52 protein-coding genes and 3 pseudogenes (2 of these 55 running past the window's edge) are annotated in these 55998 nt (G+C 59.4%); 27 read left to right on the forward strand and 28 right to left on the reverse strand.

What is annotated here, in order from left to right; translation table 11 throughout:
- Positions 1-812 (reverse strand): annotated as a pseudogene (locus BJQ17_RS04145) (MerR family transcriptional regulator) (it extends 105 nt beyond the left edge of the window).
- A gap of 220 nt (positions 813-1032) precedes the next feature.
- Here BJQ17_RS04145 and BJQ17_RS04150 point away from each other — a divergent pair.
- Genes BJQ17_RS04150 through BJQ17_RS04165 form a run of 4 tightly spaced genes read left to right on the forward strand, consistent with a single transcriptional unit; the run spans position 1033 to position 3005 of the window.
- Positions 1033-1593: a hypothetical protein gene (locus BJQ17_RS04150; protein ID WP_003251651.1), complete on the forward strand. Its 561-nt coding sequence runs from the start codon at positions 1033-1035 to the stop codon at positions 1591-1593.
- A gap of 33 nt (positions 1594-1626) precedes the next feature.
- Positions 1627-2364 carry a dihydromonapterin reductase gene (gene folM / locus BJQ17_RS04155; RefSeq protein WP_070095558.1) on the forward strand — a complete coding sequence of 246 codons (738 nt, stop codon included), beginning with the start codon at positions 1627-1629 and terminating at the stop codon, positions 2362-2364.
- A gap of 9 nt (positions 2365-2373) precedes the next feature.
- Positions 2374-2667: a DUF1244 domain-containing protein gene (locus BJQ17_RS04160; protein ID WP_070095559.1), complete on the forward strand. Its 294-nt coding sequence runs from the start codon at positions 2374-2376 to the stop codon at positions 2665-2667.
- Positions 2664-3005: a HopJ type III effector protein gene (locus tag BJQ17_RS04165; protein WP_003251646.1), complete on the forward strand. Its 342-nt coding sequence runs from the start codon at positions 2664-2666 to the stop codon at positions 3003-3005. The genes BJQ17_RS04160 and BJQ17_RS04165 overlap by 4 nt, the downstream gene beginning before the upstream one ends.
- A gap of 44 nt (positions 3006-3049) precedes the next feature.
- On the opposite strand, the gene BJQ17_RS04170 is transcribed toward BJQ17_RS04165, so the two are convergent.
- Both BJQ17_RS04170 and fabV read right to left on the reverse strand, forming a co-directional pair.
- Positions 3050-3958, reverse strand: coding sequence for an alpha/beta fold hydrolase (locus tag BJQ17_RS04170; protein ID WP_004577693.1), 909 nt, complete (start codon positions 3956-3958; stop codon positions 3050-3052).
- Positions 3959-4101: 143 nt separating this feature from the next.
- The gene (fabV, locus tag BJQ17_RS04175) at positions 4102-5313 is read right to left on the reverse strand and encodes an enoyl-ACP reductase FabV (RefSeq protein WP_003251642.1); all 1212 of its coding nucleotides are present in this window, start codon (positions 5311-5313) and stop codon (positions 4102-4104) included.
- A gap of 301 nt (positions 5314-5614) precedes the next feature.
- Here fabV and BJQ17_RS04180 point away from each other — a divergent pair, with 301 nt between their 5' ends.
- Positions 5615-6793 carry an acetyl-CoA C-acetyltransferase gene (locus BJQ17_RS04180; RefSeq protein WP_070095560.1) on the forward strand — a complete coding sequence of 393 codons (1179 nt, stop codon included), beginning with the start codon at positions 5615-5617 and terminating at the stop codon, positions 6791-6793.
- 436 nt (positions 6794-7229) lie between these two features.
- Here BJQ17_RS04180 and BJQ17_RS04185 read toward each other — a convergent pair whose 3' ends face one another.
- Complete coding sequence (locus BJQ17_RS04185) at positions 7230-8054, reverse strand: 5-methyltetrahydropteroyltriglutamate--homocysteine S-methyltransferase (RefSeq protein ID WP_004577214.1); 825 nt, start codon at positions 8052-8054, stop codon at positions 7230-7232.
- A gap of 229 nt (positions 8055-8283) precedes the next feature.
- On the opposite strand from BJQ17_RS04185, the gene BJQ17_RS04190 reads away from it, so the two are divergent.
- Positions 8284-9771 carry a methylenetetrahydrofolate reductase C-terminal domain-containing protein gene (locus BJQ17_RS04190; protein ID WP_070095561.1) on the forward strand — a complete coding sequence of 496 codons (1488 nt, stop codon included), beginning with the start codon at positions 8284-8286 and terminating at the stop codon, positions 9769-9771.
- Here BJQ17_RS04190 and yjiA read toward each other — a convergent pair.
- The 3 genes from yjiA to BJQ17_RS04205 form a co-directional block, all read right to left on the reverse strand.
- A complete protein-coding gene (gene yjiA, locus BJQ17_RS04195; protein ID WP_070095562.1) occupies positions 9731-10708 on the reverse strand; it encodes a GTPase in 978 nt (325 codons plus the stop codon). The genes BJQ17_RS04190 and yjiA overlap by 41 nt on opposite strands.
- A gap of 77 nt (positions 10709-10785) precedes the next feature.
- A complete protein-coding gene (locus BJQ17_RS04200; RefSeq protein ID WP_003251633.1) occupies positions 10786-10983 on the reverse strand; it encodes a YbdD/YjiX family protein in 198 nt (65 codons plus the stop codon).
- 17 nt (positions 10984-11000) lie between these two features.
- A complete protein-coding gene (locus tag BJQ17_RS04205) occupies positions 11001-13067 on the reverse strand; it encodes a carbon starvation CstA family protein (protein WP_004577217.1) in 2067 nt (688 codons plus the stop codon).
- Positions 13068-13244: 177 nt separating this feature from the next.
- Between BJQ17_RS04205 and BJQ17_RS04210 the strand changes: the two genes are divergently transcribed.
- Together BJQ17_RS04210 and BJQ17_RS04215 are read left to right on the forward strand one after the other, a co-directional pair.
- On the forward strand, positions 13245-13607 hold the full coding sequence (locus BJQ17_RS04210) for a PilZ domain-containing protein (RefSeq protein WP_070095568.1): 363 nt from the start codon (positions 13245-13247) through the stop codon (positions 13605-13607).
- A gap of 263 nt (positions 13608-13870) precedes the next feature.
- Positions 13871-15388, forward strand: a complete 1518-nt coding sequence (locus tag BJQ17_RS04215) for a nucleobase:cation symporter-2 family protein (protein ID WP_012053706.1) — start codon at positions 13871-13873, stop codon at positions 15386-15388.
- Between the two features lie 35 nt (positions 15389-15423).
- Here BJQ17_RS04215 and radA read toward each other — a convergent pair whose 3' ends face one another.
- A complete protein-coding gene (radA, locus tag BJQ17_RS04220; protein WP_003251626.1) occupies positions 15424-16794 on the reverse strand; it encodes a DNA repair protein RadA in 1371 nt (456 codons plus the stop codon).
- A gap of 176 nt (positions 16795-16970) precedes the next feature.
- Here radA and mscL point away from each other — a divergent pair, with 176 nt between their 5' ends.
- Positions 16971-17390 (forward strand): large-conductance mechanosensitive channel protein MscL, encoded by a 420-nt coding sequence (gene mscL / locus BJQ17_RS04225; protein WP_003251622.1) that lies wholly within the window; start codon positions 16971-16973, stop codon positions 17388-17390.
- A gap of 426 nt (positions 17391-17816) precedes the next feature.
- On the opposite strand, the gene BJQ17_RS04230 is transcribed toward mscL, so the two are convergent.
- A complete protein-coding gene (locus tag BJQ17_RS04230; RefSeq protein ID WP_003251619.1) occupies positions 17817-18593 on the reverse strand; it encodes a ferredoxin--NADP reductase in 777 nt (258 codons plus the stop codon).
- 215 nt (positions 18594-18808) lie between these two features.
- On the opposite strand from BJQ17_RS04230, the gene BJQ17_RS04235 reads away from it, so the two are divergent.
- Together BJQ17_RS04235 and BJQ17_RS04240 are read left to right on the forward strand one after the other, a co-directional pair.
- Positions 18809-19516: an autoinducer binding domain-containing protein gene (locus BJQ17_RS04235; RefSeq protein WP_003251617.1), complete on the forward strand. Its 708-nt coding sequence runs from the start codon at positions 18809-18811 to the stop codon at positions 19514-19516.
- A 96-nt stretch (positions 19517-19612) separates the two neighbouring features.
- Positions 19613-20737, forward strand: a complete 1125-nt coding sequence (locus tag BJQ17_RS04240; protein ID WP_054889685.1) for a methyltransferase — start codon at positions 19613-19615, stop codon at positions 20735-20737.
- Between the two features lie 105 nt (positions 20738-20842).
- On the opposite strand, the gene BJQ17_RS04245 is transcribed toward BJQ17_RS04240, so the two are convergent.
- From BJQ17_RS04245 to BJQ17_RS04255, 3 genes are read right to left on the reverse strand one after another with little or no spacing between them, the layout of a single operon-like run.
- Positions 20843-20998: a DUF2474 domain-containing protein gene (locus BJQ17_RS04245; RefSeq protein ID WP_003251614.1), complete on the reverse strand. Its 156-nt coding sequence runs from the start codon at positions 20996-20998 to the stop codon at positions 20843-20845.
- A gap of 9 nt (positions 20999-21007) precedes the next feature.
- Positions 21008-22015: a cytochrome d ubiquinol oxidase subunit II gene (gene cydB, locus BJQ17_RS04250; protein WP_003251612.1), complete on the reverse strand. Its 1008-nt coding sequence runs from the start codon at positions 22013-22015 to the stop codon at positions 21008-21010.
- 3 nt (positions 22016-22018) lie between these two features.
- On the reverse strand, positions 22019-23455 hold the full coding sequence (locus BJQ17_RS04255; RefSeq protein WP_003251610.1) for a cytochrome ubiquinol oxidase subunit I: 1437 nt from the start codon (positions 23453-23455) through the stop codon (positions 22019-22021).
- Between the two features lie 343 nt (positions 23456-23798).
- On the opposite strand from BJQ17_RS04255, the gene BJQ17_RS04260 reads away from it, so the two are divergent.
- The 3 genes from BJQ17_RS04260 (at position 23799) to trmA (ending at position 27626) form a co-directional block, all read left to right on the forward strand.
- The gene (locus BJQ17_RS04260) at positions 23799-25019 is read left to right on the forward strand and encodes an MFS transporter (protein ID WP_003251608.1); all 1221 of its coding nucleotides are present in this window, start codon (positions 23799-23801) and stop codon (positions 25017-25019) included.
- Between the two features lie 229 nt (positions 25020-25248).
- Positions 25249-26544, forward strand: coding sequence for an NCS2 family permease (locus BJQ17_RS04265; RefSeq protein WP_003251606.1), 1296 nt, complete (start codon positions 25249-25251; stop codon positions 26542-26544).
- Positions 26541-27626 (forward strand): tRNA (uridine(54)-C5)-methyltransferase TrmA, encoded by a 1086-nt coding sequence (gene trmA, locus BJQ17_RS04270; RefSeq protein ID WP_070095563.1) that lies wholly within the window; start codon positions 26541-26543, stop codon positions 27624-27626. The genes BJQ17_RS04265 and trmA overlap by 4 nt, the downstream gene beginning before the upstream one ends.
- Before the next feature lie 187 nt (positions 27627-27813).
- Here the strand turns inward: trmA and pcaG are convergent, their stop codons facing one another.
- Both pcaG and pcaH read right to left on the reverse strand, forming a co-directional pair.
- Positions 27814-28419 carry a protocatechuate 3,4-dioxygenase subunit alpha gene (gene pcaG, locus BJQ17_RS04275; RefSeq protein WP_003251601.1) on the reverse strand — a complete coding sequence of 202 codons (606 nt, stop codon included), beginning with the start codon at positions 28417-28419 and terminating at the stop codon, positions 27814-27816.
- A gap of 10 nt (positions 28420-28429) precedes the next feature.
- Positions 28430-29149, reverse strand: coding sequence for a protocatechuate 3,4-dioxygenase subunit beta (pcaH, locus tag BJQ17_RS04280; protein ID WP_003251597.1), 720 nt, complete (start codon positions 29147-29149; stop codon positions 28430-28432).
- Between the two features lie 199 nt (positions 29150-29348).
- Between pcaH and BJQ17_RS04285 the strand changes: the two genes are divergently transcribed.
- Complete coding sequence (locus BJQ17_RS04285) at positions 29349-30239, forward strand: neutral zinc metallopeptidase (RefSeq protein ID WP_003251596.1); 891 nt, start codon at positions 29349-29351, stop codon at positions 30237-30239.
- A gap of 123 nt (positions 30240-30362) precedes the next feature.
- Positions 30363-32330 carry a methyl-accepting chemotaxis protein gene (locus tag BJQ17_RS04290; RefSeq protein WP_371914703.1) on the forward strand — a complete coding sequence of 656 codons (1968 nt, stop codon included), beginning with the start codon at positions 30363-30365 and terminating at the stop codon, positions 32328-32330.
- Positions 32331-32451: 121 nt separating this feature from the next.
- Here the strand turns inward: BJQ17_RS04290 and ggt are convergent, their stop codons facing one another.
- The 3 genes from ggt to BJQ17_RS04305 form a co-directional block, all read right to left on the reverse strand.
- Positions 32452-34119, reverse strand: coding sequence for a gamma-glutamyltransferase (gene ggt / locus BJQ17_RS04295; RefSeq protein ID WP_019752545.1), 1668 nt, complete (start codon positions 34117-34119; stop codon positions 32452-32454).
- 117 nt (positions 34120-34236) lie between these two features.
- A complete protein-coding gene (locus BJQ17_RS04300) occupies positions 34237-35133 on the reverse strand; it encodes a LysR family transcriptional regulator (protein ID WP_003251593.1) in 897 nt (298 codons plus the stop codon).
- A 30-nt stretch (positions 35134-35163) separates the two neighbouring features.
- Positions 35164-35754 carry an NAD(P)H-dependent oxidoreductase gene (locus BJQ17_RS04305; RefSeq protein ID WP_003251592.1) on the reverse strand — a complete coding sequence of 197 codons (591 nt, stop codon included), beginning with the start codon at positions 35752-35754 and terminating at the stop codon, positions 35164-35166.
- Positions 35755-35917: 163 nt separating this feature from the next.
- Here BJQ17_RS04305 and BJQ17_RS04310 point away from each other — a divergent pair, with 163 nt between their 5' ends.
- On the forward strand, positions 35918-36232 hold the full coding sequence (locus BJQ17_RS04310; RefSeq protein WP_003251589.1) for a putative quinol monooxygenase: 315 nt from the start codon (positions 35918-35920) through the stop codon (positions 36230-36232).
- Here BJQ17_RS04310 and BJQ17_RS04315 read toward each other — a convergent pair.
- Positions 36222-36986 (reverse strand): sulfite exporter TauE/SafE family protein, encoded by a 765-nt coding sequence (locus BJQ17_RS04315; RefSeq protein ID WP_003251587.1) that lies wholly within the window; start codon positions 36984-36986, stop codon positions 36222-36224. The two genes, BJQ17_RS04310 and BJQ17_RS04315, sit on opposite strands and share 11 nt — an antisense overlap.
- Positions 36987-37063: 77 nt before the next feature.
- Here BJQ17_RS04315 and BJQ17_RS04320 point away from each other — a divergent pair, with 77 nt between their 5' ends.
- The gene (locus BJQ17_RS04320) at positions 37064-37945 is read left to right on the forward strand and encodes a LysR substrate-binding domain-containing protein (protein ID WP_070095564.1); all 882 of its coding nucleotides are present in this window, start codon (positions 37064-37066) and stop codon (positions 37943-37945) included.
- Positions 37946-38051: 106 nt separating this feature from the next.
- Here BJQ17_RS04320 and BJQ17_RS04325 read toward each other — a convergent pair whose 3' ends face one another.
- Positions 38052-38327 (reverse strand): metal/formaldehyde-sensitive transcriptional repressor, encoded by a 276-nt coding sequence (locus BJQ17_RS04325; protein WP_003251584.1) that lies wholly within the window; start codon positions 38325-38327, stop codon positions 38052-38054.
- A 70-nt stretch (positions 38328-38397) separates the two neighbouring features.
- Here BJQ17_RS04325 and dmeF point away from each other — a divergent pair, with 70 nt between their 5' ends.
- Together dmeF and BJQ17_RS04335 are read left to right on the forward strand one after the other, a co-directional pair.
- A complete protein-coding gene (dmeF, locus tag BJQ17_RS04330) occupies positions 38398-39333 on the forward strand; it encodes a CDF family Co(II)/Ni(II) efflux transporter DmeF (RefSeq protein ID WP_019752547.1) in 936 nt (311 codons plus the stop codon).
- Positions 39334-39429: 96 nt separating this feature from the next.
- Positions 39430-39636: pseudogene (locus BJQ17_RS04335) on the forward strand (cupin domain-containing protein); the annotation flags it as partial.
- Between the two features lie 136 nt (positions 39637-39772).
- On the opposite strand, the gene gmtX reads toward BJQ17_RS04335, so the two are convergent.
- Positions 39773-40405: a gamma-mobile-trio protein GmtX gene (gmtX, locus tag BJQ17_RS04340; protein ID WP_059183340.1), complete on the reverse strand. Its 633-nt coding sequence runs from the start codon at positions 40403-40405 to the stop codon at positions 39773-39775.
- Positions 40395-44039 (reverse strand): VPA1269 family protein, encoded by a 3645-nt coding sequence (locus tag BJQ17_RS29630; protein WP_158508110.1) that lies wholly within the window; start codon positions 44037-44039, stop codon positions 40395-40397. The genes gmtX and BJQ17_RS29630 overlap by 11 nt, the downstream gene beginning before the upstream one ends.
- A gap of 282 nt (positions 44040-44321) precedes the next feature.
- On the opposite strand from BJQ17_RS29630, the gene BJQ17_RS29635 reads away from it, so the two are divergent.
- Positions 44322-44666, forward strand: coding sequence for a cupin domain-containing protein (locus tag BJQ17_RS29635; protein WP_004577665.1), 345 nt, complete (start codon positions 44322-44324; stop codon positions 44664-44666).
- Between the two features lie 272 nt (positions 44667-44938).
- Here BJQ17_RS29635 and BJQ17_RS31980 read toward each other — a convergent pair.
- The 3 genes and pseudogenes from BJQ17_RS31980 to BJQ17_RS04350 form a co-directional block, all read right to left on the reverse strand.
- A pseudogene (locus BJQ17_RS31980) lies at positions 44939-45202 on the reverse strand (hypothetical protein).
- 225 nt (positions 45203-45427) lie between these two features.
- Positions 45428-45556: a hypothetical protein gene (locus BJQ17_RS31985; RefSeq protein WP_003253468.1), complete on the reverse strand. Its 129-nt coding sequence runs from the start codon at positions 45554-45556 to the stop codon at positions 45428-45430.
- A gap of 122 nt (positions 45557-45678) precedes the next feature.
- Positions 45679-47376, reverse strand: a complete 1698-nt coding sequence (locus BJQ17_RS04350; RefSeq protein ID WP_059183342.1) for a phosphoethanolamine transferase — start codon at positions 47374-47376, stop codon at positions 45679-45681.
- A gap of 490 nt (positions 47377-47866) precedes the next feature.
- Between BJQ17_RS04350 and BJQ17_RS29645 the strand changes: the two genes are divergently transcribed.
- The 3 genes from BJQ17_RS29645 to BJQ17_RS04365 all read left to right on the forward strand — a co-directional run bounded on the left by BJQ17_RS29645 (position 47867) and on the right by BJQ17_RS04365 (position 49674).
- Positions 47867-48205: a zinc ribbon domain-containing protein gene (locus tag BJQ17_RS29645; protein WP_080635014.1), complete on the forward strand. Its 339-nt coding sequence runs from the start codon at positions 47867-47869 to the stop codon at positions 48203-48205.
- 54 nt (positions 48206-48259) lie between these two features.
- On the forward strand, positions 48260-49165 hold the full coding sequence (locus tag BJQ17_RS04360) for a cation diffusion facilitator family transporter (RefSeq protein ID WP_004577663.1): 906 nt from the start codon (positions 48260-48262) through the stop codon (positions 49163-49165).
- A gap of 158 nt (positions 49166-49323) precedes the next feature.
- The gene (locus tag BJQ17_RS04365) at positions 49324-49674 is read left to right on the forward strand and encodes a DUF3147 family protein (protein WP_004577662.1); all 351 of its coding nucleotides are present in this window, start codon (positions 49324-49326) and stop codon (positions 49672-49674) included.
- A 32-nt stretch (positions 49675-49706) separates the two neighbouring features.
- Here BJQ17_RS04365 and BJQ17_RS04370 read toward each other — a convergent pair whose 3' ends face one another.
- Positions 49707-50033: a DUF2790 domain-containing protein gene (locus BJQ17_RS04370; RefSeq protein ID WP_004577661.1), complete on the reverse strand. Its 327-nt coding sequence runs from the start codon at positions 50031-50033 to the stop codon at positions 49707-49709.
- A gap of 680 nt (positions 50034-50713) precedes the next feature.
- On the opposite strand from BJQ17_RS04370, the gene BJQ17_RS04375 reads away from it, so the two are divergent.
- Both BJQ17_RS04375 and BJQ17_RS04380 read left to right on the forward strand, forming a co-directional pair.
- Entirely contained in the window at positions 50714-51388 is a 675-nt protein-coding gene (locus tag BJQ17_RS04375) for a heavy metal response regulator transcription factor (protein ID WP_059183343.1), read from the forward strand.
- Positions 51385-52803 carry a heavy metal sensor histidine kinase gene (locus tag BJQ17_RS04380; RefSeq protein ID WP_059183344.1) on the forward strand — a complete coding sequence of 473 codons (1419 nt, stop codon included), beginning with the start codon at positions 51385-51387 and terminating at the stop codon, positions 52801-52803. Before BJQ17_RS04375 ends, BJQ17_RS04380 begins: the two co-directional genes overlap by 4 nt.
- A gap of 58 nt (positions 52804-52861) precedes the next feature.
- Here BJQ17_RS04380 and BJQ17_RS04385 read toward each other — a convergent pair whose 3' ends face one another.
- On the reverse strand, positions 52862-53449 hold the full coding sequence (locus tag BJQ17_RS04385; protein WP_004576065.1) for a hypothetical protein: 588 nt from the start codon (positions 53447-53449) through the stop codon (positions 52862-52864).
- A 266-nt stretch (positions 53450-53715) separates the two neighbouring features.
- On the opposite strand from BJQ17_RS04385, the gene BJQ17_RS04390 reads away from it, so the two are divergent.
- Positions 53716-53937, forward strand: a complete 222-nt coding sequence (locus tag BJQ17_RS04390; RefSeq protein WP_003253450.1) for a hypothetical protein — start codon at positions 53716-53718, stop codon at positions 53935-53937.
- A gap of 82 nt (positions 53938-54019) precedes the next feature.
- On the opposite strand, the gene BJQ17_RS04395 is transcribed toward BJQ17_RS04390, so the two are convergent.
- Positions 54020-55474 carry a glycosyltransferase family 39 protein gene (locus tag BJQ17_RS04395; protein WP_004576064.1) on the reverse strand — a complete coding sequence of 485 codons (1455 nt, stop codon included), beginning with the start codon at positions 55472-55474 and terminating at the stop codon, positions 54020-54022.
- Positions 55468-55998, reverse strand: the 3' portion of a protein-coding gene (locus BJQ17_RS04400; RefSeq protein WP_033726583.1) for a glycosyltransferase family 2 protein. It continues 453 nt past the right edge of the window; 531 of the gene's 984 nt are visible here — the last part of the coding sequence; its start codon lies off the right edge, out of view; it ends in the stop codon at positions 55468-55470. The genes BJQ17_RS04395 and BJQ17_RS04400 overlap by 7 nt, the downstream gene beginning before the upstream one ends.

Below are 55998 nucleotides of genomic sequence, written 5' to 3' on the forward strand. Positions count from 1 at the left end.
CGCTTCCGCCGCCTCACCGGCCAGTAACAACGGGCATTCCAGCATCGACGCCAGGCGCTTGAGGTGCCGGGTGAGTTCTACTGTGGGCGACGGATGGGAAAACAGCACCAAGGCGTCCGGCTTCAGCCGTTCGCAGACCAGCGCAAGCTCTTGCAGCGGCTGCCCGTTCGCCAGCGGGATCACGCGTATTTCATCGCTACCCAGGATCAGACTGGTTAGCACTGCCCCGGCAATGGCGCCACCAGCACGGTGCGGCTACTCGGCACACGGGCCAGCTGCAAGCGGGCGAAAACCCGACCGCGCAGGAACTGATCATAGAACAGCCATTCGCTGGCCTGCCCATAACCGCCTTGCCGGACTACCATGTCATGCCACACCGGCATGAACACATTGGCGAAAACCTGGTCCAGGGTGCTGGCCGCGAACACCTCGTCATAAAGGCGATCCAGGCCCGCCACGTCGAAGTGCTGTACCGCCAGGCGAATCTGGTTTTGCCAGCGCAAGCAGGGGTCCACCGCGCCGCCGGCCTGCCCGGAGAGAGCATGGCCGCGAGCAAGAATGCTGCCCACCTTGCTGACCGCCACGCCACGCTCCAGCCAGCCGAGGATACGGCGGATTTCATCGATATCAGCCTGGGAATACAGGCGGTGACCACTGTCGGTACGGATGGGCTGGATCAGCCCATAACGGCGTTCCCAGGCACGAAGGGTCACGGCGTTGACACCGGTCAAGCGTGACACTTCACGAATCGGAAACAGCTCCTGCTGCTCGAAACTCGCATCGATCACCGGTTTACGTCCCTGTTCGTTCATGTGCACGAAGTACCCTGAGTGCGAAGAAACTGAGCACATAGCTTACTACGACTGTGTCGGTCTGTTGGTGCCACCGTTTGCCAGCTGAGCGTTGCCGAAGATCGCAACTGCGCGATAATGCGTGCCCGATTCTTGCATGCACGACTGCGTCGCCCACCACCCCGGGCCACACAGCCAAAGGGGCCAGCTACCCGCCAGCCCCGTTGCCAGGAGATACACAATGTCTACCCCACCCGTCACCCTCATGGTGTCTCGCCGCGCCGCCCATGGCCGCTACCAGGACCTGCTGGCCTGGCTGCACGAAGGCGAACAACTGGCCACCGACTTCCCTGGCTACCTCGGCTCGGGCATCCTCGCCCCGCCCCGGGATGGCGACGAATTTCAGATCATCTTCCGCTTCAGCGACGAGCCGACCCTGCATGCCTGGGAGCACTCCGCCTCGCGTCGCGCATGGTTACAACGCGGCAACGGTCTGTTCGAGCGCCCCAAAGAGGCGCGCGTTAGCGGTATCGACGACTGGTTCGGCACCAACAGGGTGCAAAAACCGCCACGCTGGAAGCAGGCCGTGGCCATCTGGCTGGCGTTTTTCCCAGTCTCGCTGGCCTTCAACCTGGTGTTCGGCCACTGGTTGACGGCACTCGACCTTGTGCCCCGGGTACTGCTCAGCACCCTGGCCCTGACGCCGGTGATGGTGTACCTGTTCATCCCGCTGTCCACCCGCCTGCTGGCCAGTTGGCTACAGGCCTCCCCGCCCGCTGCTGGCGCCTTGCGCAGCCGCTGAGGCCAGGCCATACAACAGGTAAACAGTTCGGGTATGCTGGGTGGCAATCAAAGGACAGACAAGTTGACCACCCCGAACATGAACAGCCCCATTCTCGTTACCGGAGCCAGCCAGCGTGTCGGGCTGGCCCTGGCCCTCGAACTGGCACAGGCCGGCCATACGGTGGTCAGTGCCAGCCGCAGCATCCAGCCGCCGGCAGCCCACCCCAACATCGTGCAGTTTCAGGCCGACCTGTGCCAGGCGGGCGACCGCCAGGCGCTGATCGATCACCTGCACGATCGTTACGACGGACTGCGCGCCATCATCCACAATGCTTCGCTATGGCTCGACGACGGCCTCGACAACCTCGAGACCATGTTCCGCCTGCACGTCGAAGCGCCCTACCACCTCAACCTGGCCCTGGGCGACCTGCTGGCCAAGGTGGAAAAGGCCGACATCATTCACATCTGCGACGAAACCTCCTCGCGCGGCAGTAAAAGCCACATCGGCTACGCCGCCACCAAGGCCGCACTGCAGAACATGGTGCTGTCATTCGCCGAAAAATATGCGCCCAAGGTGCGTGTGAACGGTATCCTGCCCGGGCTGCTGATCCTCAAGGAAGGGGGTGACGAAGCCTACCGCCAGCAAACCCTGAAAAAGGCCCTGCTGGAATTCGAACCCGGCGCCGGCCCGCTGATCGAGACCGTCAAGTACCTGCTCGCCAGCCAGTACAGCACCGGCAGCCAGGTGGTCATCAACGGTGGCCGCCACCTGAAGAACCGCATGACTTGAGAGAAGACCATGACCCCACAACAACAGCTCGAGCTCGAGGCCGCCGCGTTCCGGCGCCTGGTCGAACACCTGCAAAAGCGCACCGATGTACAGAACATCGACCTGATGAACCTGTCCGGTTTCTGCCGCAACTGCCTGTCCAAGTGGTACAAGGCCGCCGCTGAGGAGCGTCAGCTGGACCTGAGCCTGGATGATGCCCGCGAAGCGGTGTACGGCATGCCCTACGCCGAGTGGAAAGCCCAATACCAGAAAGAAGCCAGCGCCGAACAACAAGCGGCGTTCGAAAAAGGAAAAACCTCGTGACTGACCTGAATACCCTGCGCGCAAGCCTGGCCAGCGGCCAACATGTATTTGCCGATACCTTGGCGTTCATTGCCGACAACTACAGCTACCAGCCGCAGGCCTTCAACAACGGCGGCGTGGAGAATGCGGCAGGGCAGAACGAAGGTTCGTGCAAAACCCTGGGCCTGGCCTTGCTTGAAGGGCTGAGCGACCAGGAAGCGCTGCTGGCCTTCGGCGAGCACTACCGTGATGTGGTGGCCACGCCTGAGGGTAGCGACCATGGCAACATCCGTGCGCTGATCAAACACGGTCTGGCGGGTGTGAAGTTTGCTGCGCAGCCGCTTGCGCGCAAGGCTTGATATTGCCGGGGCCGCTTTGCGGCCCCACGATCCAGCGCCCACCATCAATCGATAATGGTGCCAGGCCCCCCACCTTCAAGCCTCCCCTGCCGCAACCACTGCAAGGCCACCGGCCACAGGTTTTCGCGAAACCGGTCATGGAAGAACGCGAAATGGCCAATTTCCTCGACCGAGATATCCACAGGCGCAATGCGCAGGTGCTGGCGCTCGGCACTTTGCAGATAACCCAACAAACGCTCGGTTGCCGCTACGGTCCCGAAGGGGTCGTCCGTCAGACTGATGGCCAGCGTCTTCGCACGCACCTGGGCGAACGGTAGCGCCGCCAACGCCCGCCCGCTGGGGCGGTGCTCATAACGTGGGGTACGCGTGGTCCAGTCGTGCACCACGCCGGATGGCGTGTCTTCCAGCCAACCCAGGCGCTTGCCGGGAAAGTAGCCGAATACCCGGGTCAACAGCGGCATGACCACATGCCACTTGCCGAACAGCTGCCAGCGCTGGTTGGCCGCGTAGTCGCGCCAGTAGGCGAACTGCGCGCCAACCATCACGACCCGACGGATCTGGCCAGCCGACGGTGCCAGGCCTACTGCACAACCGCCGAAACTGTGCCCCACCACGTCCACCGGCTGACCTGGGAAATGCGCTGCCGCATGCGCCAGCATGGCTTCAAAATCCAGCCGGCCCCAGTCGCTCCAGGAGGCCTGGAAACCACGCAGCGACGCCGGCCGGGATTCGCCGATGCCACGGTAGTCGTAGGTCAGCACATCGCAGCCGTGGGCGAACAGGTAGTCGGCAAAGCGGGCGTAATAGCGGCAGCGTACCGACGTGGCAGCGTTGATGATCACCAGCGGGCGCTGGGGGTCAGGTTGGGCGTGGCGCCAGCAGAAGCCGCCGAGGCTGTATCCGTCGGCCGCGGGGTGGCGAAATGGGGTAGCGGGTTGGATGAGGCTACTCATGGCGCATTTCCTGTTGTTGTGCGCCAAAACTAGCAAAGATTTTGTAGCTTGTACTGGCCTCTTCGCGGGTGAACCCGCTCCTACAGGGGGAGAACCTGTGGGAGCGGGCTTGCCCGCGAAGAGGCCGGTACAGGCTTACCCGATTACAGCTCGACGCAGTCGAACTTCACATCGGTGGCCACGTCTTCGTCGTAGTTGACGTCAGCGCGCTCGAAGCCGAACAGGTTGAGGAACTGCTTCTTGTAACCGGCGTAGTCAGTCAGCTCGAACAGGTTCTCGGTGGTCACCTGTGGCCACAGGGCCTTGCAGGCGTTTTGCACGTCGTCACGCAGTTCCCAGTCGTCCAGGCGCAGGCGCCCCTTCTCGTCGACCTCTGCCGGCGCACCGTCGGTACGGTACATACGGTCGCGGTACATGCGGTCGAGCTGGTCCTGGGTGCCTTCGTGTACACCTTTCTCCTGCATGATCTTGAAGACCATCGACAGGTACAGTGGCATCACCGGGATGGCCGAGCTGGCCTGGGTAACCACCGACTTGAGCACCGCCACATTGGCGCCGCCTTTCACTTCACCGGCCAGCTTCTGGTTCAGACGCAGGGCAGTTTCGTCCAGGTCCTGCTTGGCCTGGCCCAGTGCACCGTGCCAGTAGATCGGCCAGGTGATATCGCTGCCGATATAGCTGAAGGCCACGGTGCGAGCGCCTTCGGCAAGTACATTGGCGCCAGCCAGCGCATCGATCCACAGCTGCCAGTCCTGGCCACCCATGACGGTGACGGTATCGGCAATTTCCTGCTCGGTGGCCGGCTCGATGCTGGCCTCGATGATGGTGTCCTTGTTGGTGTCGATGGCGGTCGACTTGTATGGCTGGCCGATCGGCTTGAGTGCCGAGCGAATGACTTCACCGGTCTGCGGCAGCTTGCGCACGGGCGAAGCCAGCGAGTAGATGACCAGGTCGACCTTGCCACCCATTTCGTTCTTGATCAGCTCGATGACCTTGGCGCGGGCTTCGTCAGAGAAGGCGTCACCGTTGATCGACTTGCTGTACAGGCCCTCGGCCTTGGCGAACTTGTCGAAGGCGGCAGCGTTGTACCAGCCAGCAGTGCCGGCCTTGGTCTCGGTGCCTGGTTTTTCGAAGAACACGCCCAGGGTGTCGGCCTTGAAGCCGAAGGCCGCCGTGATGCGGGCAGCCAGGCCGTAGCCGCTGGAAGCACCGATGACCAGGACCTTCTTCGGGCCATCCTCGCGTACGCCCAGCTTGCGGGTGGCTTCGATCTGGTCACGGACGTTGAGCTCGCAGCCCTTCGGATGAGTCGTGGTGCAGATGAAACCGCGAACCTTAGGATGAATGATGGCCAATGTCTGTACCTCGTCAGGTTTATGCCAGGAAAGCGCCGCTTGGGGCGATTCCGATTGATCAGAGGGTGAGACTACCCCCGCAGGTTATCCGACACATATTACGGGGTGATCAGAGGGATGCAAAACCAGAGTTCTTCTGTGCAGGAAGGACATGGCTGCTTGAAATCCAGATTGGCGGGTTAGAACGCCTGGCACCCATTGATTTGCTTTTCACATCAATCCGAAAGAAAAACAAACTTAACAAATAAGCCAAACCCGCCGATGCTGGCGGCACTACGCCCATTGCACGGAGAACAACAACATGAACGACGTGGTGATCGTCGCCGCAACCCGCACCGCCATCGGCAGCTTCCAGGGCGCCTTGGCCACTGTGCCTGCGGTCGACCTCGGCGCCGCCGTGATCAAGCAACTGCTGAAACAAACCGAGCTGGACCCGGCGCAGGTCGACGAAGTCATCCTCGGCCAAGTGCTCACTGCCGGTGCCGGTCAGAACCCGGCACGCCAGGCAGCGATCAAGGCTGGCCTGCCCTTCAGCGTACCGGCCCTGACCCTGAACAAGGTCTGCGGCTCGGGCCTCAAGGCCCTGCACCTGGCCGCCCAGGCGATCCGCTGTGGCGATGCCGAGGTGGTGATTGCCGGTGGCCAGGAGAACATGAGCCTTGCCCCCTACGTGATGCCCTCGGCCCGCACCGGCCAACGCATGGGCCATGGCCAACTGATCGACAGCATGATCACGGACGGCCTGTGGGATGCCTTCAATGACTACCACATGGGCATCACTGCCGAAAACCTGGTGGACAAGTATGGCCTCAGCCGTGAGCAGCAGGATGCCTTCGCTGCCGAATCGCAGCGCAAGGCAGTGGCAGCGATCGAGGCCGGCCGTTTCGACGCTGAAATCACCCCCATCGTGCTGCCGCAGAAAAAGGGCGAGCCCAAGGTTTTTGCCCGTGACGAGCAACCACGCCCGGACACCACCGCCGAGCCCCTGGCCAAACTGCGCCCGGCCTTCAAGAAGGACGGCAGCGTCACCGCAGGCAATGCCTCCAGCCTGAACGACGGCGCCGCCGCCGTGCTTTTGATGAGCGCAGCGAAGGCCAAGGCGTTGGGCCTGCCGGTGCTGGCGAAGATCGCCGCCTACGCCAGTGCCGGGGTAGACCCCGCGATCATGGGTATTGGTCCGGTTTCGGCGACCCAGCGTTGCCTGGACAAGGCCGGTTGGCAACTGGCCGAACTGGACCTGATCGAAGCCAACGAGGCCTTTGCCGCCCAGGCGCTGGCCGTGGGCAATGCGCTGGCATGGGATGCCGCGCGGGTTAACGTCAATGGAGGGGCGATTGCCCTGGGCCACCCGATTGGTGCTTCCGGGTGCAGGGTGCTGGTGACCCTGCTGCACGAGATGATCAAACGGGATGCCAAAAAAGGCCTGGCGACCTTGTGCATTGGTGGTGGGCAAGGGGTGGCGCTGGCCATCGAACGCTGATTGATTCAAGCAGGCCCGGCCTCTTCGCGGGTAAACCCGCGCCTACACTGATCGGTGACGGACACACATCGGTGATCGGGCGCAGGCCGTTGTAGGAGCGGGTTTACCCGCGAAAGGGCCGGACCTGCTGGCCAATTTCCACCCGCTGTTCAATGTCGCAGCCGCGATCGTATTCGCGGGAAAACCCGCGCCTACACTGATCGGTGGCGGACACACATCGGTGATCGGGCGCAGGCCATCGTAGGAGCGGGTTTACCCGCGAAAGGGCCGGGCCTGCTGGCCAGTTTCCACCAGCCGTTCACCGTTGCAGCCGCCATCGTATTCGCGGGTAAACCCGCTCCTACACTGATCGATGATGGACACACATCGGTGATCGGGCGCAGGCCGTCGTAGGAGCGGGTTTACCCGCGAAGAGGCCGGCACAGGCAGCAACTGTTCAAGCCGCGACTCGGTCCTGCTCCAGCGAAGCGGCCAGCACCGCCACTTCCTGGCACTTCTGCACGGCCAGGTCCACTGGACTCTCCAGCAACGAACAGGCCGGCGCCAACCACAGCCGCTCACCCAGGCGTTCATGGGCTTCGTGCAGCAGCCCCAGGGTCTTGCCCAGATCGCAAGGCGAGGCGTTGCGACCGTCGACCAGGCCCAGCGACAGTACCTTGTAGGCCGGCAGGCGGTCGAGAATGCTCTGGTACTGCTCGGGGGCCTGAACCAGATCGACGTGAAGGCCATCAACCGGCAGGTTGGCGGCCAGGCCGAGGTTGCCTTCCAGGCCGCCGAAGTACGTGGCGATCAGCTTCTTCAACGGTGCGCGTTGAAGGATGTTGTAGACACGTTCATAGGCATTTTTCCAATCCTGGGGCAGGTCCTGGGCGAGGATGGGTTCATCGATCTGCACCCATTCAACGCCATGGTCGGCCAGGCGGTTGAGAAGCTGGTCATACACGGGCAGCAGGCGGTCAAGCAGCTCCAGCTTGTCGAAGTCACCGCCCAGGGTCTGGCCCTGCCACAGGTAGGTCAAGGGGCCGATCACCACCGGCTTGACTGCAAGGCCCAGGGCCTTGGCGTGCTCCACTTCTTCGAACAGTGGTTCCCAGTTCAGAACCAACGGCTGATCGCCTGCGCTAAGCACGTGGCTGTCCCAGGCGAAGTCGCCGACCGGCACCAGCTCGATGCCGGCGTCTTTCTGCACCTGCCAGTGGCGGGCACGCAGCTCGCGGTCACGGCCGATGTGTGGAAAGCCCAGGTTATGTGCCAGTGCCATGTCTTGTCCCTTCAGCATGCTTGAATGAATAAGGGGGATTCTCCGGCTGACGGGGTATTGAGACAAACTCATTAAATTTGAGATGAACCCAAGAAATCTTCATGATCATGCTGTCATGATCTTCGCGCCCCCATGTCTCATTCAGATCACCATCCTGCGCATCCGGACATGACCCGGCTCGCCTTCTGCCGCACAATGCCACCCTGACCACACCAGGTGCCCGGCCAACATGAGCCTGCTGAAAACCGCCCTGCGCGAACAGAACTTCGTCTGTGTCATGGAGTTCGTCCCCAAGCCTTCCGCAGAACGCTTTGCCGCCATGGAAGCGATCATGGCCCGTGCGCACCTGTGCGGCTGGCCGATGACCGTGGCCATCGGTGATCGTGTCGGCAGCCCGCTGGACATGTCACCGCTGGACGCCCTCGCCTCGTTCAGCAACCCGGTGCCTGCCCTGCCGCATTTTTCAGGCAAGGATCGCGAACGCCACCACCTGCTCGCCCAACTGCAGCGCATGGACGCCGCCGGCCTCGACCAGCTGTTACTGCTGACTGGCGACCGCCTGCCCGGCCATGAACCTGGCCAGCGCCCGGTGCGTTATCTGGAATCGGTCGCCGCCCTGCAGGTTGCTCGCCAGGCCTGCCCGCACTGGCTGCTGGGCGCGGCGCTGAACCCGTTCAAGTACCACGAGGAAGAAGGCGGCGCCCAGTATTTCAAGGCCGAGAAAAAGCTGGCAGCGGGGGCTGACTTTCTCACCTTGCAACTGGGCTTCGATGCCGCCAAGCATCAGGAAGCCATACACTGGATGCGCCGCCAGGCCTCACCCAAGCCCATGCTGGCCTGCCTCATGAGCCTCACCCACGGGCGCGCGGCGATGCTCGACCACGTGGCCGGCGTGACTGTCACGCCCTCCATGCGCGACATGCTCGAAGCGGAAACGGCGCAGTCCAAGGCCTTTGCCCAGGCGCGCAGTGTTGACCGCCTGGCCTTGCAGATCATCGGTACAAAGCTGATGGGGTACGCCGGTGTGCACCTGTCAGGGGTTCACACACTCGAACAGTTGCTGGCCCTTGAGACCCGTATCGAGCACTGGCAATCCCAGGTTCAGTCCCTGGAGCAATGGGCACCGGCCTGGCACGCCAGCTGGCAGATGCCTGGCCTGCCGGCGGTGACCTTCCATCCGCCACAGGCTGGCTGGCGCCTGGACGAGTCACGGGTCAATGCCTCATTCAAGGAAAAAGCCCGCTATCACCTGATGCATGGCATGCACGCACTGCTGTTCAGCCGGCGCAACAGCCTGAGCAAGGCCTTCGGCTGGGCGGTGCGCCAGCCTCTGTGGGGTACACGCGTCGGCGCACACATGCTGCACACGCTGGAGCGCAGTGTGAAGCGCCCGCTGGTGGGTTGCGACACCTGCGGCCGTTGCCGCCTGGAAGACACCTTGTATATCTGCCCGGAAACCTGCCCTAAAGGCCTGGCCAATGGCCCTTGCGGCGGAACCGCCCTGAACCGCTGCGAGTTCGGCGACCGCGAGTGCATCCACAGCGTCAAGTACCGCACCGCCAAAGCTGTGCGGCAAACTGCTGTGCTGACCGAACGCCTGATCCCGTGCATCGAGGTCGAAACCCGCCACCGCAGCTCATGGCCGCAGTGGTTCGCAGGGCAGGCGCCGCAGCGGCTCAGCCCGCAGCCATTGCCTCGAAGCCAGCCCGAATCGTAGCCTCGGGCAGTTCATCGGCAATGAACACCATCACGCTCTCGCGTGCTTCGCCTGCAGCCCACTCGGCGTCCCAGTCGAAGCCATAAAGCTTGAGCACGCCCTGAAACACCAGCTTGCGTTCCTCGCCGGCAATGTTCAGCACGCCCTTGTAGCGCAGCAGCTGTTTGCCGTGGGTTTCCAGCAGCTCGTTCATGAAGCTGCTGAGGCGGTCGATATCCAGCGGGGTTTCGGTACGCAGCACCATCGTGGAGATACGGTCCGGGGTGGCAGGCTTGAGCACGGGTCGCAACATCGGTTTCAGGTTCACCCCAAGGTCGGGGTTGAGGTTGAAACCGCGCACATCCAGTAATTCAGCCAGGTCGATGCAGCCGTGTTCGACTACACGGATCGCAGCCCTGCTATTGATGCGGGCCAGGCGTTCGCGCAGGGCTTCAACCGCAGTTGGCTCGACCAGGTCGGTCTTGCTCAGCAGCAGACGATCGGCAAAGCCGACCTGGGCCTGAGCGATGGTCTGGGTCAGGTGCAGTTCGGCATGCGCGGCATCGACAAGGGTGATGATGCCGTCGAGGATATAGCGCTCACGCAGCTCCTCGTCGATGAAGAACGTTTGCGCTACCGGCGCCGGGTCGGCCAGGCCGGTGCATTCGATCACCAGGCGATCGAAGGCGATTTCCCCTGCATCCAGGCGTTCAAGCAGCAGGTAAAGCGCGCGAGTCAGGTCGCCATGGATGCTGCAGCATACACAACCGTTGGCCAAGGTCATGACCTGCACCGGCTGGTCACCCAGCAGTTGGCTGTCGATGCCGGCCTCGCTGAATTCGTTTTCGATCACGGCGAGCTTCAGGCCATGCTCGGCCTTGAGCATGTGCCTGAGCAAGGTGGTCTTGCCGGCACCGAGGAAGCCCGTGAGGACGGTTACGGGAATGGGCGTCTGCACGCAAAATACTCCTGAATCTGAAAATGACTGTGGGAGCCGGTTACCCAGGCTCCCACAGGTTTACACGTACCGCAGGCTCAACAGCACTTGGGCCCGGACTTGCCACCGTAGCGTGCTTCCTGGCGTTCGCGGAAGAACGCCTCGTAGCTCATCACCGGCTTGTCCGGATGCGTTTTCTGCATGTGTTCGACATAGTTGTCGTAGTCGGGCATGCCGACCATCAGGCGGGCTGCCTGCCCCAGGTATTTGCCCAGTCGACCCAAGTCGTTGAACATGATTGCAGTCCTCTCGATTACGCGTCAGGCAACGCCTGGAACGGGGTTTCCTTGTCGCTGCGTTCTTTGCGGCCCAAGGCGGCGTAGCCGACCTTGATGGCGAAGAACAGAATGCTGAAGACCACCAGCAGGAACAAGATCGTCAGGCCCGCGTTGGTGTAGGCGTTGAAGATCACGTGCTGCATCTGCCCAATGTCCTTGGCCGGGGCCAGTACCTGGCCGGCGTCCAGCGCAGTGCTGTACTTCTTGGCCAGGGCCAGGAAGCCGACAGCCGGGTTGGGGTCGAACAGCTTGATCAGGCCTGCAGCCGTGGTGCAGATCAGCAGCCATACGGCCGGCAGCAGGGTGACCCAGATGTAGCGCTGACGCTTCATCTTGATCAGCACCACAGTACCGAGCATCAAGGCGATACCGGCCAGCATCTGGTTGGAGATACCAAACAGCGGCCACAGGGTGTTGATGCCACCCAGCGGGTCGATGACGCCCTGGTACAGCAGATAGCCCCAGAGTGCCACGCAGCCAGCAGTGGCAAGCAGGTTGGCCCCCCACGATTCAGTGCGTTTGAGTGCAGGCACGAAGCTGCCCAGCAGGTCCTGCAACATGAAGCGCCCGGCACGGGTACCAGCGTCTACCGCAGTGAGGATGAACAGCGCCTCGAACAAGATTGCGAAGTGGTACCAGAAGGCCATGGTGTTCTCACCTGGCAACACCTGGTGCAGGATCTGCGCGATACCGACCGCCAGGGTTGGCGCACCGCCGGCACGGGCCAGAATGGTGTGCTCGCCGATGTCACGGGCAACGGCTTCGAGCTGCTCGGGTGTAATCAGGAAGCCCCAACTGCTGACGGTCTGCGCCACCGACGCGACATCGGTACCGACCACTGCAGCCGGGCTGTTCATGGCGAAGTACACGCCCGGTTCGATCACCGAGGCCGCAACCATGGCCATGATGGCGACGAACGATTCCATCAGCATGCCGCCGTAGCCGATATAGCGGGCGTTGGTTTCGTTATCCAGCAGCTTGGGGGTGGTCCCCGAGGAAATCAGCGCGTGGAAGCCGGACACCGCACCACAGGCAATGGTGATGAACAGGAACGGGAACAGGGTACCCTTCCACACCGGGCCCGTACCGTCGGTGAACTGGGTCAGCGCCGGCATTTTCAGCTCGGGAGCGATGATCAGGATACCGATGGCCAGGCCAAGGATCGTGCCGATCTTGAGGAAGGTCGACAGGTAGTCACGTGGCGCCAGCACCAGCCACACTGGCAGCACGGCGGCGACAAAACCGTAGCCCACCAGCATCCAGGTGATCTGCACGCCGGTGAACGTGAACGCCGGGCCCCACACCGGGTCCGCAGCGATCACGCCCCCCAGCCAGATCGAGGCCAGCAGCAGCACCACGCCAACGACCGAGATTTCGCCAATACGGCCCGGACGGATGTAGCGCATGTAGATGCCCATGAACATCGCGATCGGGATGGTCGCCATCACCGTGAACATGCCCCATGGGCTTTCGGCCAGGGCCTTGACCACGATCAGTGCCAGCACCGCGAGGATGATGATCATGATCAGGAAGCAGCCAAACAGGGCGATGGTGCCCGGGATTCTGCCCATTTCCTCGCGCACCATGTCGCCCAGCGAGCGCCCATTGCGGCGGGTAGACAGGAACAGGACCATGAAGTCCTGCACCGCACCGGCCAGCACCACGCCGGCAATCAGCCACAGCGTGCCGGGCAGGTAACCCATTTGCGCGGCGAGCACCGGACCCACCAGTGGGCCAGCGCCGGCGATGGCGGCGAAGTGGTGACCGAAAAGAATGTGTTTGTTGGTCGGGACGTAGTCCAGGCCATCATTGTTGAGCACCGCCGGGGTGGCACGGCGCGGGTCGAGTTGCATCACCTTGGTGGCGATGAACAGGCTGTAGTAACGATAGGCGACCAGGTAGATGGCCACTGCCGCGACCACGATCCACAAGGCGTTGATCGCCTCGCCGCGCCGCAGGGCAACCACACCCAGTGCGCAGGCACCTATGACTGCCAGCGCCAGCCACGGAATATGGCGTAGCAGGCTATTATTGTTGTTCATGGTTAGCTTCCAGCTGGTGGATTGGAAAGACCGCCCACCGAGTCTAGGGCCAGTCAAGCGGCATTGCCACACTTGCTTTGTTCTAGAGCCTCTGCGGCCTGATTGCAGTACCTGATGCACATGCAACTCTAACTATAGTCAGGATGACACCTGATGACCTATTCGAGGATCCAAGCCATGAGCGATCATGACGAACGCCGCCGCTTTCAACGCATCGACTTCGATGCCCCCATCGAGCTGCGCCAGGGGCTGAAACGCTGGCCTGCAAAACTGCTGGACCTTTCACTCAAAGGCTTGCTGATCGAACGCCCCGCAGGCTGGGATGCCGACCTGACCCAGGACTTCGACGCCATCATCGAGCTGGACGAGGATGTCCGTGTGCAGATGCAGGTCGAACTGCGCCACGAAGAACCCGACCGCCTGGGCTTCATCTGCCTGTACATCGACCTCGACTCGATGAGCCATTTGCACCGTCTTGTGGAATTGAACGTGGCTGACAGCACCGAAATGATGCGTGAGCTGCGCGAACTCATCGAATAATAAAATCTCTTAGCTAGCTAATAGCCTTCCCGCCTGGTGTTTCTTGTCTACCCAGACAGCTTTAAGCCTGGGTAGCGTTGCTTTGTACACACCCTTCTAATACAGCTTCTGCCAAGTTGGTACGCCTTCTGCATTGGGTTTTAACACACCCTGCGGCCGGATCTGTTCGCGCTCCGATCAAAATATTGTATACAATTCTTGTGGCAATCATTTGTAGGAAGTGTCTACAGTAGCGGCACAACAATAAACAGAGAGCCTGCTCCATGACTACGTCCCCTAGCACGTCTCCCGCCAAGCGACCCGAGGATGAAAACCTCGGTCTTGGTGCCAACCTGGCCTATGGTCTGCAGCATGTGCTGACCATGTATGGTGGGATCGTCGCAGTACCCCTGATCCTGGGGCAGGCCGCGGGCCTGAATGGTGCCGAAATCGGCATGCTGATCGCCGCCTCGCTGTTCGCCGGTGGCCTTGCCACCCTGCTGCAGACCCTTGGCCTGCCGTTCTTCGGTTGCCAGTTGCCACTCGTGCAAGGCGTGTCGTTCGCCGGTGTGGCGACCATGGGCGCGATCCTGAGCAGCGAGGGGGGCGGTGGCCTGCCAGGGGTGCTCGGCGCGGTCATGGCTGCGTCGCTGATCGGCTTTCTGATCACACCGGTGTTCTCGCGCATCACCAAGTTCTTCCCGCCGCTGGTGACCGGTATCGTGATCACCACCATCGGCCTGACCCTGATGCCGGTTGCCGCACGCTGGGTAATGGGTGGCAACAGCGCCTCGCCGGAGTTCGGCAGCGTGGCCAACATCGGCCTGGCCGGGCTGACCTTCGCCATCGTGCTGCTGCTGAGCAAGCTTGGCAGCGCCACCATCTCACGCCTGTCGATCCTGCTGGCCATGGTGGTCGGCACGCTGATCGCCTGGGCATTGGGCATGACCGATTTCAGCAAGGTCAGCGAAGGCCCGATGTTCGCCTTCCCCACGCCTTTCCACTTTGGCATGCCGGAATTTCACATCGCCGCGATCCTGTCGATGTGTATCGTGATCATGGTCACCCTGGTGGAAACGTCGGCCGATATCCTCGCCGTGGGTGAGATCATCGACACCAAGGTGGACTCCAAGCGCCTGGGCAACGGCCTGCGCGCCGACATGGCATCGAGCATCCTGGCGCCGATTTTCGGTTCGTTCACCCAGAGCGCGTTCGCCCAGAACGTCGGCCTGGTGGCCGTGACCGGGGTCAAGAGCCGCTACGTGGTGGCTACCGGCGGCGTGATTCTGGTGGTACTCGGCCTGCTGCCAGTCATGGGCCGGGTGATTGCCGCCGTGCCTACCCCGGTACTGGGCGGCGCCGGTATCGTGCTGTTCGGCACCGTGGCGGCCAGCGGTATCCGCACCCTGTCCAAGGTCAGCTACAAGAACAACGTCAACCTGATCATCGTCGCGGCCTCGCTGGGCTTCGGCATGATCCCGATTGCCGCGCCGACCTTCTACCACCACTTCCCGAACTGGTTCGAGACCATCTTCCACTCCGGCATCAGCTCGGCGGCGATCATGGCCATCCTGCTGAACCTGATCTTCAACCACTTCACCACCGGCAACTCGGAAAACCAGTCAGTGTTCGCTGCAGCCTACGAGCGGACCATCCAGTATTCGGACATTTCCGCGCTGCGTGATGGGGACTACTTCAAAGATGGCAAGCTGTTCGATGCCGAAGGTAACGAAGTGCCGATGCTGGAACTGGACGAGCATGGCAATGAAACGGTCAGGCGCACGGCCGTTGCCGAGCACTGACTGATTGCAGGAGCGAGCTTGCTCGCTCCTGCACACTATTCGAACAATGCATCCAGCGCCTGTTCCAGGCGGGTAACGGCAATCACCTGCAAACCCGCAGGCGCTTCTTTCGGCGCATTGCCCTTGGGTACGATGGCACGCTTGAAGCCGTGCTTGGCCGCTTCCTTCAGGCGTTCCTGGCCACTGGGCACCGGCCGTACCTCGCCCGACAAGCCAATCTCGCCAAACACCAGCAAACCGTGGGCCAGTGGCCGGTTACGCAAGCTGGACATCACCGCCGCCAGCAGCGCCAGGTCCGAAGCCGTTTCCAGCACCTTCACCCCGCCGACCACGTTGAGAAACACATCCTGGTCATGGGTCGGGATACCGCCATGGCGGTGGAGCACCGCCAACAACATGGCCAGGCGGTTCTGGTCCAGGCCCAAGGTTACCCGCCGCGGGTTGGCCAGATGGCTATCGTCGACCAGCGCCTGCACCTCGACCAGCATTGGCCGGGTACCCTCCCAGGTTGCCATCACCACGCTACCCGGCACCTCTTCCTGAGTACGGTTGAGGAAGATCGCCGACGGGTTGGATACCTCCTTGAGGCCACGATCGGTCATGCCGAACACGCCCAGCTCGTTGACCGCGCCAAAGCGGTTCTTGACCGCCCGCAGCAAGCGCAGCCGGCCATCGGACTCACCTTCGAAATACAGCACCGTGTCGACCATGTGCTCCAGCACCCTTGGGCCAGCCAGCGAGCCTTCCTTGGTCACGTGGCCGACCAGAAAGATTGCCGTACCGCTTTGCTTGGCATAGCGCACCAGCAACGCTGTGCTTTCGCGCACCTGGGCCACGCCGCCCGGGGCCGATTGCAACTGCTCGGTGAAAATGGTCTGGATCGAGTCGATCACCATTACCCGCGGCTTCTCGACCCGCGCTGTGGCAATGATCGTCTCGATGCAGGTTTCGGTCATCACCTTGAGCTGGTCCTGGGGTAGGCCCAGCCGCCGCGAGCGCATGGCCACCTGCTGCTGCGACTCCTCCCCCGTGACATACAGTGCCGGCATGCCCACGGCGATGTTGCACAAGGTCTGTAGCAAAATGGTCGACTTGCCGATGCCGGGGTCACCGCCAATCAGCACCACCGAGCCATCCACCAAGCCGCCACCCAGCACGCGGTCCAGTTCGGTGCTGCTGGTCGTGAAACGCGGGATTTCCTCGACACTGACTTCGGCCAGGGTCTTGATCTGCGCTTGCTGTCCTGTCCAGCCAGCGCGGCCGCTACTGGGTGCAGCAGCGCCGCCGCTTTCGATCATGGTTTCGACCAGGGTGTTCCAGGCCCCGCATTCGCCGCACTGGCCGGCCCATTTGGGGAAGGTCGCGCCGCATTCGGTGCAGCCATACAAGCGCTTGGCCTTGGCCATGGGTGGGGTCTCCTGGAAAAATTCGCCATGATAACTGAGCAGGACGTGTCTCGAACGCTTCGAGATGCGACAAAACTATTCGTTCTAACTGCAGTCTGTAGCCCTGAACACAACGCATGAAGCGTTTAAGTGGCTTACACTGCGTTAACCTCACCTTTTGTTACAAGGAACCAAACATGGGCGTGCTCAACGAGTTCAAGGCTTTCGCAGTCAAAGGCAACGTCGTCGACATGGCGGTCGGTATCATCATCGGCGCGGCCTTCGGCAAGATCGTCTCGTCCTTCGTCGGCGACGTGATCATGCCGCCACTGGGCCTGCTGATCGGCGGCGTCGACTTCAGCGACCTGGCCATTACCCTGAAGGCTGCCGAAGGTGACGTGCCAGCGGTGGTGCTGGCGTATGGCAAGTTCATCCAGACCGTGATCGACTTCGTGATCGTGGCCTTTGCCATTTTCATGGGCGTGAAGGCGATCAACAAGCTCAAACGTGAAGAAGCCGTGGCGCCGACTACGCCGCCTGTGCCTTCGGCTGAAGAGACGCTGCTGACCGAAATCCGCGATTTGCTCAAGACGCAGAACCAGAACCGCTTGCCCTGAAATTGCCGGGGGCGCTGTAGGAGCGGGCATGCTGGCGAAGAATCCAGTGCGGTGGATGGCACCGGCTTCGCCGGTGTTCGCGGGTAAACCCGCTCCTACACGGCGGCCTGTGTTAAACCTCCGATGTGTGTCCACCACCAATCCGGTGTAGGAGCGGGTTTACCCGCGAATACGGTAGCGGCGGCAACGGTGAACGGCGGGTGGAGATTGGCCACCAGGGCCGGCCTCTTCGCGGGTAAACCCGCTCCTACACGGCGGCCTGTGTCCAACCTCCGATGTGTGTCCACCACCAATCTGCGTAGGAGCGGGTTTACCCGCGAATACGGTGGCGGCGGCAACGGTGAACGGCGGGTGGAAATTGGCCAGCAGGGCCGGCCTCTTCGCGGGTAAACCCGCGCCTACAGGCCCGCAACGGCCGCAATGGACTTACCAGTAGTTCTCGACTGCCACCTGCCCCGGCCGCTTGCTCAGGCTCAATTGCAGGTCGCGCGCCTTGAGGACCTTGCGGGTTTCGTCGATCATTTCCGGGTTGCCGCACAGCATCACACGAGAATGCTCCGGCGACAGTTCAAGCCCTGCCGCCCTCTCCAGCTCGCCATTCTCGATCAACGTCGTAATCCGCTGATTCAACGCCCCAGGGTGTTGTTCACGGGTCACCACGGGAATGAACTGCAACTTGCCCGCGTACTCGGCCAGATAATCGCGCTGTTCCAGCCCGGCAATTTCATCCACATAGGCCAGCTCCTTCGCTTCGCGCACTGAATACACCAGCTTGATGCTGTCGAAGCGCTCCCAGGCCTCGAAGTCCTGGAGGATCGACATGAATGGCGCAATGCCGGTACCGGTAGCCAGCAGCCACAGGTCACGACCACCGACGAAGCGGTCGAGGGTGAGGAAACCGAACGCCTGTCGGTCGATCAGCAACGTATCGCCTGCACCCAAACGGCTCAGCTCACTGGTGAACTCACCACCTGGCACCACGATGGAAAAGAAATCCAGGTGCTCGTCATGGGGGGCGCTGACCATGGAATAGGCGCGCCACACCACACTACCATCGGCCTTGGTCACACCTAGCCGGGCGAATTGGCCGGAACGGAAGCGGAACCCCGCATCGCGCGTAACCCGCAGGCTGAAGAGGTTCGGCGTCAGTGGCTGAACATCAAGCAGTGTCTGGCGAGTGAACTTTTCGGCGCTAGCGGTCATATCGGGCTCCAAGGTTGGCGTGTGCACAGTGTCGCCTAAAGTGGCCAGGATAAAAACCACCGCTTTGTAGGGCCTCATCAAGGGTGATCGTGCCGAACTCGCAGAAAATCCTGTTCGCTATAACAAAAAAATCCCAACAAGATGGTAGGTCTTTTCCTACAATCATCCGGGTACTCAAACGGATTGGATCCTGCGCGCCCCAAGGAGTGTTTCAAATGCTTCACTGGAAACCCGAGTATCTTCATGCGTTCGTCAGCGAACGCAGCCCGCAGAAGCTATTCGACATCGCAGTCCATCTGGCTCAGGACCTGGACATGGATTACCTTGGGCTGAACATCCGCATTCAGATCGCTACGCAAACGCCAAGGCTGTACCTCTACAGCAACTACCCAATTGAGTGGATCGAGCGTTACCAGCGCGACGACTTCTACAAGCTGGACCCGGCAGCGAACCTGAGCCACAGCTCGACGACGCCGGTGCTGTGGACCGATGACCTGTACAAGGAAGCACCGCAATTTCGCGAAACGGCCTGCCAGCATGGCTTGCGCCACGGCTGGACACAGTCGCTTCACGATCAGCAGCACAACGAGAGCCAGATCAGTGTCGCTCGGCCAAACGGCCACATCGATATGCTCGAACTGTACGACAAAGCCGGCAGTGTGCAGTGGCTGTGCCACACCCTTCACGCGGTACTGGGCGAGCACCACCTGAACGCGCTATGCCCACCCCAGCCGAAAATGAGCGAGCGTGAACTGGAAGTGCTGAAATGGTCTGCCGCCGGCAAGACCGCTGCCGATGTTGCCTCCATCCTCTCGCTGTCGCAAAGCACGGTCAATTTCCATATCCGCAGCGTGATCACCAAGACCAACGCAGCCAACAAGGCCGGAGCCATTGCCATTGCCGCCTTGCGTGGCTGGATCTGATCTTCGAACCTGCGACCTCGGGCAAAGCCCTGTAGAATCGCCCGGCAAAGCCCGGAGCGAACCGCAACGGGCAGTTTCGTACCCGAGCCAGACGCCATGCCCCTGTTGACCACCCCCTACGCCGAACTCGACCTGATCCGCCAGCCGGAGCAGGCCAACGACCCGTTGCAGGCCTTCGATGCCGCCGACGAGTACCTGCTTGCGCAGCTACACGATCAGGCACCCGACGCCAATTGCCGGGTACTGGTGCTCAATGACAGCTTCGGTGCCTTGGCCGCAAGCCTTGCGGGCCAGCTGCAGGTGGTCAGCAGCGGTGACTCGCACCTGGGGCACCTGGCCCTGGAAAAGAACCTGGTGCGCAATGGCCTGCCGTTCGACAGTGTGCCGTTCGTACCGGCCAGCGAACACTGGCAAGGCCCGTTCGACCGGGTGCTGGTGCGTGTACCCAAGACCTTGGCCCTGCTCGAAGAACAACTGATCCGCCTGCAAGGCCAGCTGGCACCCGGTGCGCAGGTGATTGCTGGGGCAATGATCAAGCACCTGCCACGGGCGGCCGGCGACCTGATGGAGAAGTACATCGGCCCCGTACAGGCTTCGCTGGCACTGAAAAAGGCCCGTTTGCTGACAGCAACGGTTGCCGAGCGGCCGCTCGCCAAGTCCCCCTATCCCAGCTGCTACCGCCTCGACGCGCCGGCACTTGACTTGGTCAACCACGCCAACGTGTTCTGCCGTGAAGGCCTGGATATCGGGACGCGGGCGTTCCTCCCGCATCTACCACGCGACCTTGGCCGTGCGCGGGTGGCAGACCTGGGCTGCGGCAACGGCGTACTCGCGATCGCCAGCGCCCTGGCCAACCCGGATGCCGAGTACACCCTGGTCGACGAGTCGTACATGGCAGTGCAATCGGCGCAGGAGAACTGGCTGGCAGCGTTGGGCGAGCGCCCGGCGACCTTCTTCGCGGCCGATGGCCTGGCCGGGCTGGAGAAGCAGTCGCTGGACGTGGTGCTGTGCAACCCGCCGTTCCATCAACAGCAGGTAGTGGGCGATTTCCTCGCCTGGCGCATGTTCCAGCAGGCGCGTGAAGCGCTGGTGGTAGGTGGGGCGCTGTACATCGTGGGTAACCGGCACCTGGGCTATCACAGCAAGCTGGCGCGGTTGTTCCGGGGGGTGGAGCAGGTGGCGGCAACGCCCAAGTTCGTCATTCTGAAAGCCCGCAAGTAGGCGCGCCACCGCCCCCGTAGGAGCGGGCTTGCCCGCGAACACCGGCAACGCCGGTGCCATCTAGCGCGTTGCCTGCTTCGCGGGCAAGCCCGCTGCCGCTCTTTATCAATGTGTGGTCAGGCCCGCCGCCCCCATGAACAGCCGCATCACCCAGGCCGCCACACCCAGCGCTGCGACGCTCATTGCCCAGATCAGCAACAGCCAGCCCAGTCGCTGCCACAGCGGTTTCTTGTCTTCCAAACCATGTTTGCCAGCCATCATGCGGCCCTCCTAGTGGTAGCCGTCTTCGTGGGTGACCTTGCCGCGGAACACATAGTAGCTCCAGAAGGTATACATCAGGATAAACGGCAGGATGAACAGGGTACCCACCAGCATGAAGCCCTGGCTTTGCGGTGGCGCTGCGGCATCCCAGATCGAAATCGACGGCGGGATGATGTTAGGCCACAGGCTGATTCCCAAGCCGCTGTAGCCAAGGAAGATCAGTACCAGCGTGAGCAGGAACGGCGTGTAGTGCGCGTTGCGTGCCACCGCTTTGAGCAACCCGTAGAAGGTCACCAGCACCAGCAGCGGTACCGGCATGAACCAGATCAGGTTGGGCATGCTGAACCAGCGGTCGGCAATCTGCGGGTAGGCAATGGGCGTCCACAGGCTGACGATACCGATCACCACCAGCAGCACCAGCGCCAGCGGCCGGGCCATATCGTGCATCTTCTGCTGCAGCGGCCCTTCGGTCTTCATGATCAGCCAGGTGCAACCCAGCAAGGTGTAGGCCACGATCAACCCCAGCCCGCAGAACAGGCTGAATGGGGTCAGCCAGTCCAGGGTGCCACCGGCAAAATGCCGGTCGACCACCTTGAACCCCTCCAGGAACGCGCCCAGCGCCACACCCTGGAAGAAGGTGGCGATCAGCGAACCCCAGATAAAAGCCTTGTCCCAGATGTGCCGTTTGTCGGCCTTGGCCTTGAAGCGGAACTCGAAGGCCACGCCTCGGAAAATCAGGCCGATCAGCATCAGGATCAGGGGCAGGTACAGGGCCTCGAGGACCACGGCATACGCCATCGGGAAGGCACCGAACAGTCCGGCACCGCCCAGGATCAACCAGGTTTCGTTGCCGTCCCATACCGGCGCGACAGTGTTCATCATGACATCACGGTCCTGCTCGCCCTTGACGAAGGGGAAGAGCATGCCGATCCCCAGGTCGAATCCGTCCATCACCACGTACATCATGACGCCGAAGATGATGATCACGGCCCAGATCAGTGGAAGGTCGATACCCATGGTTCAGTTCCCCTCGTTCAGGCTGGCAGAGGTGGCCTCGCGGCCATCATCGGCGGCGGACAAAGGCCGTGCCGGCGTGCGTTTCTGGCCTGGGCCTCCCGGTGTGTGCTCGTCACCCTCGCCGGTCTGCGGCCCTTTGCGTACCAGGCGCATCATGTAGCCAAGGCCGGTGCCAAACAGGGCGAAGTACACCACCACGAACGCCACAAGGGTGAAGCCGAGCTGGGCGTAGCTGTGGTTGGAAACACCGTCCGCCGTGCGCATCAGGCCGTACACCACCCAGGGCTGGCGGCCAATTTCGGTGGTGAACCAGCCGGCCAGCAGCGCGACCAGCCCGGATGGACCCATCCACAGGGCCACATGCAGGAACGGGCGTGAACTGTACAGCGTGCCGCGTTTGCGCAACCACAGGCTCCACAGGCCAACGAAGATCATCAGGAAACCAAGCCCGACCATGATCCGGAACGACCAGAACACAATGGTCGAATTAGGCCGGTCCTCAGGCGGGAACTCCTTCATCGCCGGCACCTGCTGGTCCAGGCTGTGAGTCAGGATCAGGCTGCCGAGCGCCGGGATCTCGATCTTGAACCGGGTAGTCTCGGCCTCCATGTCGGGAATGCCGAACAGGATCAGCGGCGTCGGCTCACCGGGCACGTTCTCCCAGTGGCCTTCGATCGCGGCAATTTTCACCGGCTGGTGCTTGAGGGTATTGAGGCCGTGGAAATCGCCGATCACTGCCTGAATCGGGGCGACGATCAGTGCCATCCACATGGCCATCGACAGCATCTTGCGCACGGCCGGGTTGTCACGCCCGCGCAGCAGGTGCCAGGCCGCCGAGGCACCGACGAAGAACGCGGTGGACACGAACGCGGCAGTGGCCATGTGCATCAGGCGGTAGGGGAAGGAGGGGTTAAACACCACCGCAAACCAGTCCACCGGCACCACCCGACCATCGATGATCTCGTGACCTTGCGGGGTTTGCATCCAGCTGTTCGAGGCGAGAATCCAGAAGGTCGAGACCAGCGTACCGAGCGCTACCATCACCGTGGAGAAGAAGTGCAGACCACGGCCGACGCGGTTCCAGCCAAACAGCATGACGCCCAGGAAGCCGGCTTCGAGGAAGAACGCAGTCAGTACTTCGTAGGTGAGCAGCGGGCCGGTGACGGCGCCGGCAAAGTCGGAGAAGCGGCTCCAGTTGGTGCCGAACTGGTAGGCCATGACCAGGCCGGAGACGACGCCCATGCCGAAGTTGACGGCGAAGATCTTTGACCAGAAGTGATAGAGGTCACGGTAGACCTGGTTGTGGGTCCGCAGCCATAGGCCTTCGAGGACTGCCAGGTAGCTGGCCAGGCCAATGGTGATGGCCGGGAACAGGATGTGGAACGACACGGTAAAGGCAAACTGCATTCGGGCGAGCTCTAAGGCTTCTATTCCGAACATGGTGCTTCCTCTTCAGATAATCCGGCGGCCGGGCTTGTGGCCCCGTCGCCCACTGCCCCCACTGGGTCGAGTACGGCGTGTTTGAATTGTTCTGTTCGATCGCAGGGATTCCGGCCAGACGGCCATTTCATTGATCTGGAACGATTGACCCAGATCAATTAATGCTAGGAAGCATAGTCCCGAATGGCCCGGTGGGCCGTGTGGTGGATTGCCGCGTGACCTGTTGCCTCACCCTCTTTAATTAACAGTGGAAAAGTGCCGACCCGAGCAAACAGTAACCGTTTGTTACAAACAGGTGATACGCTGCGCACCCCCTCTACTGCGCCGAGGCCCCTGGTTTCCGATGTCCGATTCCGCACCGCAGTTGTTGCGTCACCATCGTCCTTTTTTGGCCTTCTGGCTGGCCCGCGTGTTCACCGCCAGCGGCTTCCAGATGCTCACCGTGGCCATCGGCTGGCACCTCTACCAATTGACCGGCAACGTCCTGGACCTGGGCCTGGTCGGCCTGGTCGAGTTCGCCCCACGGGTGCTGTTCATGCTGCACACCGGCCATGTCGCCGACCGCTATGACAGGCGCAAGGTCGCCGCCCTGTGCCAGAGCCTTCAGGGGCTGATTGCCCTGGCGCTGGCGGTGGGCAGTGCCACCGACAACGTCACCCGCGAACTGATCTTTGCCCTGGCCTTCCTGCTCGGCGCCACCCGCTCATTCGAAATGCCGGCAACCCAGGCGCTGCTGCCCAACGTGGTACCGGCCGGGCTGTTCCCGCGGGCAGTGGCGGCGTCGGCCTCGGCCACCCAGTCGGCGACCATCGTGGCGCCGGCGGTGGGCGGCTTTCTGTATGCCTTTGGCAGCATGTGGGTGTATGGCCCGACGGTGGCCCTGTACGCCATTGCCTGCGTGCTGACCCTGAGCCTGCAGGCGCACGGCCAGGTCGCCCAGCGCGGACGCGCCAGCATCGAATCGCTGCTGGCTGGCATCCGTTTCATTCGCAGCCGGCCCGACATCCTCGGCGCCATCTCGCTGGACCTGTTCGCCGTATTGTTGGGCGGGGCCACCGCGTTGCTGCCGGTATTTGCCAAAGACATCCTGCTGACCGGTCCGATGGGGCTTGGCCTGTTGCGCTCGGCGCCAGCGGTGGGGGCGTTGCTGATGTCGCTCTGGCTGGCGCGCTTCCCGTTCCAGCGCAACGTCGGGCGGACGATGTTCACTGCGGTCGGCGTGTTCGGCGTGGCAACCATCGCCTTCGGCCTGTCGACCTCGTTCTGGTTCTCGCTGGCGGTACTGGTGGTACTGGGTGCGGCAGACATGATCAGCATGGTCATTCGCAGCTCGTTCGTGCAGCTGGAGACACCGGATGAAATGCGTGGGCGGGTGAGCGCAGTGAACGGCTTGTTCATCGGTGCCTCGAACCAGCTCGGTGAGTTCGAATCGGGGGTGACCGCGCACTGGTTTGGTACAGTGCCGGCGGTAGTGCTGGGCGGGGTGGGCACCTTGGTGGTGACCGGGGTGTGGATAAAACTGTTCCCTACCCTGGCCAAGCGGGATCGGTTGCATAACGGGTGATGCGTCACCCGTGCCGGCCTGTTCGCGGGCAAGCCCGCGCCTGCAGGGGACGTTACCCGCGCAGGGCCAAAAAAACCCATTCCCCAACGGCCATAGGCCCCCGCCATGCATGCTGGTATCATGCGCGGCTTTTTTCCTCCCCACACAAAACCACAGCATCCGGTACGGTCTGTGCTTTGCTGATGGGGTCGATACATTCATGGCGCCGGGGGCGCCTTGGGGAGCGGGCATGCTGGAAAGGCTGTTTCAACTAAGAGCACACAACACCAACGTGCGCACCGAGATTCTCGCGGGCGTCACCACCTTCCTGGCCATGGCCTACATCCTGTTCGTCAACCCGAGCATCCTCGGCGAGACCGGCATGGACAAAGGCGCGATCTTCGTTGCCACCTGCCTGGCAGCGGCCATCGGCTCCGCCACCATGGGCCTGATTGCCAACTACCCGATCGCCCTGGCACCGGGCATGGGCCTGAACGCGTTCTTCACCTACACCGTGGTGCTGCACATGGGCCACACCTGGCAGGTGGCACTGGGTGCCGTGTTCCTGTCGGCGGTGATGTTCTTCCTGCTGTCGATCTTCCGCATCCGCGAGTGGATCGTGAACAGCATCCCGCTGCCGCTGCGTTCGGCGATTGCCGCCGGTATCGGCCTGTTCCTGGCACTGATCGCCCTGCATAACGCCGGTATCGTCGTCGATAACCCAGCCACTTTGGTGGGCATGGGCGACCTCAAGCAGCCGTCGGTGATTCTCGCCACACTGGGCTTCTTCCTGATCGTCGGCCTTGAGTCGCTGAAAGTGCGCGGCGCGGTGCTGATCGGCATCCTGGCCGTCACCGTCGCGTCGATCGCCATGGGCGTCACGCCGTTCGGCGGGATCGTGTCGATGCCACCTTCGCTGGCACCCACCTTCCTGCAGCTGGACATCGCCGGTGCCCTCGATGTGGGCCTGATCAGCGTGATCTTCGCGTTCCTGTTCGTCGACCTGTTCGACAACTCCGGCACCCTGATCGCCGTGGCCAAGCGCGCAGGCCTGATGGGCAAGGACGGCCACATGCCGAAGATGGGCCGCGCCCTGATCGCCGACAGCACCGCCGCCATGGCCGGCTCCCTGCTGGGCACCTCGACCACCACCAGCTATATCGAGTCCGCTGCGGGTGTGAGCGCCGGTGGCCGCACGGGCCTGACGGCCATCGTGGTTGCCGTGCTGTTCCTGCTGGCGCTGTTCTTCGCCCCGCTGGCCGGCAGCGTGCCGGCGTTCGCCACCGCTCCGGCGCTGCTGTTCGTCGCGGTGCTGATGGCCTCGGGCCTGGCGGAAATAAACTGGGACGACGTCACCGAAGCCGCACCGGTGGTGGTAACTGCCTTGGCCATGCCGCTGACGTACTCGATCGCCAATGGTATCGCCTTCGGCTTCATCGCCTGGACCGCCGTCAAACTGATTTCCGGCCGCCGTCGCGACCTGAACCCGGCCCTGGTGATCCTTTCCATCCTGTTCGTCATCAAGCTAGGCTGGTTCAACGCATGAGTGCTGCTTTCGACCCCTCCTCCTACGCCACCCAACTGGACGCCAAGGTGGCCCGGCTGCGCGAGCTGCTGGCGCCGTTCGGTGCGCCGGAACCGGCTGTTTTCGAATCGCCACGCGCGCATTACCGCCTGCGCGCCGAGTTCCGCCTGTGGCGCGAGGATGGCCAGCGCCACTACGCCATGTTCGCCCCGGGCGAGAAGCACAAGGCAATCCTGATCGACGATTTCCCCATTGCCAGCGAACGCATCAACGCGTTGATGCCACGCCTGAAGGCAGCCTGGCAGGCTAGCGAAGAACTGGGCAACCGCCTGTTCCAGGTGGAGTTCCTCACCACCCTGGCTGGCGATGCGATGATCACGATGTGCTATCACCGCCCGCTGGACGAGGCCTGGGAAGTGGAAGCACGGCAACTGGCTGAAGCGCTGGGGGCGAGCGTCATCGGCCGTTCCAAGGGCAAGCGCCTGGTTATCGGCCGCGACTACGCGGTGGAAAAACTTGATGTGGCTGGCCGCGTGTTCAGTTACCGCCAGCCGGAGGGTGCGTTCACTCAGCCCAACGGCGCAGTGAACCAGAAGATGCTCAGCTGGGCCTTCGAGGCCATGGGCGAGCGTGAGGATGACTTGCTGGAGCTGTATTGCGGCAACGGCAACTTCACCCTGCCGCTGGCCACGCGTGTACGCCAGGTGCTGGCCACCGAAATCAGCAAGACGTCGGTCAATGCCGCACTGAGCAACCTTGACGAAAACGCTGTGGATAACGTGCGGCTGGTACGCTTGTCGGCAGAGGAGCTGACCCAGGCACTGAATGAGGTGCGGCCGTTCCGTCGCCTGGAAGGCATCGACCTGAAGCGCTATGAGTTCGGCACAGTGTTCGTCGACCCACCGCGGGCAGGGATGGACCCGGATACCTGCGAGCTGACCCGGCGTTTCGAACGCATCCTGTACATCTCGTGCAACCCGGAAACGCTGGCAGCGAACATCGCCCAGTTGCAGGACACCCACCGCATCGAGCGCTGTGCATTGTTTGACCAGTTCCCGTATACCCACCATATGGAGAGTGGGGTCCTGCTGGTTCGGCGCTGATCGTTGTATTGCCGGGGCTGCTTTGCAGCCCATTCGCGGGCAAGCCCGCTCCTACATTGATCGGCGTACAGCCCGTTGCTCAGCGTACAGCCGATTGCTCGGTGCACAGCCATTGCTCGGCGTACGCAGATCGTTGTAGGAGCGGGCTTGCCCGCGAATGGGCCGCAGAGCGGCCCCAAGCGTCACCTCAGAAGTCGAAGAAAACGGTCTCCCCTTCCCCCTGAATACGGATATCAAAGCGGTACGCCGTCTTCCCATCCACTTCGCAACGCTTGGCAATCAAGGTTTCACGCCGCTGCGGCTGCTCGATCAGGTTGAGCACCGGGCACTTGGCATTGGCCTGGGCCTCATCATCGAAATACAGGCGCGTGTGCAGGTGGATGTTGATGCCACGGGCAAACAGGCTGATGTTGATGTGCGGCGCCATCGGCACGCCCGCAGCGTTGTTCACCACACCCGGCTTGACCGTGTGCAGCGTCCACTCACCGGCATCGAAGGTCGTGGCGGTGCGGCCGAAGCTGTTGAAGGCGTTTTCCAGGTTGTAGGCATCCTGGTACTCGCCGTTGGCGTCGGCCTGCCACACTTCCAGGAACGAGTCGCGCACCAGGTGGCCGTTACCGTCATACACCTGGCCGAGCAGCAGAATGTGCTCGCCTGGCGCGTCTGGCTTGGCCAGGCGGTTCCAGATTTCCTGATCGCGGGTCGGGTTGCCGGCCGCTTCCAGGGCCAGGCCGATGTGCACATAGGGGCCGGCAGTCTGCGAAGGGGTTTCCGGCAGCAGTTCGATTGGCATGGCGGGGTCCTCAGCAGTTTTCGAAGTGGGTCTTGCGCTGGCCGCGCAGCACGATGTCGAAGCGATAGGCCAGGCAGTCCATCGGGTTGGCGTTGCTCATGTCGAGCTTGGCGATCAACTGCTGCACGGCTTGCGGGTTGGCGATCGACTTGACGATCGGGCACATCGGAATCAGCGGGTCACCTTCGAAGTACAGCTGGGTGATCAACTTGGTGGCGATCGATGGGCCGCTGATGGCGAAGTGGATATGCGCCGGGCGCCAGTCGTTCGGGCCGTTGCGCCATGGGTACGGGCCCGGCTTGATGGTGCGGAAGCTGTAGTAGCCGTCACGGTCGGTCAGGCACCGGCCAACACCACCGAAGTTCGGGTCCAGCGGCGCCAGGTAGCGGTCGTTCTTGTGGCGATAGCGGCCGCCGGCGTTGGCTTGCCACATCTCCACCAAGGTGTTCGGCACAGGCTTGCCGTACTGGTCGACGACACGGCCGGCAACGATGATGCGCTCGCCGATTGGCAGGCCACCGTTATTGAAGTTCAGCAGCAGGTCATGGTCATGGGCGCCGAAGCCCAGGTGGGAAAAATCCGGACCAGTGGTTTCGCTGATCGACTGCGGAATACTGACCAGTGCCTGGCGCGGCGAGCGGGCAATGGACGTCTTGTAGTCAGGCGTAAGGGCTTTGGGGTGCCAATTGCGATCACGGATCACGAAGCGGCTGTTGTCCTGGGCGGGCATGCCGGTTTCCTCTCTTGGAATTATGAGAACGCCTGAGTGTGGCAGGCGGACTTACAGTTTCCGGCAGGTCGCGGGCGATGAACATTGAAATCGACCCCTTGATACATAACCAAATAGTTATGGATAAACACCTCGGCCTGACAGGTTCCACCTTCGTGAACTAATCTTTGTCTTCTTGTTTCACGCTCGGAGAGCATTCATGGAATGGCGAAAAGGCCGACGCAGCGACAACGTGGTCGATGCCCGAGGCGAAGGTGGCGGCGGCGGCATGCGTTTCGGCGGCGGCAAGGGGCTGGGGCTTGGGGCAATCCTGCTGATCGTCGGCATCGGCTGGCTCACCGGGCAGGACCCGTTGCAGATTCTTGGCCAGCTTGCCGGGCAGATGGAGCAGCAACAACAGCAGACGGCGCCCAGTGGTGCGGGCGGCAAGGCGCCACCGGCCAACGACCAGCAAGCCGAGTTCGTCGCCTCGGTTCTGGGTGACACCGAAGACACCTGGAAAGCCCTGTTCGCCGAGGCCGGCAAACAATACCGTGACCCCAAACTGGTCCTGTTCAGCGGCCAGGTCAATTCGGCCTGCGGATTTGCCTCGGCAGCGGTTGGGCCGTTCTATTGCCCGGCGGACCAGCGGGTGTACCTGGACATGTCGTTCTTCCGTGAAATGGAAACCCGCTTCGCTGCAGCTGGCGACTTCGCCCAGGCCTACGTGATCGCCCATGAAATCGGTCACCATGTGCAGACACTGCTGGGCGTTTCGGCCAAGGTCGACGCCGCACGACGCGCCGGCCAGCGCATGGAGGGCGACAACGGCCTGTTGGTGCGCCAGGAGTTGCAGGCCGACTGTCTGGCCGGGGTATGGGCATACCAGGCGCAGAAACGCCTGAACTGGCTGGAGCCAGGCGATGTCGAGGAAGCGCTGAATGCGGCCAATGCCATTGGCGACGACCGCCTGCAGCAGCAAAGCCGCGGGCGCGTAGTGCCAGACTCGTTCACCCACGGTACCTCGGCGCAGCGGGTACGCTGGTTCAAGGCCGGGTTTGCCGAAGGTGAAGTGAACCGCTGCGACACCTTCAGTGCACGCACCCTCTGATACCCGGTGCAACAGGGACCGCGTGAGACCGCTTGCTGACATTTTGCTGAAAAAGCGTTTCAGCTTCCCCAATCATGGCCGATAACCCCTGCACGAATCAGCGGGCATCCAGAACAACAACGCCTGGCGATCGAAGATCAAGAGAGCGAAATCAACTTCTGGAGAGCGTGCATGAACAGCTGGTTCGCCAACATCAGCGTCAACCTTAAACTCGGCCTGGGCTTCGGCCTGGTGCTGGTCCTCACTGGCCTGCTGGCCCTCACCGGCTGGACCAGCCTGGGCAGCCTGATCGACCGTAGCAACTGGATGGGCGATATTGGCCAGTTGAACAAGGACCTCACCGATCTGCGCATTGCGCGCCTGCAGTACATGATCGCCAACGGCGACGATACCGCCGCCGCCAACACCCTGGCCAAGCTGGACGCATTCAGCAAGCAGCAGGCCTACCTGGCCACCACCTTCAAAAGCCCGGAGAACGTCAAGCTGCTGGGTGAGCTGGGCGATACCATCAGCGCCTACAAGCTGTCGCTGAACAAGATGCGCCAGGGCTACGACGCCACCCGCGCAGCGCGCGTTTCCATGAACAGCTCGGCCATCCGCGCCGACCAGGCCATGGATGCGCTCAGCCAGGAGGTGATGGCTCGCCCCGAGGCTGACAGTACGCGCCTGGCCCAGTACCAGCTGATCAGCAAGGCCCGCCAGCAATTGCTGCAGGTACGCATCGATGTGCGTGGCTACATCGCCGAGAACAGCAGCGCCAACGAGCAGGCCGCCCTGCGCCAGCTGGATGCGGCACTGGCCGATATCGACAACCTCAAGCGCCAGCTGCCCAGCGAAGACGCGCGCCTGCAACAGTTCGAAAACGCAGTACTGGCCTATCGTGACGCCGTACGCCAGTTCCGCGACGCGGTTGCCAACATCACCACCTCGCGCGCCGAAATGACCGTGCAGGGTGCCGACATCGTCAAGCGCAGCGACGCGTTGTACCAGATCCAGCTAGAGCGCCGTGACATCGAGAGTACCCAGGCCCGCAGCCTGCAGGCCATCGCCACACTGCTGGCGCTGCTGGTCGGCGTGCTGGCGGCGGTGCTGATCACCCGCCAGATCACCCGCCCGTTGCAAGACACCCTGGTGGCCGTGGAAAAAATCGCCAGTGGCGACCTTACCCAGCACATGCGCGTCACCCGCCGTGACGAACTGGGCGTGCTGCAGCAAGGCATCGCGCGCATGGGCACCACCCTGCGCGAGCTGATCAGCGGCATCCGCGATGGCGTCACCCAGATTGCCAGCGCCGCCGAAGAGCTGTCGGCAGTCACCGAACAGACCAGCGCGGGCGCCAACAGCCAGAAAGTCGAGACCGACCAGGTGGCCACCGCCATGCACGAAATGGCCGCTACCGTTCAGGAAGTGGCGCGCAATGCCGAGCAGGCCTCACATGCAGCTACAGGTGCCGATGACGAAGCCCGTGCCGGCGACCGCGTGGTGGGCGAAGCGATTGGCCAGATCGAACGCCTGGCCGAAGACATGCACCGTTCCACCGAGGCCATGAACCTGCTGCAGCAGGAAAGCCAGAAAATTGGTAGCGTGATGGACGTGATCAAGTCGGTGGCCGAACAGACCAACCTGCTGGCGCTCAACGCAGCGATCGAGGCGGCGCGTGCCGGCGAGGCAGGCCGTGGCTTTGCCGTGGTTGCCGACGAAGTGCGCGGCCTGGCCCAGCGCACGCAGAAGTCTACCGAAGAGATCGAAGAACTGATTGCCAGCCTGCAGCACGGTACCCAGCAAGTGGCGAATGCCATGCAGGGCAGCCGTACCCTGACCGACAGCAGCGTCGAACTGGCGCGAAAGGCCGGGTCATCGCTGGAGAGCATTACCAGTACGGTATCGAGCATCCAGTCGATGAACCAGCAGATTGCTGCGGCGGCAGAGCAGCAGAGTGCGGTGGCTGAAGAGATCAGCCGAAGCATCCTGAATGTGCGTGATGTGTCAGAGCAAACCGCAGCAGCCAGTGACGAGACGGCAGCGTCGAGTGTGGAGCTGGCGCGGTTGGGTGGGCAGTTGCAGACACTGGTCAGCCAGTTCCGCGTCTGACCTTTGGAACCTGGGGCCGCTTTGCGGCCCTTTCGCGACACAAGGCCCCAACGCAGGTCCTCGTGGGAGCGGCCTTGTGTCGCGATAGGAGGGCAAAGCCCTCCCGGCGTTCTGACAGGTACTACTTGACGATCATCCCTACCCCACGCCCACGTGGGTCGGAAGCGGTCTCAAGCTTCGCCCCATCGACGCGGATCGCCTGGATGTCGCCCATCTCCCAGCCCTGGTCCTCCAGCACATAGCCCATCTTCTTCAGCTCATCAGCTACCGGCCCGGTCAGTGGCGCATAGCTGTCGAAGTAGATGGTGTCCTTGGGCAGCAACTGATGGTGCACGCGCTGCGCCGCCACCGCCTTGTCCAGCGGCATGCCGTAGTCGTACAGGTTGTTCATCACCTGGAAGATCGAGGTAAAGATCCGTGAACCACCCGGGGTACCGATTACCAGCTCGACCTTGCCATCGCGGGTCATCAGGCTGGGGCTCATCGACGACAGCATGCGCTTGCCTGGTTCGATCGCGTTGGCATCACCGCCGACCACGCCAAAGGCGTTCGCCGCCCCCGGTTTGGCGCTGAAATCATCCATCTCGTCGTTGAGCAGGAAACCAGCGCCCTTCACCACCACACCACTGCCATAGTCGAGGTTGAGGGTGTAGGTATTGCTGACCGCGTTGCCCTGCTTGTCGACGATCGAGAAATGCGTGGTCTGGTGCGGCTCAAGGCCCGGCTTGACCTTGTCGGTGTCGGAAATGGCCTTCGGGTTGACCTGGGCTGCGCGCTTGGCCAGGTAATCCTTGGCCACCAACTGGTCCACCGGCACCTTGGTGAAGGCCGGGTCGCCCAGGTAATCGGCGCGGTCGGCGAACACCCGCTTCTCGATCTCGGCCAGCAGGTGGATGTACTGCGCCGAGTTATGCGCCACACCTTTAAAGTCGGCCGCGCGGTCTTCCTTGATGCCCAGCAACTGGGCAAGCGCCACACCGCCTGAGCTCGGCGGTGGCGCGGTATACACCACATTGCCACGCCAGCTCACGGCCATCGGTTCACGCCATACCGCCTTGTAATCCTTGAGGTCATCTTTGGTAATCAGGCCTTTGTCAGCCTGCATCTGCGCCACCAGCAAATCGGCGGTCTTGCCTTGATAGAACTCGCTCACGCCCTTGGCGGCTATACGCTCCAGGGTCTGGGCCATTTCCGGCTGCTTGAACAGCTCGCCGACCTTCATGTTGCCGAAGTAATCGTTGAAGTTGGTCGCCGTCTTGAACATGCCTTGGGCATCGTTGCGGTACTGGTACTGCTTTTCCGCCACCTTGAAGCCATTTTTCGCATAGCCGATGGCCGGGGTCAGCAACTCGCTCCAGGGCAGCTTGCCGAACTTCTGGTGCGCCTCCCACAGGCCCATTACCGTACCGGGTACGCCTGCGGCGCGTGCCCCAACCAGGCTGAGGTTCTCGATGACCTCGCCCTTGTCGTCCAGGTACATGTTGCGCGTGGCGGCCTTGGGCGCGACTTCGCGGTAGTCGAGGAAGTAAGGCTTGCCATCGACAAACAGGGTCATGAAGCCGCCACCGCCGATATTACCGGCCTCTGGGTAAGTCACCGCCAGGGTGAAGGCGGTCGCTACTGCCGCGTCCACCGCGTTGCCGCCCTTTTTCAGAATATCGGCGGCCACCTGTGCACCATATTGATCGGGGGCGGCCACCGCGCCGCCCTCCAGGGTGGCGGCGTAAACCGAGGAACAGCTCAGGATCGCGGCTGCGAGAGCCAGATACTGGAAAGGGACAATACGCATGACACTTCCTTGGTGTTGTTTTTGTTGAGCAGTCAGTAAGGCCGAAGCGCTTCGACTGTGCAATCAACCGTCGGAAGTTTCGCCGCCTGTGGACAGGATTTGTCGCGATCAGGCAACTCAGCAGGCGTACATCGCCAGCTTGCGCTGGATGAAATCCAGGAAGCACTGGATGCGCAGTGCCAACTGGGTGTTGCGGTAATACACCGCGTGGATCGGCTGACGGTAGCCATTGTTGGCCTCGCTCAGCAGCACCTGCAGGCGCCCTGTGCGGATATCTTCGTGGGTCATGAAGTGCGACAGGCTGACGATGCCCTCCCCGGCCAACGCCAGCTGGCGCAGGGTTTCGCCGCTGGAAGCAACCAACGCCGGGCGGATGCTCCAGCGATCGCCCTGAGCGTGACGTAGCGGCCAATGATTGAGCGACTCCGGTTGGCTGAAGCCGAGCAGACAGTGGTTGGCCAGCTCCTCGACCTGCCGTGGCGTGCCGTGCTGCTCCAGGTAGGCCGGACTGGCCAGCACCTGCACCGGACTACAACCCAGGCTGCGCGCGTGCAGGCTGGAGTCGGCCAGCTCTCCGATGCGGATCGCCACATCAGTGCTCTGCTCCAGCAGGTCGATGATCAGGTCGTCGGTGTTGAGCTCCAGTTCGATGCCCGGGTACTGGCGGCGGAACTCGCCAATCCACGGCAGGATGGCATGCAGCATGAACGGCGCAGCGGCATTGATGCGCAATCGCCCGGTCGGGGTCTGGCGGTTCATCGACAGACGCTCTTCCATCTCGTCCATCTGCTGCAGGATCAGCCGCGAGCGCTCAAGAAAGTAGCGCCCCTCTTCGGTAAGGTCCATGCGCCGGGTGGTGCGGTTGACCAGCGTGGTGCCCAGCTTGCCCTCCAGGCGCGACAGGGTGCGGCTGACGGCAGACGGGGTCTGGCCCATCTGCTCGGCAGCAGCGGAAATCGAGCCGCAGTCGATGACGGCGACGAATACCTGGAGTTCTTCGGATCGGGTTTTCACATTCAGGCCTGCGGCTGATATCAATCCGGATTAGATCGCCTTGCCGAACACCTTGTCCAGATGCGCCTCGTAGGCCGCCAGTGCCGCCGGCACATCCGGGCGCTTCATCACATCCACAGCCAGGAAGGTCGGCAGGCCGGTCATACCCAGGAACTGGTTGGCCTTGTGGAACGGGAAGTACACGGCATCCACCCCCTTGCCTTCAAAGAAATCGCTGGGGTCATCGAACGCCTGCTGCGGCGCGTTCCAGGTCAGCGACAACATGTATTGCTTGCCGTGCACCAAACCACCGCTGCCGTATTTCTGCGAGTGGTCCGAACGGGTACGGCCATCATTGGCATACAGGCTGCCGTGGCCGGCAGTGAACACGTCGTCGATGTACTTCTTGACGGTCCACGGCGCGCCCATCCACCAGCCGGGCATCTGATAGATCACCACATCGGCCCAGAGGAATTTCTCCACCTCTTCCTGGGCATCGTAGCCGCCATCGATGAACGTCTGGCGCACATCGAAGCCGGCGCGGTCCAGGTGAGCGATGGCCGCTTCGTGCAAGGTCGCGTTGAGACGGCCTTCGGAGTGAGCGAACTGTTTACCACCATTGAGCAGAAGGATCTTTTTCATGCTGGCCTCCACGGCCGAGTCAAAAATTGATGCCGGCAGGTTAGAGGCTCGCGGGGGCGGGATACAGCGGTGACCGGGCAAAATACAATTGACCAGAAGTCACGAATGAGCAATACATTATTGCCTTAGAATAGCGTCACCCCCCATCACCGAGTAGCGCCCCATGAGTGAGCCGTTCGCCTTTATCCTCAAAGCCAAGACCCGCCCGGAAATGGCTGATGCGTTCGAAAACCTGTTCCGTCCCTACGTCGAGCCAAGCCGCCAGGAACCCGGCTGCATCGAATACCACATGCTGCGCGACCAGCAGGACCCGAGCCTGTTTGTGTTCTTCGAAGTGTGGGCCGACAAGGCCGCGCTGGACGTGCACTCGGCCCTCCCGCACATGGCTGCCTTCTTCGAAAAACGCATGGATTACCTGGAGCGCGATTTCGATATCCAGAGGGTCGACATGCTCAGCGCTTCGTCCGCTAGCCGTTGATCAGCAGATGGACGCCGAGTGCGGCCAACCCGATGAAAAAGCAACGCTTGAACAGCAGCGCGCTGATCCGCTGACGCAGCCACTGGCCCGCCAGCATGCCGAGCAAAGCCGGCGCCAGCATCAGCAGCGACGCCCCCAACGCCTGGCCCCCCAAGGCATCCTGCCCGGCCAGGCCTAGGGCCAAGGCCAGGGTCGACACCGTAAACGACAGGCCCAGGGCCTGGATCAACTGCTCGCGGCTCAAGCCCAGGCTCTGCAGGTAAGGTACCGCTGGCATCACGAACACTCCGGTCGACGCCGTGACCACACCCGTGACCAGCCCGCAAAGCGGTCCCAGCCAGCGCTCGTGTCCCGGGCCCACCTGCAGGCCCGGGCCGACCACTCCATACAACGCGTAGACCAGCAAGGCGGCCCCCAACGCGTGCCCAGCCCAGGGGCCACTGCTGATTCCCAGCCAGGCGCTACCCAGCAAGGTGCCGACAACGATCAATGCCAGCATTGGCCCCAGGCGGACCAACAACCCTCGCAGATGCCCGCCGCTGGCCAGCTGCCACAGGTTGGTGAGTGTCGAGGGCACGATCAACAACGCGGCAGCCTGCGCAGGTGGCATAGCCAGGCCCAACAGGCCCATGGCAATGGTCGGCAGGCCCAGGCCGATGACCCCCTTCACTGCGCCCGCCAGCAGAAAGGTCAGTACAACCAGCAACGACAGTGCCGGGCCAATGTTCTGGTAAAACGCGAGCAAGGTAGTCATGGGCCGATGATGCCGTGCCCCGGGCAACGTGAGAATCTGCCATATACTCAGCCAGCCTCTTGCCAGGACAGAGCCACATGCATTTCGACCTGATCGACCTCAAGCTGTTCCAGCACACCCTGGAGTGCGGCAACATCACCGCCGGCGCCAGCCGCAGCCATCTGTCACTGCCAGCAGCCAGTGCGCGCATCCGCGCCATGGAAGCATCGCTGGGCATTCCCTTGCTGGAACGTAACCGCCGTGGCGTCCAACCAACGCCGGCTGGCCAGGCACTGTTGCAGCATGCGCGGCTGATAACGCAGCAGGTCGAACGCCTGCAGTTCGACCTGGGCCAATACGCGCAAGGGCAGCAAGGCCAGGTGCGCCTGCTGTGCAACACCGCAGCGCTGACCGAATACTTGCCCGAACTGCTGGCCAGCTATCTGGCTGAAAACCCTGGAGTCAGCGTGGATGTGCAAGAACTGCCAAGTTTGCGCATCGTGCAGGCAATTACCCAAGGCATGGCCGACCTGGGCATCGTGTCCACAGCCGCCCCCAACGAGCACCTGCAGACCCGGCCGTTTCGAGACGACCCGCTGGTGCTAGTGACGCCACAGCGCCACCCCCTGGCCAGTGCGCTGGCGCCAAGTTTCGTCGACAGCCTGGCCCATGGCTATGTCGGCCTGGGGGCCGGCAGTGCACTGGGGTTGTACCTGGAAGAGCAAGCGCTGCACGAGGGGCAGCGCATGCAGGTTCGGGTACGAGCAGAGGGGTTTGATGGGGTGATCCGCATGGTCGCGGGCGGGGCCGGAATCGGGGTGGTGCCGCTGGCAGCGGTGCAGCGCTGGCAAGGGATGCTGCCGTTGCACTGGGTGGCGCTGCAGGAGCCATGGGCCAACCGCCGGCTGCTGGTGTGTGCGCGGGATTTCGCGGCATTACCAGGCTATGCCGCCGGACTGGTATCCGCCCTTATCCACTGACAGCCTTCGCTGGCACGCCTGCTTCCACAAACTCGTTCGCGTACCGCTCGGACCGTGAAGGTATTGATACCCCCCTGGGGTATTCGTGAAAGGGTACGGCGACCTCCTACTTCAGATAAGAACGTAGCAACGCCGCCACCTTGTCTGCCTCGTCCTGCCGTTCCTCGGCACTCAGGCCGTCCGCCACGAGGTGATCGCGGATGTGCCCTTCCATCACCTCGGCCATCAGCCCGTTCACCGCGCCGCGCACGGCAGCGATCTGCTGCAGGATCGCCAGGCAGTCCTTGTCCTGCTCCAGCGCCGTCTCCAGGGCGGCGGCTTGGCCTTTGATCTTGCGCACCCGGGTCAACAGCTGCTTCTTGCTCTTCAGGGTATGTGCCATTGGGTTTCACGCCATGCTAGGTATACTGGGGTATAGTATTTGTCTCGATCTTCCGGGAGCATGATAAACCATGGCGACACAAACCTCAGACCGCTGGCAGCACAGCCACCAGTTCCACACCAGCAACCTGGGCGCTGAGCGCAAAACCCGCCTGGCGGTTTGGCTGACCGCAGTGATGATGGTGGCGGAGGTTGCCGGAGGCTGGTACTTCAACTCCATGGCGCTGCTGGCCGACGGCTGGCACATGAGCTCCCACGCCCTGGCACTTGGCCTGTCCTTGCTGGCCTACGCTGCCGCTCGGCGCTATGCAGGTGACCGGCGCTTTGCCTTCGGCACCTGGAAGATCGAAATTCTCGGCGGCTACTCCAGCGCATTGCTATTGCTGGGCGTGGCCGGACTGATGGCGTTCCAGTCGGTGGAACGGCTGTTGGTGCCGGGACAGATCCACTATGACGAGGCGATCTTGATTGCCGTGGCGGGCCTCGCCGTCAACCTCATCTGCGCCTGGCTGCTACGCGATGACCATCATCATGACCATCACCCTCACAGCCACGATCATCACCATCACCATCACCACCACCACGACCTGAACCTGCGCTCGGCCTACCTGCATGTGATGGCCGATGCCGCCACTTCGGTGCTGGCCATTGCTGCCTTGCTGGCCGGCAAGTTCTGGGGCGCCAGTTGGCTCGACCCAGCGATGGGCCTCGTCGGTGCGCTGCTGGTCGCGCTGTGGGCCCGTGGCCTGCTGCGCGATACCGGGCGAGTGTTACTGGACGCCGAGATGGACGCCCCGGTTGTGGCGGAAATCCGCGAAGTGGTCGCGCAATTGCCGGCGCCGGCCAGTATCACCGACCTGCATGTCTGGCGGGTGGGCAGGGACCAGTACGCCTGCATTCTTGGCCTGGCCACCCAGGCCACACTGAATGCCGACGGCGTGCGCCAGGCCCTGGCCGTGCACGAAGAGTTGGCGCACATCACTGTCGAGGTAAACCGCCTGCCATAGCGCGACCAGACACCTGGACGTCGAGCCCAGGCAACTGCTGCGCGGCCGTTGGGCCTATGGTGACCCGTCATTCAGCCAGTCACCAGGAGTTGTGCCATGTCCGATTTCATCACCGTCCTGCGCGAAACCTGCCCGACGCCGGTCGTGGACGCCACCAAGTGGAAGCGCATCGGCGGCGATCCGCACACCGTCAACCTCAATGCCTACCTGTCGGCCGACGGCAGCAAGATCATGGGCACCTGGATCTGCACCCCGGGCAAGTTCGAGGTCAACTACGATAAATGGGAGTTCTGCCACTTCCTCGCTTAGTGAAACCAAAAATATCCCAAAACCAACAAAAATACGTTATCGACTTGTTTTTCTTGATTTTTTTTTGGGAATAATTTTAGGATACCCCAGCATCCAGTTCCTAAATCGAAGCCACCGATAAGGCCCTTTGCTAACCTCCCCTCTCCAAGGTCAACACTTTCTCAATCGCATCTCTGAATCCCGGTTTTTGAATGATACGGCCCTTGGAGTCCGAGACCTCGCCACGAGGCCCGATTGTCTGTCCCATCTGACGCAGATTATCCTCATCGATTGCAAACCTCAGCGCCGATAATTCAACCTCCCTCAGCCGAAAGTATGTTTCAGGTGTTTTCCCTTCAACCGCACCTAAAAAAATGGGCGTCATGCCACTAGAAAGCTGTCGACGCATCTTTGATTTTAACGCCTTCAACTCCTTTACCAGCAAAGAAACATTTAACTTCAGCACCGGATCTTCGATACTCGAGACCCAAGATAATGCATCAGAGAATTGATGCGTTGGAGCTGGCATCGATGCTTGTTTCCAAGCATGGATTAGCAATCTGTAATGTTCCCCTGTAGGATTCACAATCGACTTTTCACTGGGTACTGCCAAGCCGCGAGCTTGTCCCATAGCCAGCAGAGCTCTGTATGAGAAGTCCTTTACCTCAAGGCTCGCAGCAATCTTACAAGCTTCGTTGATCGCCTCCAGACTTCGACGGCGTCGAGAGTCACTTGCTTCGGATGTCAACCTTTCAAATACCACTTCTGGAAGCTCACTCATCATTCTCGTCTCCATGCGCACCAGAGGTAAGCGATACGTAATTCGAAAAAATCGCCTTGATTTCGGATGTTATGGGAGTCAAACCGGCTTGATATTCATCAACATCCAATATCATTAACTTCCCTGAGATCAAATTATCGATTCTTTCCCAGGAATGCAGACGACTCATCAGCAACGAATTTAACTGATTGCATGCAGCAAGCTTTTGCGCATTTGTAAGCTTATACATTGCTGGCCGCAACCCGTTATTAGCTGCCATCCTGTCGATCATTTCTGAAATCAATGGCAAGGCACGAGATGGGTTCGCAGATCTGTAAATAGTTGCATTTTGACAGATTTCAGACAGCAGATGGTAGGTCGACTCTGAGGCCCTGAAGCTCATCTCCTTCAGGTCTTCCGAAACAACTAACTTAAGCTCTGCCTCACTATTTTCTGACTCAGTGTGATCGATTGCTTTTACGCAACCCATTACGTAGCGATTGACAGCCCCATAGTCACGTAACAACACTTCGAGTTTTGCTGCACTTTGTTGCTGTTGAGCGACTGAACGTTTACGGTCCAGCTCCCGATCAAATGGTAGATCTTTGATGCTCGCATCGTACCAGGCGCTTTCCAACTCATCCAGTTCAGCTGTATAAGCTTGATATCTACCGCTTTCATCATGAATTTCAAGAGCTATCTCATTCGCCAATGAAACCAATCCTCCTAAGAATGCTATCCCTGAAACAAAGAAACGACAACGAGGACAATTTTTCTGCCCTAGATACCCAGCTTCAACCGCGGCATATACATTCTCAATGAGATCACCACCTATATTGCAGGCGGCAGCCGACATCGGGCATATTCCCCAATCAAAAATTACGTTTGCAGATTTTGTCGATGACTTCTCGAAAAAAATCCTATTTCCGTCAGTTGCAATCAAATTCCTAGCTTGCGATTGCAAGCCATTGGCAAGCACGTCTCGCACCAAATTATCACAGGCGGTATATTCAGCACGCTTCTCGGCCTCTTGCATAGGCCTCCGCATTTGGTGTTCCTTAAGACTCACATAGTGAATGGTCATGACGAGCGCTGCATGCCCAACCAGCTTCGACACTATATGTATCGGCGCATCCCCGTCCGCTATATAGGCGGTGATGAGACTTACCCTCAAGCAGTGAGGAGTGTAGTCACTAAGATAACGAGGTCCGTACTGACTGTTTTTCCTGGCTAGATCTTCCCCACCCCGTTGAATGAGATAAAGTAGCTTAGGCAATGTGGTCTGGAAGGCCGTTGCCGTAGTAATAGGCTGACCCGTTTTATCTTGTCGAAAAAGAAAGCATTGGCTACCCCGAGATTTCAAAATCTCACTATTGATCTCTGCGTGTGTTTTTATCGAAGTCCATGGTGTGGGGTAATCAAGCGGTGAGTATTTTTCCTGCCAGTCCCTCAACACCAACAACCAATACGCCAAATCCTCTGGAATCCATTCGACTTCGTATCCTTGATCACGAGCACCAGTTTTATTAGTTGTGCAATAGAACTTTGGATATCCATTTATTCCTTTTTGAACTGCCGCCTGAGGTGTACTGCTCCTGGTGCCACGCAAAGCAAGATGCCCAGTATTCTTCCTCCACTCAATTGTACCAGTTTCCATGTCAACAACTCCGACCTCTCGGTCAGCCTCTCCGCTATCCAGCCACAGAATCTGTTGCCCCCGTAATGGAAACCTTAGCAAGGTATAAAGCGCTACAAACCGAACCGGAGACCATACCTGATACACAACTACTCTGCGCCGTTTCCCAGCAACAACCCGCTCAATTCGCTCAAGCTTTCGCCATACCGTATGAGGATCATCGACATCAATTTTCGATAATGGGACATCAAGCCAGTCTCCGCGGCTATCGAAGAACTCTTGGAGATGCTCTAACTGGCTTAGGGACACGCGTCGTGATAGAGACATCTCATAATCAGGAACGAGGTAGTTTCTAGCTCTCAAAATATACTCGTAACCAAGCGAGGGTTTATTCGTCTGACCTAGTTTAGAATAGCCTAACCCTTTGGCGAATCCGGCGAGGATGCTAGAAAACGGATTTCTGAAGTCGTTTAGCACGACGCTCTCATCCCCATCGACATCTGTACATTCTTCGTCGAGAACCCACTGAAAAAATGTCGAAATTGACGTGTGTACCTGCTGCTTCAGGGACTCTGCCTGAGACTCAATCAATGATATATACAGCGCAGCATTAAACTTATTAGCCCTTAATAATAAAAATTTTGGATCATCAGGTAAATTTAATTCGTGAAAGTATCCGTTTATCAGCACCCTCAACGCCATGCGACGTATTGCATAATTTGTTTGAAACCTCAAATGTTTCTCATATACATCACACAAGCATGGGTAGCTATCTGAATAATCAGGAGCTATTTCCAGCGAAAGAAAGTCTTGTATACTGATCCAGCCTTTGTGCTTGAAGGCTCGATAGGGAGCACTCGGCAGCCTAGGATCCTGCTTATATCCGTCTCTATACTCGGCATATGACTTAAAACCAAATTTTTCGGCAGCTTTTTTTGCTTCTTCATATGTTTTGTAATTCCTGTCGCGCTCAACCCCAAGGAAATTTGGCCATCCTGACCATGGAAGAAAGTGACTCTTAGGGTCGCACGGCAGACGAGGATCCAGTTTATATTTAGCTCTATAGTCAGACGCACTTATAATCCCCAACCGCTGAGCAGCGGCGCTAGCCTCGGCCAAATCACTATAAAAAAGCGGTTTAAAGAAACGAAACAAAAACTTCCAACTGACCCAGCCTTTAGAAGCGTACTCCGACCAAGGCGCACAGGGTAATTTTTCGTCTTCCTTACGCCTAACCAAATACTCATCTTTACTCGTAATGCCCAATTTATGCACCGCCTGCTCCATCTCTGAATAGGTGGGATAAAATTTAGATTTCTGCCTATCAAAAAAATCATACCAATTAGTCCAGCCGCGGCCAGAATAAGCCTTTTCAGGGCTAGATGGGAGCCTGGGATCTTCGTAGTATCTTTTCCGATAATCCGGAACACTCACAATCCCCAGCTTTTTTGTCGCTTGCTTAGCCTCTTCATAGCTCGCGTATATAGCAACCAGCTCATCTGAAAGGAACGGCCCCCACCCTTTCCAACCTGTTTTCGCGTAGACTTCATTTGGATTACTCCTCAGTTTTTTATCGGCTAAGTAACGGTTTTTATATTCTTTCGCGGTGTGTACACCTAGCCTTCTCGCTGCGCTTTTTGCTTCTTCATAGGTTGGATAAGCTTTCTCATAATCCTCTTGGAAGAAATGCCTCCAAGATTTGCATTCATCGTAAAACCGTACGGGATCGGAAGGCAGACGTGAGTCTTCCTTATAACGAGCCACGTATTCTAGCTGAGTTGAAATACCTAGAAACCTTGCTGCAATCTGTGCTTGCGACAACGATTCGTATAAGTCTGGCTTTGCCTTGCTCAGAAACACATACCAACAATCCCATCCTTTTCCCGCAAAGAAAATTGGGGGATTTGATGGTAATCCCGCATGCTCTTTGTATCGACTCCTATATTGACCGGCAGTGCATATATTAAGCGCGGCAATTATCTGGCGAGCTTCATCATAGCTACAATAAGATTCTTCTGGCATTTTTATTCTCATGCAATTTAGTTTATTGCAGCGACGCATGTATAGCGTAGTTCAATACATCACCACCTTCCACCGCCACCCTCAGATCGTTTTTGAATGGCCGGATAGAAACATCGACCATTTGAGCTGATAATCAGATATAAAAAACACTAACGCTCACCTTCATATGGAGTTAGCCTAGACAGAAATTCGCAAACGGGCATATTAGTGTCGGGTACAGACATCTCTCTTCTGACATACTTTGTGATGCTACAAAACATCATCACCACACGAACACATTCTATGAAAGACCTAATCGTTGTACTGCGCGACACCTCCCCTTTACCAGTTCTTGACGCATGCACCTGGGAACGGCTGTCGGGCGAGCCTCACACTGTCAATCTGAACTCGTACACCTCGGAAGATGGGTCGAAGATTATGGGTACATGGATATGCACGCCCGGTAAATGGCGCGTGGCCTATACCAAATGGGAGTACTGCGACTTCCAAGAAGGTTATTGCGTGATTACCCCCGATGGTAAGCAGCCAATTCACCTCAAAGCAGGCGACAAATTTATTATAGAGCCTGGCTTTTCCGGAACTTGGGAAGTAGTAGAGACCGTACGCAAATATTTCGTATTCTCTTAAATGTCAAATGGCAGCGCCGCGCCATCGCGTCGGCGCATGACCATGATCGCGGATTTGAAGGAGGTACAGACATCACGCCTTCGAATTCTGCCAAGCGGGACATAGATGCGGAAGACTTTGTGCGGTGCAACCTCACGACTGGCTCAGTGTTGAGTGAAGATGGCCCGGGAGGAACTGGGCGATCTGCTGGAGCTGACTCAAGCCTGAGGAGGCCTGCTGTAAACCACTTTTTTCACTGTAAACCACAGTGGCTTACAGTGAAAAAAAGTGGTTTACAACGTAGCTACGACACGCGCTCTGGCGACTCCCCAGGCCAACGCGCTCGTCATTGATTCGTTCGGCCGGGTGTCGAACGCTTCCTCATAAAGCGCGGTTCCCGACGGCGCGTACACACCGATAAACAGCTGCGTTGCGGCTTTCCGCGAAAGCTTTACCTGCACGTCGAGATAAAATCCGTCATTCAGGATCTCTTCGTGGGTCCGGTGATGAAGCGTAGGATCTGCCCAGCTTCAATAAACATCTCCGCGCAAACGCATGCAGCCCCCTGCAATCGATGGATAGCGATGGATTCCAAGCTAGCCAAAGCGAGGCGGTAATCAAGCCGATCTAAGCTTTTTGTGAGTCGCGCCCGACAAGTGACCACCTTGTAGTGACTTAAAACAACCCCAACCGATCACGCAAAGCAGAAGACTCACGACTACAGTCAGGAAGGTTTGCACGCAGCCTAAACAAAAAAGCAGCTCCCGAGAGCTGCTTTTCTCTTACTCCCCCTTTTTGTGCTTGTGAGGTTTCAGGTCCGGATGGTCCTTCTGCTTCTCAGGGGTGACTCGCTGCCTTTTGTCCGGAGTGCCATCTTCATTGGTGCGCTTAGGGCCTGGCTTGATGCTCATGCAAAACTTCCTTTTCCGCTTGGGTTGTTGGATGCAGCTATGTAATTAGTCCAGCTTCTCTCAGCTGTCAAAGCAGGCTTGTGCAGAGCCGCCTGGCCGATGATCCGGGCCATATCGAACATTTAAAGGCCTGAATAAGAGCCTCCGGCCAAGGGCTTGCAAGGGGCTGTGAAATCCAGCGCTGAGCGATACGAGGACGTCTGGACGTTCATCATGCCGAGCACGGTGTGGAACAGGTTGTCGTGGCTCAGCGGTGACGTGGTTTGAGCTTTCAAACAACCCACGTTGACCTTTTCGCTCTTCGCGAGCGAGTCAGACATCCAAAGTACCAACGGCACCTTTGTTTGCTCGTCAGGAGCCATCGCGTAAGGCAGCCCGTGCAGATAGAGCCCACCCTCCCCCAGCGATTCGCCGTGGTCCGAAACGTACATTAGCGCAGTGTCGAACTTGGTGTTGGCCGCCAGGATATCGATGAGATTTGCAGTCACATAATCGGTGTAGAGGATTGAGTTGTCGTAGGCATTGACCACCTCCTCCTGCTTACATTTGTCGAGCTCGTTGGTCTCGCACACCGGTGCGAATTTCTTGAATTGCGAGGGGTAGCGCTTGTAGTAGGCCGGGCCGTGACTGCCTTTGTAGTGGAGCACCAGGACAGCATCGCCTTCCTGGCGCTTGATGAAGTCTTGCATCTCCGTGAGCAGCACCCCGTCCTTACACTCCTCGCTGGTGCACAGTTGGGAATCCGCGTGAGAGGCAGCCTTGTGGTTGGGAATCCTGTCGCAGACCCCTTTGCACCCCGAGTTGTTGTCAGTCCACATGACACTGATGCCAGCGCGTTGAAGCACGTCGAGCAGCCCTTCTCGGCTCTTGGCCAAGCCATCTTTGTACTGGGCCTTACCCACGTCCAGGAACATGCATGGCAGCGAGACCGCGGTGGCGGTACCGCAGGAGCTCACGTTCGTGAAGCTAATGACATTTCGCTTTTCTAGTTCCGGATTCGTTTCACGGGAGTAGCCGTTGAGGGAGAAGTTGGCGGAGCGAGCGGTCTCTCCTACTGCCAGTACCAGCAGCCTGGGTTTACGAGCCGCACCCTGTCGATTAACTACCGCATCAGTACCAATGGCCGTCAGCGTTTTAGGTGAGGCCAGCTGACGCTTCAGGTACCCATGGCCAGCCGCAAACAAGTTGGTAGGTACCAGAATCAGCCGGATCTCCCGATTGTTGCGCAGCAAGGAGGCATACGACTGGTACTGACTCAACGCGATGCCAGATAAGGTCAACAGAGCGAGCGACAGAGCAATGAACCTGCTGACCAAAGCTTTGGCCCAAGGCTTACGCCGGAGGGGAACCCGGGCAATCAGGTAGACGGGCAACACCCCAACCATTGCGACCCAAAGACCGAGCTTCCAATTCAGCAGCTCGGTTGCCTCAGCGACGTCGGTCTCCACAACGTTGGTGAACATTGTGTAATCGACCACGATGCCGTAGGCATTCATGAAGTAACTCGCGAAAGACGCGCTGATCAGTACCAGACACAGCAAGGGTTTGGCCAGCCGCCCCCATGACAGCAAGCTCAGAACGGTAAACACCCATGCGAATACTATGACTGGGAGGCTAGCAGCTAGCAGCCAGTTCACTTCATCGGTTTTGAATACCAGCGTCCAGAGCACGTTCCAGAGCTCAGCGTTCGCGAATAGCAGCAACCAAAAAGTCACCAGGCCGATTAGCAAATTAGTACTGATGCCTTTCTGCCGCGCATTGCGAATAGCAAAGATCCATTTGCTTAACAGGGTGTGAACAATGGATTTGGAAGGTGTCATTATCAAACTCTGGAAGCTGCTTATCCATGGCGGTAGCTATGGAGTTAGCGGGAGCTACAAGGCAAGCCGTCGACAGATGCTGAGCGATTGCGCAATGTGCGGAGCGCCAGAGGCCTTGGGCCCCTACGCGTTGGGGACGCTTAGTATGTGTGAGGCATAGGGATAAAAAGAGAAATGAATCTCGCTGAGCGCATTATTTCCGGGACCTGATAACGACACGATGACCTCGGGATTACAATGCTGACAGAAATCCAATAACTGCTGCTTTGATTGTCAATGATCACGCTATGATCAAAATTAGGGGAATACCACCCACCAAAAACAATGCGCCGCTCAGCTAGATAAATTTAATTTCACGAACAAAACGGTTTCGTTTTGTCGTAGGCTAATTTTGAACTTTCAATTCAACTTACAAGTCTTTCTCGCGAGCAGAACATTATTTTCAACTTTTGCTCGTTAATATGTCACCCATCAATGAGGGGCGAATACCATGAGCTTTTTCAAAAACATCCTGGGCGGGCACCATGGTCGTGAAAACCACGGTGGAGGCAAGCACCACAGCGGGGGACATGGGGCCGAGCAATATGATCGCCATGGCCGGCAGCAGGGCTGCGACGGCGGCAATCAGGTGTATGACGGCGGGCGCCCTGCCACTCCAGCCCCCATCAAAGATCTGCAGGGCTGCAGGCAGTGCCGGACGGCCAACGATCCGTCAGCACGCTTTTGTCTAAACTGCGGAACACCGCTATCGAGTGGTTGCACCGCCTGCGGCTCGCTGCTGAGTGCAGGAGCAAGATTTTGCAGTCAGTGTGGCCAAGCGACGCTCTAAGGCTAGCTAGACAGGAAGGCCAACGAGACCACAACCCTGCGCAAGGAGAAATACGTGGGTTCAAATCACGACCATGGCAGCGCTGCAGTACGCGAGGGGCATCAGAAGAAGCTAATCATGGCGCTCGCCTTGACTGGCAGCTTCATGATTGCAGAAGTGATCGGCGCGTGGATTACCGGCAGCCTGGCGCTGCTGTCGGACGCATCTCACATGTTCACAGATACTGCCGCCTTGGCGATCTCACTGATTGCACTTCAGATAGCCAAGCGGCCGGCAGATCAGAAAAGAACCTTCGGCTATGCGCGCCTGGAAATTCTGGCTTCGACGTTCAACGCCGTGCTGCTCTTCCTGGTGGCGATGTACATCTTGTATGAGGCCTACCAGCGCTTCTTCATGCCGGCGGAGATCGCTACCGGAGCGATGATGTGGATCGCAATCGCCGGCCTGATCATCAACCTAATTTCGATGCGCCTTCTGGCATCTGCGAGCAACGAGAGCCTCAACGTCAAAGGAGCCTACCTCGAAGTTTGGAGCGACATGCTCGGCTCGCTAGGCGTAATCATCGCGGCACTCATCATCCGCTTCACCGGCTGGACTTGGGTCGACACGATTGTCGCTGTGGCAATCGGCCTCTGGGTTCTGCCGCGGACGTGGCAGTTGCTTCGCGAAAGCCTGGGAATCCTCATGGAGGGTGTGCCGAGGGGGCTCGACGTGACGGCAATCGAGGCTACCATCCTCGGCGTAGATGGCGTTACGGACGTTCATGACTTGCACGTCTGGGCCGTCAGCAGTGGCAGCAACGTGATGACGTCGCACGTAGTGATACGGGATTCTGCAGATGGGGATGCTGTGCTGGCGGCCGTCGTGGATGCTGTCAGCGATGCATTCGAAATCCATCACTGCACCATCCAGATCGAGCGGGCAGCTTTCCACGAAAGCGTTCCGTCGCCCTCACACTGATCGATCGGTAAAAACCAAACAAACACATCACCCTCCTGGCTGAGGGTGATGTCGTAGAAGACATGCGGTGAAGGATGGCGTAAACGGCAGGAGCACTTCGAGAGGGGTTGGTGAATGGCTTCGCCTGCCCCCGACCATAACCTCCAGAAGGTTCAGCGATGGCTTGGATCATCACGAAGTATCTACTCACTGCCGGATTAGTGATTCTCGTATCGGAGCTGGCAAAGCGCAGTGACAAGCTGGGCGGGCTGGTCGCCGCCCTGCTGCTGGTCACGGTCTTGACGCTGGTCTGGCTTTACCTGGAGAACCAGAGCATGGAGAAGATCTCCAATCATGCTTGGTACACCTTCTGGTACGTGCTGCCGACCCTGCCGATGTTCATCGCTTTTCCAGTGCTGCTGCCCAAACTGGGATTCTGGCCAACGCTTATCAGCAGTATCGTCATCACCATGGTGAGCTTTGGGGGCTTTGCCCTGCTGCTCCGTCGATTTGGCATTGAGCTGTTATAAGTCACGAGCCAGGACTGCAATTCAGGGGCCGTTCAACGACTATTGATGCACTCACCTTTGACCAGGTAGCGAACCATATGTAGTTCGCCCTTTGAGTCTTCGTAGGTCATCATGCTTCTCACGTTACCGCAGTACCGCACGCTGGGCGATACATACACCAACTTACTAACGTCAAGGTCCATGCCATAGGCGTAGTCTTCAAGCTGAGGCATGGGCTTTTTTACGCGCTGAGCATAATCCGCAGTAGCCTCTCTAGCAGATCGCTCAATGCGTTGATTGATCTCCATACCGCTTTGGGCATTGGCTGTTAGTGATGTAAAGAGCATAAACACGGCGATCGCTGATACAGTAGTGTTCATAAGAAGTCCCTTAATAAAAAAGCGCCCGTAGGGGGGCGCTAAAATTCACCTACCAAAGGAGCGTATGGTTTACAGGTGAATGCACTGGCGTGAACAACTGCCCGTCGCTCTTGCCAAGCTGCTTTGAAATGAGACAATTTCCAAAGCAGCAATGCCTCTTACGCTGCCGTTAAACTAGCAAAGGAGGCTAACACCAAGATGATCGCGCAATTACAATTTGGACATGTAATAGATTGTAAGATAATTATTCGAGAGAATACTGAGCCCTCGCGTGAACTAATTCACAGAAAGGCGCAGGGGTTTGGGGCCGTCCATGGGGACTGCCTGCATGGCACTCGATCCAAGGCCAGTACCAGTCCCGCCAGCTAGCGGCAGAAATGCTGCCTGTCCTGGCCGATTCCACCCGTCAGGCGAAGCTGTCGTACACCGTTGCAGGCCCCAGAATCCGCTAAGCTCAAGGGTGGAGCCTGCATGACTGTCAGAAATCTTGCGGCTACATTACAAATTTGTAGGATTTCGCCGCGACCAGCTTCTTCGCGTTAAGATTCAAGCGTCCTCAGGTGACCCGGCGTATGGACAGAGGTAGCGACTACCACATGCCATACCCCCAGCCAAACTTTCGAACAGCCTGCAACCATGGCGGATTAGGCCAACTCCTTCCTCACACCTTGAGATAAGTTATGCGCGTTCTAGTTGTGGAAGACGAAATTAAAACTGCCGAATATCTTCAGCAGGGCCTATCCGAAAGCGGGTATGTCGTAGATATCGTGCACAACGGTGTAGATGCCCTGCACTTGTTCAACACTAATGTCTATTCGTTGGTCCTGCTGGACGTGAACCTCCCAGGTATCGACGGCTGGGATCTGCTGGAAACCATCCGCAAGAGCAGCCGGGTCCGCATCATCATGCTGACCGCCCGCGGACGCATCAATGACAAGCTCAAGGGCTTGGACGGCGGCGCGGATGACTACCTTGTTAAGCCATTCGAATTCCCTGAGCTGCTTGCACGCATCCGTTCGCTGCAACGCCGTGGTGATGAGTTAGTAGAGAAGAGCTCGCTGAAAATTGCCGACCTAGAACTCGACTCCGTCCGCCATCGCGTTTTCCGCGGTGGCACACGAATCGATCTCACCACCAAGGAATTTGCGCTTTTGCACCTGCTCATGAGCCGAACGGGCGAAGCGCTGACTCGCTCTCAGATCATCTCGTTGGTCTGGGATATGAATTTCGACTGCGACACCAATGTCATCGATGTAGCCATCCGGCGCTTGCGCTCGAAGATCGATGACCCGTTTGAAACCAAGCTCATTCACACGCTTCGTGGCGTTGGGTACGTTTTTGAGGAACGCGCATGAGGCCATTCAGCCTGGCTGCAAAGCTGGGACTAAAAGTTGGATTGATGAGCGCAGCGCTGCTGCTGATGTTCGCTACCTTCGGTTACATGATGGTTGGGCAAGCACTGGATAGAAATGCTCGCATCGATCTCGGCGTCAAAATGGAGGCAATGGCGCACAGCCTTTCCGAAATCACTGATATTGCCGATGTCAGTTCAGATTCGCACAAGCTGGTGGATTTGGTCACAGGCCAGAACAACCTCTACGTAAGCATCTACAGGTCCGCAGAGAGTGAAGATCCTTTACTCACCATCGGTTCCAAACAGATCAATCGAGAGGTTCATAGGTTCCAGGCTGCGGCGCAGACCACGGAATATGAGTGGAGCGACTATAACGGACGCCCCCTGCTCAGTGCTTCTCAGGCCATGACTCTGGGCGATGGTACGGAGGTCGGCGTCTACATGACTGCTGATCAGTCATCCAATGAAGCCCTACTCGATGCGTTGTTAACCTGGGGCCTAATGATGTCCCCTGTCATCCTCGCGTTGATCCTGGCCATTGGTTGGTGGACCGTGCGCAGAGGCCTGCTGCCACTGACCAAGTTCCTCAAGATCGCGTCGAAGATCTCAACCGAGAGCCTCGACCATCGCCTTCCAACTGATGGGATGCCTGCAGAACTCAAGAAGCTCGCCGACGGTATCAACATCATGCTGGCTCGCCTGGATGATGGGGTTCAGCAGCTCTCGCAGTTTTCTGACGACCTTGCTCACGAACTTCGGGCACCGCTCTCCAACCTAATGGGCAAGGCCCAGGTTGCCTTGACCAGAGAACGATCGCTTTCCGAGTACCGGGAGGTTCTAGAGTCGTGCACAGAAGAGCTGGACCGCATGAGCCGCATGGTTTCCGACATGCTGTTCTTGGCCCAGGTCAGTCATCCAGCATCCATGGTGGAGTTCGAACCCGTTTCCTTGGTGGACGAGGTTCAGCGAGTGTGCGATCTCTTCAGCATTTCGGCAGAAGAAGGCGAGATCCAGCTGCAGATCTCTGGCAGTGATGACGTGGTGCGCGGGAACCGCCTGATGGTTCAACGTGCCGTCTCGAATCTGGTCTCGAACGCGATCCGTTACTGCCCTCGCGGCCGCACGGTCTACGTGAAGGTGCAGCATAGTGCGAGCGGTACGACGTTGAGTGTCGGCAACCCCGGCCGCGGTATTGCCAAGGAACACCATGCGCACTTGTTTGAGCGGTTCTACCGTGTGGACAAGAGCCGAGCACGGAGCGAAGGCGGTACCGGTCTTGGCTTGGCCATTGTGCAGTCGATCATGAGCCTGCACCAAGGGTCGGCGAGCGTGGAGGTGACCGAAGAAAACTTCACGTGGTTCCACCTTCACTTTCCCGCAGCCCAGCAAATGCAGCCGGCAATGACCGCCGCTTAAATTGCGCAGACACGATTAGGCCCGTCAATCGACGGGCCTTTTTGTTTGCCTCAATGCATCAGTGCCGGAGGACCACAGGGTCCATGGGCGACCGCAGAATCACCGACTTGATGATCTTCTGCTCGTCAGGATTGGCATTCTTCCACAGGTGGGAGAAGTACTGAGCATTCACTTTCTCTTGAGCACTTACGCTGCCGGCGGCATCGATCAGGCGCATTGTCGAGTAGACACAGATCAGCGCCAGAATGAAGAACGCCGTGGCAACCACCATCACATAACGCTTGGCCAGCACCGGTGCACGCTTGAGCTCCTGGATAGAGGCGTCCGCGGCCTTTGTCGCTGCTGTAAGCTCCGAAATCAGTGGCTGGATGGCGGTTTCGACTCCGCGGCATGCAGCTGAATATGCTGATGCAGCGGCGCGCAAGGCAACTTCTTCCGCATTCGACCAAGCCTTCTCCGCCTTTCGCACCTCCTCCTGAATCTGCCGGCCGACAGCGTCCACCTGTTCCACCAGTTCGTTCGACCTCTCCAGAACAGCGCTGGAGGTGCGCGTCTGCGAGGTCAGCTCGTCGAGTTGGACAGTGAGTTTTTCAGTGCAGCGGCGAAAGTCACCGATAGCAACTGCCCAGGGCTCTATGTCATTCATGGCTATCTCCTAGGGCGGCCAACAACGCCGCGCTGAATTAACGCGCTAGATATCAAAATTGTAATTTAAGACAAAATTCGAAGTCGCCCTCGACAGTGCCGAGATAGACATGATCCTTCCAGATTTGACGATTTAACGCATCCTATCTGCAGCCAAAATTACGGAATTGTAATTATTGACTCACCTTGTCGTTAGCTTCGCGTTCCTAAACTACAAACCAACAAAGGCCGCTAATCAGGTAGGCCTAGTATGAACCGAGGTTCACAATGAAATTTGTCAAGTCTATCGCTATTGGCAGCCTGCTGCTGGGTCTCATGGGTACCGCTTACGCTGAAGGCGGCTTCGAGCGAGCGAAACAGTTCAACGAGAACTTCCGAACCGAACAGGCTCGCCTATGGAGCGATGACTCTTCGGACCAGAACAAACAACAAGTCGCTCAAGAGCAAAAGAAAGAAAGCAAGGATGGTAAGGAACAAGCCGACAATTAATCGGCGGTTAAATAGGACTTCAAATGACGAAAGTAATCGACAAAAAAGCCAGGGTAAAACCTGGCTTTTTTGTGCTTGGAATTTAGCCTTCGTTCTTGCGAGGCGTTTCCGCATTGCTTTCTCCGGCCAGACCCTCGGCACCTTGTGCGGTACGCTTCCAATGGCACAGCAGGAGCTGGCTGGCGTTCGCTTCGGTAATCGATGTGCAAGCTAGATCAGCGGGCAGACCATCCTTGCTGTCTCGCAAGCGCCTGGACAGATAGAACGAGCCATCCTGCGGCCACTTGGCAGGATCCTTGATGTTCTCGGACTTCCCGCTGCTGTAAAACTCCGACGAGTATGAGCGGCGGCCAGGATAGATCAGGGGAGCGGAATGAGCAGACTGCACATTGAGCCAGGCTTGAACCACATCTCGCTGATTCTGAGGTCGCTCCTCTAGTACCCCGGCGTAGATGATGCCCGCACCGATGATTGGCAACACCAATGCGCTCGCAGCGGCAGCCCAGGTGGTCTTCGGGCCAACTTCGCTGACCCGTGCAGACAGCAGCAAGGCCCACGCTGGCAGCGCGGGTAGCAGGTAGGTCCACAGAATGTTGCCTGCAAATGTGAAGAAGACCGGTGTCGCCAAGGCCCACAGCCAGAGGTAGGCTTCGAAGCGCTGCATCGATCCACGCTTGCGGATCAACAGTGGTAGGAACAAGGCCCATGGCAGTAGCGACAATCCGAGCTGGATCCAGATGCTGCCGTACGGCTTGGCATGAGCACTACCATAGAGGTCCCCTGCCCAGTTACTGACGACGTAGCGGCTCCAGTGCTCACCAACGAAGAAGTACTCCATGAAGCCGGGCGTTTTCATTTCGGCCGCGACATACCACGGCACGGATATACCGAACATGAGCACAAGGCCGCTAATCCAGGGAAGCCTCAGTACCCGTCCCCATTCCTTGTAGATAACGAACCAGGCGAATGCCGGCGCCCCCATAAGCACAAGGGTCAGCGGCCCTTTGGCAAGCAAGCCCAGCCCGAGACCTGCGAACATCAGGTAGGCATCCGCCTTGCTGGCGCACTTCATCCAACGCCAGAAACCGTAGCTGGCCAGCAGAATCGAGAACGACAAAACAGGGTCAGTCAGCACAACACCGCTGGAGACCAGGCCAAGTGTGGTGCTGGAAAAAATAATGGCAGCCCAGATGCCGGCGTTACGAGAAATCTGCTGCGTACCGAGTTTGATGATGATGAAACAGCTTGCCAGGTGTAGTAGCCACGCTGGGAAACGCGCAGCGAACTCGTTAACGCCGAAGACCGTCATGCTCGCGGCCTGAGTCCAGAAGGACAACGGAGGCTTGCCCCAGAATGGTACCCCGTAGTCGAACATGGGCGTGATCCAGTCATTCAACTCGACCATCTTGCGAGCCATTTCAGCGTAGCGGGCCTCAGATGTGTCCATCAGCGGGTAGATGCCCAGCCCCACCAAGCGCAATAGCAAAATCGAACCCAGGATCAACCACAGCGTCCTCTCGTTCTTCAGATTCAGCATTTCTTACCCTCGATCGAAGCCATCGAAGGGTGGAGTGACACGGGATCTACCTTGTTGCTGTGCTTCAGGAAATAGAGAGGCCGGCGCTTCACTTCCGCGAGTGTCACGCCCAGGTACTCTCCCACCATGGCGACACCGACGCACATGAATGAAGCCATTCCGACGATCAGGTGATGGATGTCGAAACTGCCTGCCACAAGCGACGCGAGCATGTAGCAGATGCTGGAGACGAATAGTCCGAAACTGATGAGGCTGAAAATGCGCAGCGGTTTGCGAGAGAAGCTGACGATGCTCTCGATGGCCAGATTGAACAGGCCAGATGCATTCCACTTGGTGCTCCCGGCATGGCGAACAGTGCGATTGTAGGGCAGTTCGATAGTACGAAAGCCTACCCAGCCGATCATGCCTTTGAGAATCCTGGAGCGTTCGTCCAGCGCCCGCAGTGCTGCCAGCGGCGCAGGCCCAATCAATCGGAAATCGCTGACATCGGCCGGCATGTCCACCTTCTCCACCAGGCGCTGCAT

Origin of the sequence: Pseudomonas sp. NBRC 111139, assembly GCF_001753955.1 — a bacterium.
Classification (GTDB): domain Bacteria; phylum Pseudomonadota; class Gammaproteobacteria; order Pseudomonadales; family Pseudomonadaceae; genus Aquipseudomonas; species Aquipseudomonas alloputida.

What these genes read in the sequence shown, in the direction of transcription:
- BJQ17_RS04150 (WP_003251651.1), top strand. Translation starts at nt 1,033, where the DNA reads ATGTCTACCCCACCCGTCACCCTCATGGTGTCTCGCCGCGCCGCCCAT.
- folM (WP_070095558.1), top strand. Translation starts at nt 1,627, where the DNA reads ATGCTGGGTGGCAATCAAAGGACAGACAAGTTGACCACCCCGAACATG.
- BJQ17_RS04160 (WP_070095559.1), top strand. Translation starts at nt 2,374, where the DNA reads ATGACCCCACAACAACAGCTCGAGCTCGAGGCCGCCGCGTTCCGGCGC.
- BJQ17_RS04170 (WP_004577693.1), bottom strand. Translation starts at nt 3,958, where the DNA reads ATGAGTAGCCTCATCCAACCCGCTACCCCATTTCGCCACCCCGCGGCC.
- BJQ17_RS04180 (WP_070095560.1), top strand. Translation starts at nt 5,615, where the DNA reads ATGAACGACGTGGTGATCGTCGCCGCAACCCGCACCGCCATCGGCAGC.
- BJQ17_RS04185 (WP_004577214.1), bottom strand. Translation starts at nt 8,054, where the DNA reads ATGGCACTGGCACATAACCTGGGCTTTCCACACATCGGCCGTGACCGC.
- BJQ17_RS04190 (WP_070095561.1), top strand. Translation starts at nt 8,284, where the DNA reads ATGAGCCTGCTGAAAACCGCCCTGCGCGAACAGAACTTCGTCTGTGTC.
- BJQ17_RS04200 (WP_003251633.1), bottom strand. Translation starts at nt 10,983, where the DNA reads ATGTTCAACGACTTGGGTCGACTGGGCAAATACCTGGGGCAGGCAGCC.
- BJQ17_RS04205 (WP_004577217.1), bottom strand. Translation starts at nt 13,067, where the DNA reads ATGAACAACAATAATAGCCTGCTACGCCATATTCCGTGGCTGGCGCTG.
- BJQ17_RS04210 (WP_070095568.1), top strand. Translation starts at nt 13,245, where the DNA reads ATGAGCGATCATGACGAACGCCGCCGCTTTCAACGCATCGACTTCGAT.
- BJQ17_RS04215 (WP_012053706.1), top strand. Translation starts at nt 13,871, where the DNA reads ATGACTACGTCCCCTAGCACGTCTCCCGCCAAGCGACCCGAGGATGAA.
- radA (WP_003251626.1), bottom strand. Translation starts at nt 16,794, where the DNA reads ATGGCCAAGGCCAAGCGCTTGTATGGCTGCACCGAATGCGGCGCGACC.
- mscL (WP_003251622.1), top strand. Translation starts at nt 16,971, where the DNA reads ATGGGCGTGCTCAACGAGTTCAAGGCTTTCGCAGTCAAAGGCAACGTC.
- BJQ17_RS04230 (WP_003251619.1), bottom strand. Translation starts at nt 18,593, where the DNA reads ATGACCGCTAGCGCCGAAAAGTTCACTCGCCAGACACTGCTTGATGTT.
- BJQ17_RS04235 (WP_003251617.1), top strand. Translation starts at nt 18,809, where the DNA reads ATGCTTCACTGGAAACCCGAGTATCTTCATGCGTTCGTCAGCGAACGC.
- BJQ17_RS04240 (WP_054889685.1), top strand. Translation starts at nt 19,613, where the DNA reads ATGCCCCTGTTGACCACCCCCTACGCCGAACTCGACCTGATCCGCCAG.
- BJQ17_RS04245 (WP_003251614.1), bottom strand. Translation starts at nt 20,998, where the DNA reads ATGATGGCTGGCAAACATGGTTTGGAAGACAAGAAACCGCTGTGGCAG.
- cydB (WP_003251612.1), bottom strand. Translation starts at nt 22,015, where the DNA reads ATGGGTATCGACCTTCCACTGATCTGGGCCGTGATCATCATCTTCGGC.
- BJQ17_RS04255 (WP_003251610.1), bottom strand. Translation starts at nt 23,455, where the DNA reads ATGTTCGGAATAGAAGCCTTAGAGCTCGCCCGAATGCAGTTTGCCTTT.
- BJQ17_RS04260 (WP_003251608.1), top strand. Translation starts at nt 23,799, where the DNA reads ATGTCCGATTCCGCACCGCAGTTGTTGCGTCACCATCGTCCTTTTTTG.
- BJQ17_RS04265 (WP_003251606.1), top strand. Translation starts at nt 25,249, where the DNA reads ATGCTGGAAAGGCTGTTTCAACTAAGAGCACACAACACCAACGTGCGC.
- trmA (WP_070095563.1), top strand. Translation starts at nt 26,541, where the DNA reads ATGAGTGCTGCTTTCGACCCCTCCTCCTACGCCACCCAACTGGACGCC.
- pcaG (WP_003251601.1), bottom strand. Translation starts at nt 28,419, where the DNA reads ATGCCAATCGAACTGCTGCCGGAAACCCCTTCGCAGACTGCCGGCCCC.
- pcaH (WP_003251597.1), bottom strand. Translation starts at nt 29,149, where the DNA reads ATGCCCGCCCAGGACAACAGCCGCTTCGTGATCCGTGATCGCAATTGG.
- BJQ17_RS04285 (WP_003251596.1), top strand. Translation starts at nt 29,349, where the DNA reads ATGGAATGGCGAAAAGGCCGACGCAGCGACAACGTGGTCGATGCCCGA.
- ggt (WP_019752545.1), bottom strand. Translation starts at nt 34,119, where the DNA reads ATGCGTATTGTCCCTTTCCAGTATCTGGCTCTCGCAGCCGCGATCCTG.
- BJQ17_RS04305 (WP_003251592.1), bottom strand. Translation starts at nt 35,754, where the DNA reads ATGAAAAAGATCCTTCTGCTCAATGGTGGTAAACAGTTCGCTCACTCC.
- BJQ17_RS04310 (WP_003251589.1), top strand. Translation starts at nt 35,918, where the DNA reads ATGAGTGAGCCGTTCGCCTTTATCCTCAAAGCCAAGACCCGCCCGGAA.
- BJQ17_RS04315 (WP_003251587.1), bottom strand. Translation starts at nt 36,986, where the DNA reads ATGACTACCTTGCTCGCGTTTTACCAGAACATTGGCCCGGCACTGTCG.
- BJQ17_RS04320 (WP_070095564.1), top strand. Translation starts at nt 37,064, where the DNA reads ATGCATTTCGACCTGATCGACCTCAAGCTGTTCCAGCACACCCTGGAG.
- BJQ17_RS04325 (WP_003251584.1), bottom strand. Translation starts at nt 38,327, where the DNA reads ATGGCACATACCCTGAAGAGCAAGAAGCAGCTGTTGACCCGGGTGCGC.
- dmeF (WP_019752547.1), top strand. Translation starts at nt 38,398, where the DNA reads ATGGCGACACAAACCTCAGACCGCTGGCAGCACAGCCACCAGTTCCAC.
- gmtX (WP_059183340.1), bottom strand. Translation starts at nt 40,405, where the DNA reads ATGATGAGTGAGCTTCCAGAAGTGGTATTTGAAAGGTTGACATCCGAA.
- BJQ17_RS29630 (WP_158508110.1), bottom strand. Translation starts at nt 44,039, where the DNA reads ATGCCAGAAGAATCTTATTGTAGCTATGATGAAGCTCGCCAGATAATT.
- BJQ17_RS29635 (WP_004577665.1), top strand. Translation starts at nt 44,322, where the DNA reads ATGAAAGACCTAATCGTTGTACTGCGCGACACCTCCCCTTTACCAGTT.
- BJQ17_RS31985 (WP_003253468.1), bottom strand. Translation starts at nt 45,556, where the DNA reads ATGAGCATCAAGCCAGGCCCTAAGCGCACCAATGAAGATGGCACTCCG.
- BJQ17_RS04350 (WP_059183342.1), bottom strand. Translation starts at nt 47,376, where the DNA reads ATGACACCTTCCAAATCCATTGTTCACACCCTGTTAAGCAAATGGATC.
- BJQ17_RS29645 (WP_080635014.1), top strand. Translation starts at nt 47,867, where the DNA reads ATGAGCTTTTTCAAAAACATCCTGGGCGGGCACCATGGTCGTGAAAAC.
- BJQ17_RS04365 (WP_004577662.1), top strand. Translation starts at nt 49,324, where the DNA reads ATGGCTTGGATCATCACGAAGTATCTACTCACTGCCGGATTAGTGATT.
- BJQ17_RS04370 (WP_004577661.1), bottom strand. Translation starts at nt 50,033, where the DNA reads ATGAACACTACTGTATCAGCGATCGCCGTGTTTATGCTCTTTACATCA.
- BJQ17_RS04375 (WP_059183343.1), top strand. Translation starts at nt 50,714, where the DNA reads ATGCGCGTTCTAGTTGTGGAAGACGAAATTAAAACTGCCGAATATCTT.
- BJQ17_RS04380 (WP_059183344.1), top strand. Translation starts at nt 51,385, where the DNA reads ATGAGGCCATTCAGCCTGGCTGCAAAGCTGGGACTAAAAGTTGGATTG.
- BJQ17_RS04385 (WP_004576065.1), bottom strand. Translation starts at nt 53,449, where the DNA reads ATGAATGACATAGAGCCCTGGGCAGTTGCTATCGGTGACTTTCGCCGC.
- BJQ17_RS04390 (WP_003253450.1), top strand. Translation starts at nt 53,716, where the DNA reads ATGAAATTTGTCAAGTCTATCGCTATTGGCAGCCTGCTGCTGGGTCTC.
- BJQ17_RS04395 (WP_004576064.1), bottom strand. Translation starts at nt 55,474, where the DNA reads ATGCTGAATCTGAAGAACGAGAGGACGCTGTGGTTGATCCTGGGTTCG.